The 57,671-nt window shown below is 71.1% G+C and carries 49 protein-coding genes (2 of these 49 running past the window's edge); 35 read left to right on the top strand and 14 right to left on the bottom strand.

Annotation, left to right across the window (positions count from 1 at the left end; all coding sequences use genetic code 11):
- The 7 genes from pyrH to AS594_RS10070 form a co-directional block, all read left to right on the top strand.
- Positions 1-742: the 3' portion of a UMP kinase gene (gene pyrH / locus AS594_RS10100; protein ID WP_069926655.1), read on the top strand. The gene continues 14 nt to the left of window position 1, outside the view; only the last 742 of its 756 coding nucleotides appear in the window; its start codon lies off the left edge, out of view; its stop codon occupies positions 740-742.
- A gap of 130 nt (positions 743-872) precedes the next feature.
- Positions 873-1,430 (top strand): ribosome recycling factor, encoded by a 558-nt coding sequence (gene frr, locus AS594_RS10095; RefSeq protein ID WP_069930413.1) that lies wholly within the window; start codon positions 873-875, stop codon positions 1,428-1,430.
- Positions 1,430-2,428 carry a phosphatidate cytidylyltransferase gene (locus tag AS594_RS10090; RefSeq protein WP_069926654.1) on the top strand — a complete coding sequence of 333 codons (999 nt, stop codon included), beginning with the start codon at positions 1,430-1,432 and terminating at the stop codon, positions 2,426-2,428. Before frr ends, AS594_RS10090 begins: the two co-directional genes overlap by 1 nt.
- An 80-nt stretch (positions 2,429-2,508) precedes the next feature.
- Positions 2,509-3,615 (top strand): dual-specificity RNA methyltransferase RlmN, encoded by a 1,107-nt coding sequence (gene rlmN, locus AS594_RS10085; protein WP_069926653.1) that lies wholly within the window; start codon positions 2,509-2,511, stop codon positions 3,613-3,615.
- Between the two features lie 218 nt (positions 3,616-3,833).
- Positions 3,834-4,928: a thiamine ABC transporter substrate-binding protein gene (locus tag AS594_RS10080; RefSeq protein WP_069926652.1), complete on the top strand. Its 1,095-nt coding sequence runs from the start codon at positions 3,834-3,836 to the stop codon at positions 4,926-4,928.
- 53 nt (positions 4,929-4,981) lie between these two features.
- Positions 4,982-6,601, top strand: a complete 1,620-nt coding sequence (locus tag AS594_RS10075; protein ID WP_069930412.1) for an ABC transporter permease — start codon at positions 4,982-4,984, stop codon at positions 6,599-6,601.
- Positions 6,601-7,626 carry an ABC transporter ATP-binding protein gene (locus AS594_RS10070; RefSeq protein ID WP_069926651.1) on the top strand — a complete coding sequence of 342 codons (1,026 nt, stop codon included), beginning with the start codon at positions 6,601-6,603 and terminating at the stop codon, positions 7,624-7,626. The genes AS594_RS10075 and AS594_RS10070 overlap by 1 nt, the downstream gene beginning before the upstream one ends.
- A 192-nt stretch (positions 7,627-7,818) precedes the next feature.
- Here AS594_RS10070 and AS594_RS10065 read toward each other — a convergent pair whose 3' ends face one another.
- Together AS594_RS10065 and AS594_RS10060 are read right to left on the bottom strand one after the other, a co-directional pair.
- Positions 7,819-8,484 (bottom strand): response regulator, encoded by a 666-nt coding sequence (locus AS594_RS10065; RefSeq protein WP_069926650.1) that lies wholly within the window; start codon positions 8,482-8,484, stop codon positions 7,819-7,821.
- Positions 8,478-9,662, bottom strand: a complete 1,185-nt coding sequence (locus tag AS594_RS10060) for a sensor histidine kinase (RefSeq protein ID WP_069926649.1) — start codon at positions 9,660-9,662, stop codon at positions 8,478-8,480. Before AS594_RS10060 ends, AS594_RS10065 begins: the two co-directional genes overlap by 7 nt.
- Before the next feature lie 142 nt (positions 9,663-9,804).
- On the opposite strand from AS594_RS10060, the gene AS594_RS10055 reads away from it, so the two are divergent.
- Positions 9,805-10,896, top strand: coding sequence for a glycosyltransferase 87 family protein (locus AS594_RS10055; protein WP_107393222.1), 1,092 nt, complete (start codon positions 9,805-9,807; stop codon positions 10,894-10,896).
- On the top strand, positions 10,893-12,071 hold the full coding sequence (locus tag AS594_RS10050; protein WP_069926647.1) for a glycosyltransferase family 4 protein: 1,179 nt from the start codon (positions 10,893-10,895) through the stop codon (positions 12,069-12,071). Before AS594_RS10055 ends, AS594_RS10050 begins: the two co-directional genes overlap by 4 nt.
- On the opposite strand, the gene AS594_RS10045 is transcribed toward AS594_RS10050, so the two are convergent.
- The 5 genes from AS594_RS10045 to AS594_RS10025 all read right to left on the bottom strand — a co-directional run bounded on the left by AS594_RS10045 (position 12,006) and on the right by AS594_RS10025 (position 17,300).
- On the bottom strand, positions 12,006-13,130 hold the full coding sequence (locus AS594_RS10045) for an LOG family protein (RefSeq protein WP_069926646.1): 1,125 nt from the start codon (positions 13,128-13,130) through the stop codon (positions 12,006-12,008). The genes AS594_RS10050 and AS594_RS10045 overlap by 66 nt on opposite strands.
- A gap of 169 nt (positions 13,131-13,299) precedes the next feature.
- Positions 13,300-14,457, bottom strand: a complete 1,158-nt coding sequence (locus AS594_RS10040) for a hypothetical protein (protein WP_069926645.1) — start codon at positions 14,455-14,457, stop codon at positions 13,300-13,302.
- The gene (locus AS594_RS10035; protein ID WP_069930411.1) at positions 14,439-15,176 is read right to left on the bottom strand and encodes an ABC transporter ATP-binding protein; all 738 of its coding nucleotides are present in this window, start codon (positions 15,174-15,176) and stop codon (positions 14,439-14,441) included. The genes AS594_RS10040 and AS594_RS10035 overlap by 19 nt, the downstream gene beginning before the upstream one ends.
- 253 nt (positions 15,177-15,429) lie before the next feature.
- Complete coding sequence (locus AS594_RS10030; RefSeq protein ID WP_069926644.1) at positions 15,430-16,809, bottom strand: aspartate aminotransferase family protein; 1,380 nt, start codon at positions 16,807-16,809, stop codon at positions 15,430-15,432.
- On the bottom strand, positions 16,794-17,300 hold the full coding sequence (locus AS594_RS10025; protein WP_069926643.1) for an Lrp/AsnC family transcriptional regulator: 507 nt from the start codon (positions 17,298-17,300) through the stop codon (positions 16,794-16,796). The genes AS594_RS10030 and AS594_RS10025 overlap by 16 nt, the downstream gene beginning before the upstream one ends.
- Positions 17,301-17,463: 163 nt before the next feature.
- Here AS594_RS10025 and AS594_RS10020 point away from each other — a divergent pair, with 163 nt between their 5' ends.
- Entirely contained in the window at positions 17,464-18,903 is a 1,440-nt protein-coding gene (locus tag AS594_RS10020) for a gamma-aminobutyraldehyde dehydrogenase (RefSeq protein WP_069926642.1), read from the top strand.
- Between the two features lie 105 nt (positions 18,904-19,008).
- Positions 19,009-20,172, top strand: coding sequence for an ABC transporter substrate-binding protein (locus tag AS594_RS10015; protein WP_176741113.1), 1,164 nt, complete (start codon positions 19,009-19,011; stop codon positions 20,170-20,172).
- 27 nt (positions 20,173-20,199) lie between these two features.
- Here the strand turns inward: AS594_RS10015 and AS594_RS10010 are convergent, their stop codons facing one another.
- Both AS594_RS10010 and AS594_RS10005 read right to left on the bottom strand, forming a co-directional pair.
- Positions 20,200-20,889 (bottom strand): glycerophosphodiester phosphodiesterase, encoded by a 690-nt coding sequence (locus AS594_RS10010; RefSeq protein WP_069926640.1) that lies wholly within the window; start codon positions 20,887-20,889, stop codon positions 20,200-20,202.
- Between the two features lie 43 nt (positions 20,890-20,932).
- Positions 20,933-21,958, bottom strand: coding sequence for an adenosine deaminase (locus AS594_RS10005; RefSeq protein ID WP_069926639.1), 1,026 nt, complete (start codon positions 21,956-21,958; stop codon positions 20,933-20,935).
- A gap of 108 nt (positions 21,959-22,066) precedes the next feature.
- Here AS594_RS10005 and AS594_RS10000 point away from each other — a divergent pair, with 108 nt between their 5' ends.
- The 8 genes from AS594_RS10000 (at position 22,067) to AS594_RS09965 (ending at position 30,863) form a co-directional block, all read left to right on the top strand.
- A complete protein-coding gene (locus AS594_RS10000; RefSeq protein WP_069933948.1) occupies positions 22,067-22,774 on the top strand; it encodes a DUF4190 domain-containing protein in 708 nt (235 codons plus the stop codon).
- Positions 22,775-23,075: 301 nt separating this feature from the next.
- Positions 23,076-24,590, top strand: coding sequence for a gamma-aminobutyraldehyde dehydrogenase (locus AS594_RS09995; protein ID WP_069926638.1), 1,515 nt, complete (start codon positions 23,076-23,078; stop codon positions 24,588-24,590).
- Between the two features lie 50 nt (positions 24,591-24,640).
- A complete protein-coding gene (locus AS594_RS09990; RefSeq protein ID WP_069933137.1) occupies positions 24,641-25,888 on the top strand; it encodes an ABC transporter substrate-binding protein in 1,248 nt (415 codons plus the stop codon).
- Positions 25,889-25,940: 52 nt separating this feature from the next.
- Positions 25,941-27,092 (top strand): ABC transporter ATP-binding protein, encoded by a 1,152-nt coding sequence (locus AS594_RS09985; RefSeq protein ID WP_069926636.1) that lies wholly within the window; start codon positions 25,941-25,943, stop codon positions 27,090-27,092.
- Positions 27,089-28,021, top strand: a complete 933-nt coding sequence (locus AS594_RS09980; protein ID WP_069926635.1) for an ABC transporter permease — start codon at positions 27,089-27,091, stop codon at positions 28,019-28,021. Before AS594_RS09985 ends, AS594_RS09980 begins: the two co-directional genes overlap by 4 nt.
- The gene (locus AS594_RS09975) at positions 28,021-28,827 is read left to right on the top strand and encodes an ABC transporter permease (protein WP_069933138.1); all 807 of its coding nucleotides are present in this window, start codon (positions 28,021-28,023) and stop codon (positions 28,825-28,827) included. Before AS594_RS09980 ends, AS594_RS09975 begins: the two co-directional genes overlap by 1 nt.
- Positions 28,828-28,848: 21 nt before the next feature.
- Complete coding sequence (locus tag AS594_RS09970; protein ID WP_069933139.1) at positions 28,849-30,267, top strand: NAD(P)/FAD-dependent oxidoreductase; 1,419 nt, start codon at positions 28,849-28,851, stop codon at positions 30,265-30,267.
- 137 nt (positions 30,268-30,404) lie between these two features.
- Positions 30,405-30,863 carry a hypothetical protein gene (locus tag AS594_RS09965; protein ID WP_069926632.1) on the top strand — a complete coding sequence of 153 codons (459 nt, stop codon included), beginning with the start codon at positions 30,405-30,407 and terminating at the stop codon, positions 30,861-30,863.
- On the opposite strand, the gene AS594_RS09960 is transcribed toward AS594_RS09965, so the two are convergent.
- Positions 30,790-31,356: a phosphatase PAP2 family protein gene (locus AS594_RS09960; protein WP_338120153.1), complete on the bottom strand. Its 567-nt coding sequence runs from the start codon at positions 31,354-31,356 to the stop codon at positions 30,790-30,792. The genes AS594_RS09965 and AS594_RS09960 overlap by 74 nt on opposite strands.
- Before the next feature lie 379 nt (positions 31,357-31,735).
- Positions 31,736-33,070 (bottom strand): 4-aminobutyrate--2-oxoglutarate transaminase, encoded by a 1,335-nt coding sequence (gene gabT, locus AS594_RS09955; protein WP_069926631.1) that lies wholly within the window; start codon positions 33,068-33,070, stop codon positions 31,736-31,738.
- A gap of 383 nt (positions 33,071-33,453) precedes the next feature.
- Here gabT and AS594_RS09950 point away from each other — a divergent pair, with 383 nt between their 5' ends.
- The 4 genes from AS594_RS09950 (at position 33,454) to AS594_RS09935 (ending at position 41,113) form a co-directional block, all read left to right on the top strand.
- Positions 33,454-35,793, top strand: coding sequence for a type IV secretory system conjugative DNA transfer family protein (locus AS594_RS09950; RefSeq protein WP_240508978.1), 2,340 nt, complete (start codon positions 33,454-33,456; stop codon positions 35,791-35,793).
- An 87-nt stretch (positions 35,794-35,880) separates the two neighbouring features.
- A complete protein-coding gene (locus tag AS594_RS09945) occupies positions 35,881-37,503 on the top strand; it encodes a PucR family transcriptional regulator (protein WP_069926629.1) in 1,623 nt (540 codons plus the stop codon).
- A gap of 307 nt (positions 37,504-37,810) precedes the next feature.
- A complete protein-coding gene (locus AS594_RS09940; RefSeq protein ID WP_069933141.1) occupies positions 37,811-39,256 on the top strand; it encodes an aldehyde dehydrogenase family protein in 1,446 nt (481 codons plus the stop codon).
- Between the two features lie 609 nt (positions 39,257-39,865).
- The gene (locus AS594_RS09935; RefSeq protein ID WP_069933142.1) at positions 39,866-41,113 is read left to right on the top strand and encodes an esterase/lipase family protein; all 1,248 of its coding nucleotides are present in this window, start codon (positions 39,866-39,868) and stop codon (positions 41,111-41,113) included.
- 488 nt (positions 41,114-41,601) lie between these two features.
- Here AS594_RS09935 and AS594_RS09925 read toward each other — a convergent pair whose 3' ends face one another.
- Entirely contained in the window at positions 41,602-42,288 is a 687-nt protein-coding gene (locus AS594_RS09925; protein WP_176742715.1) for a hypothetical protein, read from the bottom strand.
- A gap of 313 nt (positions 42,289-42,601) precedes the next feature.
- Between AS594_RS09925 and AS594_RS09920 the strand changes: the two genes are divergently transcribed.
- The 12 genes from AS594_RS09920 (at position 42,602) to AS594_RS09865 (ending at position 56,274) form a co-directional block, all read left to right on the top strand.
- Positions 42,602-42,916: a hypothetical protein gene (locus AS594_RS09920; protein WP_069926627.1), complete on the top strand. Its 315-nt coding sequence runs from the start codon at positions 42,602-42,604 to the stop codon at positions 42,914-42,916.
- Positions 42,916-43,884, top strand: a complete 969-nt coding sequence (locus AS594_RS09915; protein ID WP_069926626.1) for a WXG100 family type VII secretion target — start codon at positions 42,916-42,918, stop codon at positions 43,882-43,884. The genes AS594_RS09920 and AS594_RS09915 overlap by 1 nt, the downstream gene beginning before the upstream one ends.
- 212 nt (positions 43,885-44,096) lie before the next feature.
- A complete protein-coding gene (locus tag AS594_RS09910) occupies positions 44,097-44,552 on the top strand; it encodes a hypothetical protein (RefSeq protein WP_069933146.1) in 456 nt (151 codons plus the stop codon).
- A gap of 236 nt (positions 44,553-44,788) precedes the next feature.
- Positions 44,789-46,729 (top strand): acyl-CoA dehydrogenase family protein, encoded by a 1,941-nt coding sequence (locus AS594_RS09905; protein ID WP_069933147.1) that lies wholly within the window; start codon positions 44,789-44,791, stop codon positions 46,727-46,729.
- 102 nt (positions 46,730-46,831) lie between these two features.
- Positions 46,832-48,070, top strand: coding sequence for a 3-phosphoshikimate 1-carboxyvinyltransferase (gene aroA, locus AS594_RS09900; protein ID WP_069933148.1), 1,239 nt, complete (start codon positions 46,832-46,834; stop codon positions 48,068-48,070).
- A 125-nt stretch (positions 48,071-48,195) separates the two neighbouring features.
- A complete protein-coding gene (locus AS594_RS09895; RefSeq protein ID WP_069933149.1) occupies positions 48,196-48,957 on the top strand; it encodes a hypothetical protein in 762 nt (253 codons plus the stop codon).
- Positions 48,958-49,057: 100 nt separating this feature from the next.
- On the top strand, positions 49,058-50,338 hold the full coding sequence (gene dxr, locus AS594_RS09890) for a 1-deoxy-D-xylulose-5-phosphate reductoisomerase (protein ID WP_069933150.1): 1,281 nt from the start codon (positions 49,058-49,060) through the stop codon (positions 50,336-50,338).
- Positions 50,335-51,636: a M50 family metallopeptidase gene (locus tag AS594_RS09885; protein ID WP_069926621.1), complete on the top strand. Its 1,302-nt coding sequence runs from the start codon at positions 50,335-50,337 to the stop codon at positions 51,634-51,636. The genes dxr and AS594_RS09885 overlap by 4 nt, the downstream gene beginning before the upstream one ends.
- Before the next feature lie 139 nt (positions 51,637-51,775).
- Entirely contained in the window at positions 51,776-52,930 is a 1,155-nt protein-coding gene (ispG, locus tag AS594_RS09880; protein WP_069926620.1) for a flavodoxin-dependent (E)-4-hydroxy-3-methylbut-2-enyl-diphosphate synthase, read from the top strand.
- A 123-nt stretch (positions 52,931-53,053) separates the two neighbouring features.
- Positions 53,054-53,899 carry a GNAT family N-acetyltransferase gene (locus tag AS594_RS09875; RefSeq protein WP_069933151.1) on the top strand — a complete coding sequence of 282 codons (846 nt, stop codon included), beginning with the start codon at positions 53,054-53,056 and terminating at the stop codon, positions 53,897-53,899.
- 26 nt (positions 53,900-53,925) lie between these two features.
- A complete protein-coding gene (locus AS594_RS09870; RefSeq protein ID WP_069926618.1) occupies positions 53,926-54,498 on the top strand; it encodes a GNAT family N-acetyltransferase in 573 nt (190 codons plus the stop codon).
- A gap of 69 nt (positions 54,499-54,567) precedes the next feature.
- On the top strand, positions 54,568-56,274 hold the full coding sequence (locus tag AS594_RS09865; protein WP_069926617.1) for a proline--tRNA ligase: 1,707 nt from the start codon (positions 54,568-54,570) through the stop codon (positions 56,272-56,274).
- 114 nt (positions 56,275-56,388) lie between these two features.
- On the opposite strand, the gene AS594_RS09860 is transcribed toward AS594_RS09865, so the two are convergent.
- Together AS594_RS09860 and AS594_RS09855 are read right to left on the bottom strand one after the other, a co-directional pair.
- Positions 56,389-57,282 (bottom strand): aminoglycoside phosphotransferase family protein, encoded by an 894-nt coding sequence (locus AS594_RS09860; RefSeq protein WP_069933152.1) that lies wholly within the window; start codon positions 57,280-57,282, stop codon positions 56,389-56,391.
- A gap of 59 nt (positions 57,283-57,341) precedes the next feature.
- Positions 57,342-57,671 carry the 3' portion of a ferritin-like domain-containing protein gene (locus AS594_RS09855; RefSeq protein ID WP_069926615.1) on the bottom strand. It continues 132 nt past the right edge of the window, so 330 of the gene's 462 nt are visible here — the last part of the coding sequence; the start codon falls outside the window, past its right edge; it ends in the stop codon at positions 57,342-57,344.

Below are 57,671 nucleotides of genomic sequence, written 5' to 3'. Positions count from 1 at the left end.
GAAGAGCGACGACGGCAAAGTGACCGGCCGTTTCATGCTGAAGCTGTCCGGCGAGGCCTTCGCGGGCGGCGGCGCCCTGGGTGTGGACCCTGACGTCGTGCACGCCATCGCGCGGGAGATCGCCGCCGTCGTGCGTGACGGTGCGGAGATCGCGGTCGTCATCGGCGGCGGCAACTTCTTCCGCGGCGCCGAGCTCCAGCAGCGCGGCATGGACCGGGCCCGCTCGGACTACATGGGCATGCTCGGCACGGTCATGAACTGCCTCGCCCTCCAGGACTTCCTGGAGAAGGAAGGCATCGACAGCCGCGTGCAGACCGCCATCACCATGGGCCAGGTCGCCGAGCCGTACATCCCGCTGCGTGCCGTGCGCCACCTGGAGAAGGGTCGGGTCGTCATCTTCGGCGCCGGCATGGGCATGCCCTACTTCTCCACCGACACCACCGCCGCCCAGCGGGCCCTGGAGATCGACGCCGAGGTCATGCTGATGGGCAAGAACGGCGTCGACGGGGTCTACGACTCCGACCCCCGGACCAACCCCGCCGCGGTCAAGTTCGACGCGCTGGAGTACGGCGAGGTCATCACCCGGGACCTGAAGGTCGCCGACATGACGGCCATTACTCTCTGCCGGGACAACAACCTTCCGATCCTCGTCTTCGAGCTGCTCGCCGAGGGCAATATCGCGCGGGCGGTCAAGGGTGAGAAGATCGGCACGCTCGTGAGCGACCGGGGCACCCGGGCCTGACCGGAGGATGGACAAACACTCTGCCGGTCGGACACCGTGCAGGGAAGACGCGCACATTCACAGACGCAGGTTCACAGGGTCTGTTCATGCAGTTCATGCAGGGCCCGATCGAGACACGCAGGAGCTAGTGGTGATCGAAGAAATCCTCCTCGAGGCCGAGGAGAAAATGGAGAAGGCCGTCGTGGTGGCCAAGGAGGACTTCGCCGCGATCCGCACCGGCCGTGCGCACCCGGCGATGTTCAACAAGATCGTGGCCGACTACTACGGTGCGCTGACGCCGATCAACCAGCTCGCCTCGTTCTCGGTGCCCGAGGCGCGCATGGCGATCGTGACGCCGTTCGACAAGAGCGCGCTGCGCAACATCGAGCAGGCGATCCGTGACTCCGACCTGGGCGTCAACCCCAGCAACGACGGCAACATCATCCGGGTGACGTTCCCCGAGCTGACGCAGGACCGCCGCAAGGAGTACATCAAGGTCGCCAAGACCAAGGCCGAGGACTCCAAGATCTCGATCCGCTCCGTCCGCCGCAAGGCCAAGGAGACCCTCGACAAGCTCGTCAAGGACAAGGAGTCCGGCGAGGACGAGGTCCGCCGTGCGGAGAAGGAGCTCGACGACACCACCGCGAAGTACACCGCGCAGGTGGACGAGCTGCTCAAGCACAAGGAAGCCGAGCTGCTCGAGGTCTGATGAACGACTCTTCCTGGGGGGCCCCGGCGCGGGACGACTACGCCGCCGCGTGGGGACCCTCCGACCAGGGGCCTGCCCCGGCGGGTCCCGCCTACGATGCGCATCAGGCCGAGCAGACTCGCCCCATGCCCATCGTGCCGCCCGAGGAGCCCATGCCCACCCCGCCGACGCCCCCGCAGAAGAAGCGTGCGGGGCGTGATCTGCGTGCCGCCATAGGGGTGGGCGTGGGACTCGGCGCGGTCATCATCGCGTCGCTGTTCGTCTGGAAAGCCGCCTTCATCGGCGTGATAACGGTCGCCGTGGTGGTCGGGTTGTGGGAGCTGACCTCGCGGCTGGAAGAGCGCAAGGCGATCAAGGCTCCGCTGGTGCCGCTGGCGGTCGGCGGCGCGGCGATGGTCGTGGCCGGGTACGTCAGGGGCGCGGAAGGTGCATGGGTCGCCATGGCACTCACCGCGCTCGCGGTGCTCGTCTGGCGGATGACCGAACCTCCCGAGGGCTACCTCAAGGACGTCACGGCGGGCGTCTTCGCGGCGTTCTACGTGCCGTTCCTCGCGACGTTCGTCGCGATGATGCTGGCCGCCGACGACGGCGCGCAGCGGGTCCTCACCTTCCTGCTGCTGACGGTGGTCAGCGACACCGGGGCGTACGCCGTGGGCTGGCGCTTCGGCAGGCACAAGCTCGCCCCGCGCATCAGCCCGGGCAAGACCCGGGAAGGGCTGGGCGGCGCGGTCGCCTTCGCGATGGCGGCGGGCGCGCTGTGCATGGAGTTCCTGGTCGACGGCGGGACCTGGTGGCAGGGCCTGCTGCTCGGGCTCGCGGTGGCCGCGAGCGCCACACTCGGCGACCTGGGCGAGTCCATGATCAAGCGGGACCTCGGCATCAAGGACATGGGCACGCTCCTGCCGGGCCACGGCGGGATCATGGACCGTCTCGACTCGCTGCTGCCGACCGCTCCGGTGGTCTGGTTGCTGCTGGTGATCTTCGTAGGTACTGGCTGACCTGCGCTGTGTGCCGGTGAGGGGCCCCTCGTCCACAGGACGGCGGGCCCCTCCCGTACGTCTGCGACACTGGAAGAACCATGCCTGTACCTGGAGAACTCACTTTCGTCGCGCCGCGCGGAGCCAAGAAGCCCCCGCGGCACCTCGCCGACCTCACGCCTGCCGAGCGCCGCGAGGCCGTGGCCGCCATCGGTGAGAAGCCGTTTCGCGCCAAGCAGCTGTCGCAGCACTACTTCGCGCGGTACGCGCACGACCCGGCGGAGTGGACCGACATCCCCGCCGGCTCGCGCGACAAGCTCCGGGCGGAGCTGTTGCCCGAGCTGATGACCGTGCTGCGCCACGTCAGCTGTGACGACGACACCACCCGCAAGACCCTGTGGAAGATGCACGACGGGACGCTCGTCGAGTCCGTCCTGATGCGTTACCCGGACCGGGTCACCATGTGCATCTCGTCGCAGGCCGGGTGCGGCATGAACTGCCCGTTCTGCGCGACCGGACAGGCCGGTCTCGACCGCAACCTGTCGACCGCCGAGATCGTGCACCAGATCGTGGACGGCATGCGCGCCCTGCGCGACGGCGAGGTCCCGGGCGGCCCCGCGCGGCTGTCAAACATCGTCTTCATGGGCATGGGCGAGCCGCTCGCCAACTACAAGCGCGTCGTCGGTGCCATCCGCCGGCTCACCGACCCGGAGCCCGACGGCCTCGGGCTGTCGCAGCGCGGCATCACCGTGTCGACGGTCGGCCTGGTCCCCGCGATGCTGCGCTTCGCCGACGAGGGCTTCAAGTGCCGCCTCGCCGTCTCGCTGCACGCCCCGGACGACGAGCTGCGCGACACCCTCGTGCCGGTCAACACGCGCTGGAAGGTGCGGGAGGTCCTGGACGCGGCCTGGGAGTACGCAGAGAAGTCCGGGCGCCGCATCTCCATCGAGTACGCGCTCATCCGCGACATCAACGACCAGGCATGGCGCGGCGACCTGCTCGGCCGCCTCCTCAAGGGCAAGCGGGTGCACGTCAACCTCATCCCGCTGAACCCGACCCCGGGCTCGAAGTGGACCGCCTCCCGCCCCGAGGACGAGAAGGCGTTCGTCGAGGCGATCGCCGCTCACGGCGTGCCCGTGACCGTACGGGACACCCGTGGCCAGGAGATCGACGGAGCCTGCGGGCAGCTGGCGGCGACCGAGCGCTAGGCCGGTGGGAGGGCCCGTGTAACGTGGGCCGCACATTTGCATATTCCGACAGGGGAGCGCCACAGCGCTGAGAGTGCGGTACGCCGCAGACCCTCTGAACCTTGCCCAGGTCATTCTGGGTAGGAAGTTCGGTCACTACTCGAGCTGTTGCGCCCTGCCCGTTTTCCGCGGGCAGGGCCGCGTCTCTTCCTGGAATGTCCCATCCCAGGAGGAATTCAGTGAGCACCACCAAGAAGTTCGCGGCCACCGCGCTGGCCGCCGCGCTCGGCGTCTCCACGCTCGCCGCGTGCGGGGGCGACAAGGGCGACTCCGGCTCCGGCGACGGCAAGAAGTCCAAGACCGTCACGCTGGTCAGCCACGATTCGTTCAACGCGTCCGAAGCCGTGCTGAAGGCGTTCACCAAGGAGACCGGCTACACCGTCAAGGTCCTCAAGAGCGGGGACGCGGGCGCCGCCCTCAACCAGGAGATCCTCACCAAGGGCTCCCCGCGCGGCGACGTCTTCTTCGGCGTCGACAACACGCTGCTCTCGCGGGCCCTGGACAACGGCATCTTCACGCCGTACGAGGCCGAGGGGCTCGGCGCGATACCGGAGGGCGTCCGGCTCGACGGCGACAAGCACCGCGTCACGCCGGTCGACACCGGTGACATCTGCGTCAACTACGACAAGAAGTACTTCGCCGACAAGAAGCTCGCGCCGCCGAAGTCCTTCGACGACCTGATCAAGCCGGCGTACAAGAACCTCCTCGTCACCGAGAACGCCGGCACCTCCTCGCCCGGCCTCGGCTTCCTGCTCGGCACGGTCGGGCAGTACGGCGACGACGGCTGGGAGAGCTACTGGAAGAAGCTCCGGGCCAACGGCGTCAAGGTCGTCGACGGCTGGGAGCAGGCGTACAACGAGGAGTTCTCCGGCTCCGCCGGCGGCAAGAAGGCCAAGGCGGACCGGCCGCTCGTCGTCTCGTACGCCTCCAGCCCGCCCGTCGAGGTGCTGTACGCCGAGCCGCAGCCCAAGGAGGCGCCGACCGGTGTCGCGACCGGCACGTGCTTCCGGCAGACCGAGTTCGCGGGGCTGCTGACCGGGGCGAAGAACGAGGAGGGCGGCAAGGCCCTCATCGACTTCCTCATCGGGAAGAAGTTCCAGGAGGACATGCCGCTGAACATGTTCGTCAACCCGGTGATCAAGGACGCGAAGCTGCCCGAGCTGTTCACGAAGCACGGCGTGGTCGTCGACAAGCCGCAGACCGTGGCCCCGGAGAAGATCGCCGACCAGCGTGAGCAGTGGGTCAAGTCGTGGTCCTCGCTCGTCCTGAAGTAACGAAGGCACCGCACACGAGGAGCACGCGCGGGAGCGCGGTGCGGCTCGGCCTGATGGCCGTGCCCGTCGCGTTCTTCGCGGTGTTCTTCGCCTACCCCGTGGCCGCGATCACCGGCCGCGGGCTCACCGTGGACGGCGTCTGGCAGTTCGGCCGGATCGGCGAGGTGCTCGGCGATCCGGACATCCGCGGCGTGCTGTGGTTCACCACGTGGCAGGCCCTCGCCTCGACGGGGCTGACGCTGCTGATCGCGCTTCCCGCGGCGTACGTCTTCGCCCGGCTCGACTTCCCCGGCAAGCAGCTGCTGCGCGCCGTGGTCACCGTGCCGTTCGTGCTGCCGACGGTGGTCGTCGGGACCGCTTTCCTGGCGCTGCTCGGGCGGGGCGGGCTGCTGGACGAGCTGTGGGGCGTACGGCTCGACACCAGCGTGTGGGCGATCCTCCTCGCGCACGTCTTCTTCAACTACGCCGTGGTGGTGCGGACCGTCGGCGGCCTGTGGTCGCAGCTCGACCCGCGCCAGGAGGAGGCGGCGCGGGTGCTCGGCGCCGGGCGGTTCGCCGCCTGGCGGCGGGTGACGCTGCCGGCGCTGGTGCCGGCCGTGGCCGCCGCCGCGCTGATGGTCTTCCTGTTCACGTTCACCTCGTTCGGTGTCGTGCAGATCCTCGGCGGGCCGGCGTACTCCACCCTGGAGGTGGAGATCTACCGGCAGACCGCCCAGTTCCTGGACCTGCCGACGGCGGCCGTGCTGACGCTGGTGCAGTTCGCGGCGGTCGGCGCGATCCTCGCCGTACACGCGTGGACGGTACGGCGCCGGGAGAGCGCCCTGAAGCTGGTCGACCCGTCGCGGACCGCGCGCAAGCCGCGCGGGGTGGGGCAGTGGGCGCTGCTCGGCGGAGTACTGGCCACGGTGGCGGCGCTGATCCTGGTGCCGCTCGGGGTGCTCGTCGAGCGGTCGCTGGACGGTCCCGACGGTTACGGCCTCGGGTACTACCGGGCACTTCAGTCGGCGGGCGCGAGCGGGGGGACCTTCCTCGTACCGCCCCTGGAAGCGGTGTGGAACTCGCTGGAGTACGCCCTGGCCGCGACCGCGATCGCGCTGGTCGTCGGCGGGCTCGCGGCGGCGGCGCTGACCCGGCGGGCGGGACGGCTGGTGCGCGGTTTCGACGCGCTGCTGATGCTGCCGCTGGGGGTGTCGGCGGTGACGGTGGGCTTCGGTTTCCTCATCACCCTCGACGAGCCGCCGCTGGATCTGCGGACGTCGTGGATCCTGGTGCCCCTGGCGCAGGCGCTGGTGGGCGTGCCCTTCGTCGTACGGACGATGCTGCCCGTACTGCGGGCGGTCGACGAGCGGCTGCGCGAGGCGGCGGCGGTGCTCGGTGCCTCGCCGCTGCGGGTGTGGCGGGAGGTCGACCTGCCGATGGTGCGGCGGGCGCTGCTGGTCGCCGCCGGGTTCGCCTTCGCCGTATCGCTGGGCGAGTTCGGCGCGACGGTCTTCATCGCGCGGCCCGACAACCCGACGCTGCCGGTGGCCGTCGCGCGGCTGCTGGGGCGCGCGGGGGACTTGAACTACGGGCAGGCGATGGCTTTGAGCACGATTCTGATGGTGGTGTGCGCGGTGGCGCTGCTCGTTCTCGAACGTATGCGTCCCGACCGATCCGGCTCCGGGGAGTTCTGATGCTGAGGCTGGACGGGGCGACCGTACGGTTCGGGAAGCGGGCCGCGCTCGACGACGTGGACCTGGAGGTCGCCGAGCACGAGATCGTGTGCGTGCTCGGGCCGAGCGGCAGCGGGAAGTCCACGCTGCTGCGGGTCGTCGCCGGGCTCCAGGCGGCGGACGCCGGGAGGGTGCTGCTGGACGGGCGCGACCAGCGCGGGGTGCCGGTGCACCGGCGGGGCGTCGGGCTGATGTTCCAGGACCACCAGCTGTTCCCGCAGCGGGACGTCGGGGGGAACGTCGCGTTCGGGCTGCGGATGCGGGGCGTGGGGAAGGCCGATCAGGCGCGCCGGGTCGCCGAACTGCTGGAGATGGTGGGCCTGCCGGGCGCCGGGCGGCGGGCGATCAGCACCCTGTCGGGCGGTGAGCAGCAGCGGGTCGCGCTGGCGCGGGCGCTCGCCCCCGAGCCGAAGCTGCTGATGCTCGACGAGCCGCTGGGGCAGCTGGACCGGGGGTTGCGCGAGCGTCTGGTGGTGGAGCTGCGGCAGCTGTTCGGGCGGCTGGGCACGACCGTGCTGGCCGTCACGCACGACCAGGGCGAGGCCTTCGCGCTCGCCGACCGGGTCGTCGTCATGCGGGACGGGCGGATCGCGCAGAGCGGTACGCCGCTGGAGGTCTGGCGACGGCCGGCCTCCGAGTTCGTCGCGCGCTTCCTGGGCTTCGACAACGTCGTGGCGGCGACGGTCGGCGGCGAGGCGGCCGACACGGTGTGGGGCAAGGTGCCCGTCCCGGCGGATACGCCGCACGGGGAGGCGCGCCTGCTGGTCCGGCCGGCGGGCGTCAGGCTCGTGCCGGCCGCCGAGGGGCTGCCGTGCGCGGTGACGGCGCGTACGTTCCGGGGCCACCACGTGACCCTGCTGCTGCGGCCGTCGGGAGGCCCGGCGCTGGAGGCGGAGTGCGCGCTGCGCGACGCGCCGGAGGTGGGTGCGCGGGTGGGGGTCGCCTTCGCGGCGGACGAGGTCGTGGTGCTGGGGGCGGAGGGCTGAGGCAGGAGCGGGGCGGCGGGTTGTCCGGGGCTGCCCCGGGCCCCGGCGCTCAAACGCCGCACGGGCCGGACGCGGTCGGCGCGGGGGTCACGGACGGCGCCGGGACCGGGGGTGCCGGACGTCGGCGACACGCACCGGCGCGGGGCCTTCGTACCGCTTCGAGGTGCGACGTCCTCCGGTCCGGCCCCGGTGTCAGGGCTGTGTGCCCGGCCGGACCAGGCCCAGTTCGTACGCCAGGATGACCGCCTGGGCCCGGTCCCTCAGGCCCATCTTCGCGAAGAGCCGGTTGATGTGGGTCTTCACCGTGTGATCCGTGATCGTCAGCCGCCCGGCGATGTCCGCGTTCGACAGGCCCTGCGCGATCAGCACCAGCACCTCCACCTCCCGCGCCGTCAGGTCCTCGACCGTGCGCACCGGCCGCGCGGCGGACCGCGCGCTGATGAACTGCCCGATGAGCCGTTTGGTGATCTCGGGCGACAGGAGCGCGTTCCCGGCCGCCACCACCCGCACCGCGTGCAGGAGTTCGGGGAACGTCGCGTCCTTGAGCAGGAAGCCGCCCGCCCCGGCGGCCAGCGCCTCGTACACGTACTCGTCCAGACCGAAGGTCGTCAGCATCAGCACCTTCGTCGCGCCGTCCGAGGCGGCGAGGATCTCGCGGGCGGCCTCGATGCCGTTCTTGTGCGGCATCCGGATGTCGAGCAGCGCCAGGTCCGGGCGGGTCTCGGCGGCGACCCTGACCGCCTGCGCGCCGTCCTCGGCCTCGCCCACCACCTCGATGTCGTCCTGCGTGCCGAGCAGGCTCACGAAGCCCGTACGGACGACCGCCTGATCGTCCGCCACCATCGCCCTGATCACCAAGGCAGCTCCCCCTCCACCACGAATCCGCCGTCCGGGCCGGGCCCCGCGCTCAGCCGGCCGCCCACCAGCGCCGCCCGCTCGCGCATCCCGGTCAGGCCGTGGCCGGCCAGGACCGGCGCGGCGGGGCCCGGGCCGTCGTCGCCTATCCGCAGGCCCAGTCGGCCGGCGCCGTAATCGATCTCCACCACCGTACGGGCGCCCGGCGCGTGCTTGCGCGCGTTGGTCAGCGCCTCCTGCACGATGCGGTACGCCGAAAGCTCCCACGCGGCGGGCAGCGCGACCTGCTCGCCGGTGATCTCGAGCTCGGCCCGGCCGCCCACCGCCCGGTGCTGGTCGAGCAGTTCGGGGAGGTGGGCGAGGGTCGGCTGGGGCGCGGTGAGGGCGGGGCCGTCCTGCTGCCCTGTGCGCAGTACGCCGAGGAGGCGGCGCAGTTCCGCCATCGAGGAGCGGGCGGTGGAGGCGATCTGCTGGAAGCCGTCGCGGGCCTCGGGCGTGAGCCCCGGGGTGGTGTACGTCGCGCTCTCCGCCTGCACCGCGATCATCGACACCGAGTGGGAGACGATGTCGTGCAGCTCACGGGCGATCGCCGCGCGTTCCGCCTCGGCGGCCTGCCGCCGCTCCATCGCAATCAACTGGGCCTGTGCGAGGCCGCGTTCGCGCCGGGTCTCCTCCCGGGACCGTACCGCGTCCCCCATCGACACGGCCCCCAGCAGCACCACCGACAGGACGAACGCCTCGGCGAAGAGCCCCAGCGAACCGGGGCCGCCGAGGGCCGGGACCGGCAGGTCGTCCTGCCGGGACCAGTCGGCGATGTGCGCCAGGTTCACGGCGAGGGAACCCAGCACACCGCCCGCGAGGAGGATCGCCGGGTGGTGCACGCGGTGGCGGCCCAGTGTGTAGAAGCCGGCGAGTCCGCTGACGATGGTGCAGATGTAGAGGCTGCTGCCGGCCGCGAAGGCCACCAGGCCCGCGGCGACGGTGAGTACGGCGACGGGCGGGCAGGAGCGCCGCCACATCAGCGAAGCGGCGGAGAGCAGCACGCCCACCGCGATCGTCACCGAGCCGGGGTAGGCGAACAGCTCCACGACCGCGCCGGCCGTCAGCGCGCCACCGGTGATCCACGGGTAGGAGGGGGCGGCGATCCACGCGCGAAAGCGCCGCCGGGCGGACGAACTCATGCCCCCATTCTTCGGATGCGGCGGGCGGACCGCGTCACCGCACGGGTTGAGCCGGGCCGGCCGTGTCATGCCACGGGTTGACGGCGGGGATCGGATTCCCGTGTGACGCCCCGGAGCCGGGGGATTCCTAGCGTTGCCCGGCATGAGTGATCTCCGTGTCCCGGTGCGCATACCGTCCGTCCGGCGTGAGCGCGGGCTGTGGGCCGCGTGCGCCGCCGCCGCGCTCGCGCTCGCCGCGCTGTCGGACCTCGCGCCCCACCGGGTGTGGGGCCTGACCGCCGCGCTCGGGTACGCCGCCGCCGCGTTCACCGCCTCCAGGGCGGTGGCCGTCGCCGGCGCGGTGGTGCTGCCGCTCGGCGTGCTCCTCGCCACCGGGCTCGCGCAGCTCGAAGTGGCCGTCGTGGAACGGGCGGGGGACCGGCTCGCGGCGACCGGCGGCCCGTACCTCCCCGCCCCCTCCGCCGTCGCCGACTTCAACCCGTACCTGCCGGGCATGGCGGTGTTCGGTCTGCTGCCCGGCGACGCTCGCTGGTGGACGGGCGCGGTCTTCGCCGGGGCGCTTGCCGCGGCGGCGGGCCGCAGCGGGCGGACGGCGTGGCTGGTCGCGTGCCCGGTCGTCGCCATGCCCCTGTGCGTGGGCGGTACGGACCTGCCCGTCGTCGGCCTGATGTGCCTGGGGACGGTGCTGGCCGGGCGGCGCCGGTCCTGGCAGGCGGGACTGGTGCTCGGCGTGGCCGCCGCGCTCAAGTGGACGGCGTGGCCCGCGCTCGCGGTCGCCTGCGCGCTGCTCGCCGTACGGAGCGGGGGGCGGCCGGCGGGGCGGTTCGCCGCCGTGGCGCTGGGGACCGGGGCGGTGGCCGTCGTGCCGTTCCTCCTCGCGGATCCCGGCGGCTTCCACGCCAACGTCGTCGCCTTCCCGCTCGGCCTCGGTGCGGCCGCCTCGCCCGCCGCCAGCCCGCTGCCCGGTCACCTCCTCGCCGCGTACGTGCCCGGCGGCACGGTGATCGCCCTGTCGCTGCTCGCGGTGAGCGCCCTGCTGCTGGCCCTCTCGCTGTGCGTACGGCCGCCCTTCACCGTCCGCGCCGCCGCGGACCGCCTCGCGCTCGGCCTCGGGCTCGCCATGTCCCTGATGCCGGCCACCCGCTTCGGCTACCTCGTCTACCCGCTGGTGCTCTGGGCGCTGCCCCGGTGCGGAGCGCGCCCGGCCCCCGTCCCGCGAAAGGCCATCTCATGACCCGGACCCTCGTCGTCACCAACGACTTCCCGCCCAGGCAGGGCGGCATCGAAACCTTCGTACACGCCATGACCAGCCGCTTCCCCGCCGACGGCGTCGTGGTCCACACCTCGCGCGAGCCGGGCTGGGAGGCGTACGACGCGACGCTCCCGTACCCCGTCGTCCGCGCGCCCGTGCGGACGCTGCTCCCGACCCGGCGGACCGCCGCCCGGTCGGCCGCGATAGCCCGGCGCTACGGCTGCGACCGGGTGTGGTTCGGGGCCGCCGCGCCGCTCGGACTGATGGCGCTGCGGCTGCGCGGCGGGACGGGCATACGGACCGCCGTCGCCACGACGCACGGCCACGAGGTGTGGTGGGCGCGCACGCCCGGCGCGCGCGGGCTCCTGCGGCGGGTCGGGGCGCGGGCCGACACGGTGACGTACCTCGGGGCGAGCACGCGCGCCCCGATCGCGGCCGCGATGGGACCGGGCGCGCGACTGGAGCGGCTCGTGCCGGGCGTCGACACCGGCGTCTTCCGGCCCGGCCTCAACGCGGCGCCTGTGCGCCAGCGGTACGGCCTCGGGGACCGGCCGGTGATCCTCTGCGCCGCGCGGCTCGTCGCCCGCAAGGGGCAGGACACGCTGATCAGGGCGCTGGGCGAGGTGCGGCGCGCGGTGCCGGACGCCGTGCTGCTGCTGGTGGGCGACGGCCCGTACGAGCGCCGGCTGCGCCGGCTGGCCGCCGCGTGCCGGGTCGCCGACCGCGTCGTCTTCGCGGGCGGCCACCCGCACGGCGCCATGCCGTCCTTCTACGCCGCCGCCGACGTCTTCGCGATGCCCTGCCGCACGCGCAGGCGCGGACTGGAGGTGGAGGGGCTCGGGATCGTGTTCCTGGAAGCGGCGGCGAGCGGGCTGCCGGTCCTGGTGGGCGACTCGGGCGGTGCGCCGGACACCGTACGGGACGGCGAGACGGGGTACGTCGTCGACGGGCGGTCCGGCGCGGCGGTCGCCGACCGGCTGGTGCGGATGCTCACCGACCCCCTTCTCGCCCGGGCGATGGGCGAGAAGGGACGGGAACGGGTCCGTACGGAGTGGAGCTGGGACCGGTCGTACGAGCGGCTCGTCGCGTTGCTAGACGGCCAGCCGGGCCAGCGCCGCCGGGGCCTCTCCGACGGTGTCGACCAGGGCGATGCGTGACTCCATCGGGCGGCCCTCGGCGAGGGACTGGAGGAGAGGCCAGGTGGGGAGCCTCTCGGTCCAGTGGGCGCGGTTGACGAGGACCATGGGGGTCGGTTCGCCGCGCGACTCGTAGTAGTTGGGGGTCGCGTTGTCGAAGATCTCCTGGACCGTCCCGGCCGCGCCGGGCAGGAACACGACGCCACCGTTGCAGCGCGCGAGGAGCCCGTCCTCGCGGGTGGCGTTGGCGAAGTACTTGGCGATGTGGCCGGCGAAGGCGTTCGGCGGCTCGTGACCGTAGAACCAGGTGGGCAGGCCGACGGAGTCGCCTCCGGAGGGCCAGCGCTCGCGCACGTCGAAGGCGGCGCGGGCCCAGTCGGTGACGGACGGGGTGAAGGAGGGGGTCTTGGCGAGGAGCTCGACCGCCTCGTCGAGCGCGGAGTCGTCCTGGAAGGGGGCCATGTACGCGCCGAGGTTCGCCGCCTCCATCGCGCCGGGGCCGCCGCCGGTCGCCACGGTCGCGCCGCCGCGGGCGAGCGTACGGCCGAGGCGGGCCGCGCCCGCGTAGGCGCTGGTGCCGCGGGCCATGGCGTGGCCGCCCATGACGCCCACGACCCGCGCGCCCGCGAGGTGCTCGTCGAGGGCGTCGGAGACGGCGTCGTCGTGGATGGAGCGGAGCATCGAGGCGAATATGTCACCGTCGGCCCTGGTGCGCTGGAACCAGGCGTACGCCAGGGCGTCGGGCGTGGCGTCGTACCCCTGGTCCAGGTGCTCGAAGAGGGCGTCGGCGGTGTAGAGCAGCCCCCGGTACGGGTCGAACGGCAGGTCGGGGACGGGCGGGAAGACGAGCGCGCCGTCCGCGCGGGCCTTGGCGAGTCCGTCGGGGTGCATGGGACAGCCGAGGAACACGGCGCCGGAGTTGTCGACGGCGAGCAGGTCCGGGGTGCGGGCCGTCAGGTCGACGGCCTGGACGCGGCAGCCGCCGAGGGAGCCGCGGGCGACGGCCTCGTCGAACTCGGCGAGGGTTTCGATCTCGCGGTCGTGGGCGGGGTCTTGGGCGCGGTCGGTGAGTTCAGGCACGCGAAGATGCTAGGCGGTACGCGCCGGGGCGCGGGGCGGCGGCCCCCGCACGGCCGGACCCCGCCGGGCGGTGCGGGTGGGCCGGCGGCCGGGTTGTCCGGAGTCGTCGAGCCGTTGAGCCGTCGAGTCGTCGGCGGCGGGGCCGCCCGGGTCCCCGGCCCGCAGCCCGTCAGCTCGTGAGCGGGAAAGCCGCCAGCGCCGCCAGTGCGAGGGTCACCGGGGTGAAGACCGTGAGGACGGAAGCCGCCCTGAGGGCCGCCGCCGTACGCAGGGTCTGCCGCGGGGCGCCCAGGCCCAGCAGCGCTTCCCTGGCCGCGGCGCGGGACTGCTTCGCCTCCAGGGCCGACATCAGCAGCGTGGCGGCCGTGCAGGTCAGCACCAGCGCCACGCCCAGGCCCGTGAGGGGACCGAAGCGGGCGGGGGCGGAACCGGTGTCGTACAGGGTCGTGGCCGCGATCGCCGCCGACGCCACGGCACAGACCACACCCAGCGGGTGGCCGATGCGGCGGGCTTCGTCCATCAGGACACGGCCTGCCAGGAGCCGCACCGCGCCCGGGCGTACGGATTGCAGGAGGCGGCCGGAGAGGTACGTCAGGCCGGGACCTGCCAGGGCCAGGCCGACGGCGGTGAGCGCCCAGCCGGCCAGGATTCCGGCCGGAACCGCGTCCAGCCGGCCCGGCAGCGTCAGCGGCTCGCCCGGCCTGCCGCGGCTCGTGTACGTCTCGACCGCGAGGCCCGCCGCGACCAGGGCCACGCCCCACGGCAGGCCGGAGGGGGCCGCGGGGCCGACGGCCGGGTCGTCCGGGCGCCCGGCGGCGCGGGGCCGCAGCGCCAGGGCGCACGCGGCCGCCGCCGTGACCGGTACCACGCACAGCAGGGTCAGCACGCCCGCCACCGGCAGCGGCTGCCCCGCGGCCAGCAGCTCCGCGCCCGCACCGTCGAACGGCAGCCCGGACAGGTCTCCGCGCAGGTGGAGGAAGAAGAGGAGGGCGAACGCGCTGCCGAGCGTGCACGAGACCGCCGTGGAGACCGCGGCCAGCGCCGCCAGGCGGACCGGGCCCAGGCCCACCGCGGAGAGCCCCGCGCGCGGGGCGTTCGTACCGGGGTCGGTACGGGCCACCATCACCGCGAAGTAGACCGTGGCCGCCAGCGGGGGCAGGCACCAGAGCAGCCGCCGCACGGAGCCGGTGGACTCCTCGGGGTGGCCCAGCGCGTACCCCAGGGTGCACAGGAGGAGGAAACCCACGCCGCCCGACGCCGCCGCGACCAGCAGCCTGCGCAGCAGGACCAGCGGGTGGGCGCCGCGGGCTAGACGGAGAGCGAGCACGCGGCCCGGCCTTCCGCGTCGTCGGCGCCGTCCGGCTGTACGGAGTTCACGCGGCGCCCGTCGAGCAGCGTCAGCGTACGGTCCGCGAGCGTCGCCACCTCCGCGTCGTGCGTGGCCAGCAGCACCGTGATCCGGTGGGAGCGGGCCGCCGTGGTGAGCGTGCGCAGCACCTGCGCCCGGTCCGTGCGGTGCAGCGGCGCCGTCGGCTCGTCCGCGAAGATCACCGAGGGGGTGGTGACGAGGGCGCGGGCCACCGCGACCCGCTGGCGCTGGGACTGGAGGAGAGCGGCCGGGCGCTTGCGGGCGATCATGCCGATGTCGAGCCGTTCCAGCCACTCCATCGCGGCCTTCTTGGCGGCGCGGTGGGAGGCACCGTGCAGGAGGAGGGGGAGGGCGGCGTTCTCCCATGCCTTCAGTTCCGGTACGAGCGCGGGCTCGGGTCCGACCCAGCCGAACCGGTCGCGGCGCAGCCGCTCGCGCAGAGCGGCGGGCATGGTGTGCACGGGCGTGCTGTTGAACCACACCTCGCCCTGCTGGGGGACGAGCCGGCCGGAGAGGCACCGCAGGAGGGTCGTCTTACCGCTGCCGCGCGGACCGCTGACGGCGAGGATCTCGCCCTCGCGCACACCGAGCGAGACGCCGGTGAGGGCGGGGGAGCCGCTGTGGGAGTAGTGCAGGGAGCGTGCCCACAGCACATCGTTGTCGGGCGGGGCCACCATGGCGTACACCTCACGTCTTGAGTCTCACAGCGCGTCTTGAGTGTCACAGCAGATATCCCGTCCCCCGTATGGGGGAACGAAGACGGGGCCGATCGGTCACTGCACCGTAAGGACGCGAGACGGGGTGGCGTGGCAAGCGCGCGGCCCGGATACGTCCGTTCTCACTCGAACGGGCGAATCCGGGCCGCGATGGGGTCATACGATCAGAGCAAGCCCGGACCGTGACCGCCGGACCTCGACCTGAAGCTCTTGATCAGAGCTTGGTCCAGGCCTCCGTGAGCACCTGGCGCAGGATGCCCTCGATCTCGTCGAAGGTCTCCTGGGTGGAGATCAGCGGCGGCGCGAGCTGGACGACCGGGTCGCCACGGTCGTCGGCGCGGCAGTACAGACCGTTCTCGAAGAGGGCCTTGGAGAGGAAGCCGTAGAGCACGCGCTCCGTCTCCTCGTCCGTGAAGGTCTCCTTCGTGGCCTTGTCCTTCACCAGCTCGATGCCGTAGAAGAAGCCGTTGCCGCGGACGTCGCCGACGATCGGCAGGTCGTTGAGCTTCTTCAGTGTCGAGTGGAACGCGTCCTCGTTGTCGAGAACGTGCTGGTTGAGGCCCTCGCGCTCGAAGATGTCGAGGTTCGTGCAGCCGACCGCCGCGGAGACCGGGTGGCCACCGAAGGTGTAGCCGTGCAGGAAGGTGTTGTCACCCTTGTAGAACGGCTCGGCGAGACGGTCCGAGATGATGCACGCGCCGATCGGGGAGTAGCCCGACGTCATGCCCTTGGCGCAGGTGATCATGTCCGGCACGTAGTCGAACTTGTCGCAGGCGAACATCGTGCCGAGGCGGCCGAAGGCGCAGATGACCTCGTCCGAGACGAGCAGCACGTCGTACTTGTCGCAGATCTCGCGGACCCGCTGGAAGTACCCGGGCGGCGGCGGGAAACAGCCACCGGCGTTCTGCACCGGCTCCAGGAAGACGGCCGCGACGGTCTCGGGGCCCTCGAAGAGGATCTCCTGCTCGATCTGGTCGGCGGCCCAGCGGCCGAAGGCGACCGGGTCGTCGCCGTGGATCGGCGCGCGGTAGATGTTGGTGTTCGGGACCTTGTGCGCGCCCGGTACGAGCGGCTCGAAGGGGGCCTTGAGGGCCGGCAGACCGGTGATGGACAGGGCGCCCTGCGGGGTGCCGTGGTAGGCCACCGCGCGGGAGATCACCTTGTACTTCGTGTGGTTGCCGGTGAGCTTGTGGTACTGCTTCGCCAGCTTCCACGCGGTCTCGACCGCCTCGCCGCCGCCGGTGGTGAAGAAGACCTTGTTGAGGTCGCCCGGCGCGTAGTTCGCGAGGCGCTCGGCCAGCTCCACGGCCTTGGGGTGCGCGTACGACCAGATCGGGAAGAAGGCCAGCTCCTGCGCCTGCTTGTACGCGGTCTCGGCGAGCTCGTGCCGGCCGTGACCGGCGTTGACCACGAACAGGCCGGAGAGACCGTCGAGGTACTTCTTGCCCTTGTCGTCGTAGATGTAGGTGCCCTCACCACGCACGATGGTGGGCACGGGTGCGTTCTCGTAGGACGACATGCGGGTGAAATGCATCCACAGGTGGTCGTACGCGGTCTTGGAGAGGTCCTGGCTCACGACTATCGGGTTCCCCACATATAGGTCTGCTTCTTCAGCTTGAGGTAGACGAAGCTCTCGGTGGATCGCACGCCGGGGAGCGTCCGGATCCGTCGGTTGATCACTTCGAGCAGGTGGTCGTCGTCCTCGCAGACGATCTCCACCATGAGGTCGAAGGAGCCCGCGGTCATCACCACGTACTCGCATTCGGCCATGGCAGTCAGCGCTTCGGCGACGGGGTCGAGGTCGCCCTCGACGTTGATGCCGACCATGGCCTGCCGCCGGAATCCCACGGTGAGCGGGTCGGTGACGGCGACGATCTGCATCACGCCCTGGTCGAGCAGCTTCTGTACGCGCTGGCGCACGGCCGCCTCGGAGAGGCCGACGGCCTTGCCGATGGCGGCGTAGGGACGGCGGCCGTCCTCCTGGAGCTGCTCGATGATCGCCAGAGAGACGGCGTCGACCGTTGGGGACGCGCCGTTCCCGGTTCTGGAATCTGTGCTTCTACTGGCCACGACTTCACTGTGCACGACGTCTCGACTGTTCCGCAACCCCAAACCGATGAAATTCGTTGTTTGCAGCTCCAGATCTTGCTGAATCCGAAGTTCCGGGTGGGCGGGTATGTCGAAAGCGGCACCTGAGCGACTAGGGTGGGCATCTCAGCAATCGGACATCTGACAGGGAGGGGTGGCTGTGACCACCGAACTGCGCCGCCTGCGCAACTACATCGACGGAGAGTTCCGCGAAGCCGCCGACGGGCGGACCATCGACGTGGTCAACCCGGCCACAGGCGACGTGTACGCCACCTCGCCGCTCTCCGGCCAGGAGGACGTCGACGCCGCCATGGCGGCCGCCGCCCGCGCCTTCCCGGCCTGGCGCGACACCACGCCCGCCGAGCGCCAGAAGGCGCTGCTCAAGATCGCGGACGCCTTCGAGGAGCGCGCCGAGGAACTCATCGCGGCCGAGTCCGAGAACACGGGCAAGCCGCTCGGTCTCACGCGGACCGAGGAACTGCCGCCCATGGTTGACCAGATCCGCTTCTTCGCGGGTGCGGCGCGGCTGCTCGAAGGCCGCTCGGCCGGCGAGTACATGGAGGGTCTGACCTCCATCGTCCGCCGCGAGCCGGTCGGCGTCTGCGCGCAGGTCGCGCCGTGGAACTACCCGATGATGATGGCCGTGTGGAAGTTCGCCCCGGCGCTCGCCGCGGGCAACACCGTGGTCCTCAAGCCCTCGGACACGACGCCCGCGTCGACCGTCCTGATGGCCGAGATCATCGGCAGCATCGTCCCCAAGGGCGTCTTCAACGTCGTCTGCGGCGACCGTGACACCGGCCGCGCGATGGTCGAGCACCCGGTACCGGCGATGGCCTCCATCACCGGTTCCGTACGGGCCGGCATGCAGGTCGCCGAGTCCGCCGCCAAGGACGTCAAGCGCGTCCACCTGGAGCTCGGCGGCAAGGCGCCGGTCGTCGTCTTCGACGACACCGACATCGCCAAGGCCGTCGAGGACATCTCCCTCGCGGGCTTCTTCAACGCCGGCCAGGACTGTACGGCCGCGACCCGCGTCCTCGTACAGGAGTCGATCCACGACGAGTTCGTGACCGCGCTGGCCAAGGCCGCGCAGGACACGAAGACCGGGCAGCCGGACGACGAGGACGTGCTCTACGGCCCGCTGAACAACGCCAACCAGCTCAAGCAGGTCAGCGGCTTCATCGACCGCCTCCCGGCGCACGCCAAGGTCGAGGCGGGCGGCCAGCAGGTCGGCGACAAGGGCTACTTCTACGCCCCCACCGTCGTCTCCGGCCTCAAGCAGGACGACGAGATCATCCAGAACGAGGTCTTCGGCCCCGTCATCACCGTCCAGTCCTTCACGGACGAGGCGCAGGCCCTGGAGTGGGCCAACGGCGTCGAGTACGCGCTGGCGTCCTCGGTGTGGACCAAGGACCACGCGCGCGCGATGCGCATGTCCAAGAACCTCGACTTCGGCTGTGTGTGGATCAACACCCACATCCCGCTCGTCGCGGAGATGCCGCACGGCGGCTTCAAGAAGTCCGGTTACGGCAAGGACCTCTCGGCGTACGGCTTCGAGGACTACACGCGCATCAAGCACGTCATGACCTCGATCGAGGGCTGATCAGGACGCTGTTCCCCAAGGGTGGGCAATAGACACACTGTCTATTGCCCGCCTTTCGTGCGCGGGACGAGAGTGGGCGCCATGAGTGATCTTGGTCGTGGTCGAGTGTCGCGCCGTACGCTGCTCCGGGGACTAGGGACAGCGGGCGCGCTGGGCGCGCTCGCCGGGTGCGGGGTGCCCGCCGCGTACGTCGAACCGGGCGACCGGGCCGCCGAGGACCGGTCGGAGCGCGACCACAGCCTCCACTTCGCCAACTGGCCGCTCTACATCGACACCGACGACGAGAACGCGTCGCGGCGGCCCACCCTCGACGCCTTCACCGAGCGGACCGGGATATCCGTCCGCTACACCGAGGAGATCAACGACAACGACGAGTTCTTCGGGAAGATCAGCCCCTCGCTGATGAACCACCAGGAGACCGGACGCGACCTGGTCGTCATCAGCGACTGGATGGCCGCCCGGTTCGTCCGCCTGGGCTGGGTGCAGGAAATGGACCGGGCGAAGCAGCCGAACGTCGCCAAGTACCTCGATCCGCAACTGCGTACCCCCGCCTTCGACGCGGGGCGGCGGCACTCCGTGCCCTGGCAGTCCGGGATCACCGGCATCGCGTACAACCGCAGGAAGCTCGGCCACGACATCCGCTCCACCACCCAGCTGTGGGCCGACGACCTGCGGGGCAAGGTGACGCTCTTCTCGGGTCTCGACGAGAGCTTCGCGCTGCTGATGCAGGGCGAGGGAGCCGACGTCACGCGCTGGACCGCCGACGACTTCCACGCGATGTGCGAGCAGATGGAGAAGCTGGTCGCCCGCGGACACATCAGGCGCTTCACCGGCAACGACTACATCAAGGACCTCGCGAGCGGCGACGTACTGGCCTGCCAGGCGTACTCGGGCGACGTCATCCAGCTCCGGGCGGACAACCCCGACATCGAGTTCGTGGTGCCGGAGGAGGGGGCGGAGCTGTGGGCCGAGAGCCTGATGATCCCCAACCTCGCCCGCCACAAGCGCAACGCCGAGAAGCTCGTCGACCACTACTACGAGCCCGAGGTCGCGGCGGAACTGGCGGCCTGGGTCAACTACGTCTGCCCCGTGCCGGCCGCGCGCGACATCCTGGCCTCCGCGAAGGACGAGGAGACCGCCGCACTCGCCGAGGACCCGCTGATCTTCCCGGACGACGCGATGCGCCGACGGCTGGCGATCGCGCGGGACATCACGGCGCAGGAGCGGGCCGGCTTCGCGAAGAAGTGGAACGCGATCGTCGGGCTGTAGGGCCGCGCTTCCCCGGGGCCGGCCGCGTCAGCGCGTGCGCCGCAGGATGCCGTGCAACGTGTCCACGCGGTTGGTGGTGATGGAGTCGACGCCCCGGTCGATCAGGCGGCGCATGGTGCGCCCGGTGTCGGCGGTCCACGCGGAGACCAGCAGCCCGTCCCGGTGCACCCGGTCCGTGAGGTCCCGGCTGACCAGCCCGAAGCGGTAGTTGAGCCAGCGCGGCTTCATCGCGTCGAGCAGCGTCGGGCGGGGCGGGGTGAGGGTCGTCCAGGTCATGGCGATCTCGGCGCCGGGGTCGGTGGCGCGTACGTCGAGCATGGCGGAGGTGCCCCCGCAGTAGTACGCGCGCTCCGAGGCCCCGCTCTCGTGGACGACGCCGACCACGGTGCGTACCGCCTCGGCCGTTGCGCCGGGCAGGTCGATCATGACCCGGTGGCCGTCGCCGAGGGTGTCCAGGGCCTCGCGCAAGGTCGGGACCCCGCCTGCGGTGAGGTCGCGCAGGTCGTCCCGGGTGAGGTGAGCGAGCAGCCGCTCGTGGCCCCACAGACGCTTGAGCGAGTCGTCGTGGAGCAGGACGGGGACACCGTCGCGGGTCAGCCGGACGTCGATCTCGACGGCGTCCGCGCCCCGCTCCACCGCGGAGCGTAGCGAGGCGAGGGTGTTCTCACGGACCCGGTACGGGTCGCCGCGGTGAGCCACGGCAGTGACGGTACGCATGGCCCCATTCTCCGTTGCCGGCGCAGTCGTCACTCGGTGCTCTTTACCGGGCAAGCCAGTTCGCCGTGTACGTGTCGATCTCGGCGGCGATCCGCGCCTTGCCCGCCGGGTCGAGGAACGACGCCTCCACGGCGTTCTTGGCGAGGTCGGCGACGCCGCGCTCGTCGAGGCCGAGGAGGCGGGCAGCCACCCCGTACTCGCTGTTCAGGTCGGTGCCGAACATCGGCGGGTCGTCGCTGTTGATGGTGACCAGTACGCCCGCCGCCACCATCTCCCGCAAGGGGTGCTCGTCCAGCGTGGCCACCGCCCGGGTCGCGATGTTGGAGGTCGGGCAGACCTCGAGCGCGATGCGGTGCTCGGCGAGGTGGGCCAACAGCGCGGGGTCCTTGACGGAGCTGGTGCCGTGGCCGATGCGCTCGGCGCCCAGGTGGTTCAGCGCGTCCCAGACGGTCTCGGGGCCGGTCGTCTCACCGGCGTGCGGGACGGAGTGCAGCCCGGCCGCGATCGCACGGTCGAAGTACGGCTTGAACTGGGGACGCGGTACGCCGATCTCCGGGCCGCCGAGCCCGAACGACACCAGACCCTCGGGGCGCAGGTCGACGGCCAGCCTCGCCGTTTCCGCCGCCGCCTCCAGGCCCGCCTCGCCCGGGATGTCGAAGCACCAGCGCAGGACGGTGCCGAGCTCGGTCTCCGCCGCCTTGCGGGCGTCCTCGATCGCCTCCATGAAGGCTTTCTCGTCGATGCCGCGGCGGGTGGAGCTGAACGGGGTGAGGGTCAGCTCGGCGTACCGGATGTTCTGCCGGGCCATGTCGCGGGCGACCTCGTACGTCAGCAGCCGGACGTCCTCCGGGGTGCGGATGAGGTCGACGACGGACAGGTACACGTCGATGAAGTGCGCGAAGTCGGTGAACGTGAAGTAGTCGACGAGCGCCTCCGGGTCGGTGGGGACCTTGGAGTCGGGGTGGCGGGCGGCCAGTTCGGCGACGATGCGGGGGGAGGCGGATCCGACGTGGTGCACATGCAGTTCGGCCTTGGGCAGCCCTGCGATGAAGGGGTGCAGATCGGTCATCGGATCCTCCGGTGTAGGGCGGCTGGAGCGGGTTCAAGGATCATCGCAGGCGGGCGGTACGGGCCGTAACGCAGGCCGTAGCATGGCGGAACCACGATGGGGGAGCACATGGCAGACAACGCGAACCACCCCTCGGGCCCGCCGCCCGAGCAACCGCGGGACCCCTGGGCACCGCCCGAGCAGCCGGCGCAGAAGGTGCCGCTGGACAAGCCGGCCGGACGGCCCCCGGTGCACGACCAGCAGACCGTCACCTCGATGCCGGCCGCCGAACCGGCGCCGGGCTTCGGTCCCGGCGCGGGCGGGGCTCCCGGGCAGGGCGGGGCGGTGCCGCCGCCTCCGGCCGCACCGGCACAGACCACCCCTGGCCAGTACGGATACCCGGCGTACGCGAACCCGCAGCCGCAGGCTCCGTACAACACCGGCGGCTACCCCGGATACCCCGGCTACGGCGGCCCGGCGGCCTGGACGGGACAGCAGGTCCCCGCCCCGGCCAACGGCTACGGCATCACCGCGATGGTGCTGGGCATCATCTCCGTCACGTTCTTCTGCGCCTACGGGCTCGGAATCATCCTGGGCGTTCTGGCGCTGATCTTCGGCATCCTGGGCCGCAAGCGGGTCGAGCGCGGGGAGGCGACGAACAGCGGCATGGCGCTGGCCGGGATCATCCTCGGCATCGCCGGCTTCGTGCTCAGCGCGGCGTTCATCGGGTTCGTCGTCTGGGCGATCGTCCAGTCGGAGAACGACAACGACCTCGATTCCGAGTACGACCCGTACGCGCACTCGTCACTCGTGGTCGAGGTGCCCGTCCGCGGTTAGACCCCGGCCCTCCCGGCCCCAGCGTCCTCCCCGTGGACCCCCGGTCGCCGACCGGGGGTCCACGGGGCTTTCGGAACGGTGGATTCCCCCCCTCTCACCTGCGCATTCGCTGCGAGCGCAGGTCATGCCACGACGGTCCCGCGTACGCCACGGACACTCCGTCCCGTATTTCCCGCTCACCTCGACACATGGTCGACCGATTCCGTCGCGTAACCAAAAGGCAACAACGGAATCCCTTGTTGGTGATCAGTGCCTCTGTCAGGATCGGCACTCAAATCCAGCTGGAGCTACGGAGTGCCTCATGGTCAACCGCTTCCCGGTGCAGGACCGATTCGCGGACGGTGCGCAGTACATCGGCGGACGGCTGCGGGCAGGAACCTCGGGACGGAGACACGCCGTCGTGGACCCCGCGACCGGCGAGAAGGTCTATGAGTACGAGCTGGCCTCCACCGCCGACGTGGACGCCGCCGTCGCCGCCGCGCGCGAGGCGTTCCCCGGGTGGGCCGCCACGACACCCGGCGAGCGCTCCGACGCGATGCACCGCTTCGCCGCCGTCCTCGCCGAGCAGGCGGACGACTTCGCGTACGTCGAGTCGCTCCAGTGCGGCAAGCCCATCAAGCTGTCGACCGAGTTCGACGTGCCCGGCAGTGTCGACAACACCGCGTTCTTCGCGGGTGCGGCCCGGCACCTCGAAGGCAAGTCGGCCGGTGAGTACTCCGGGGACCACACCTCGTACGTGCGCCGGGAGCCGATCGGTGTCGTAGGTTCCATCGCCCCCTGGAACTACCCCCTCCAGATGGCCGCGTGGAAGGTCCTGCCGGCGATCGCCGCGGGCAACACCATCGTCCTCAAGCCCGCCGAGATCACTCCGCTGACGTCGATCATGTTCGCGCAGGCGGCGAAGGAGGCCGGCATCCCGGACGGCGTCGTCAACATCGTCACCGGCGCAGGCAAGGACGTGGGCGAGCACCTCGTCGGGCACCCGGACGTCGTCATGACGTCCTTCACCGGCTCCACGGCCGTCGGCAAGCGCGTGGCCGAGATCGCCACCTCCACCGTCAAGCGCCTCCACCTGGAGCTCGGCGGCAAGGCGCCCTTCGTGGTCTTCGACGACGCGGACCTCGAAGCCGCCGTGCACGGCGCGGTGGCCGGCTCGCTCATCAACACCGGGCAGGACTGCACGGCCGCCACCCGCGCCTACGTGCAGCGCCCGCTGTACGACGCGTTCGTCGCCGGCGTCGCCGAGCTGATGGACGGCGTCCGGCTCGGTGACCCCTTCGACCCGTCCACCGACCTCGGGCCGCTCATCAGCCACGCCCAGCGCGACCGGGTCGCCGGTTTCGTCGAGCGGGCCCGTGCGTACGCCCGTGTGGTGGCCGGCGGCGAGGCGCCGGGCGGCGACCTCGCCAAGGGCGCGTACTACCGGCCGACGCTCGTCGCCGACGCCCCGCAGGACAGCGAGATCGTCCAGGCCGAGATCTTCGGCCCGGTCCTGGTCGTCCTGCCGTTCGACACCGACGAGGAAGGGATCGCGCTGGCGAACGACACCCCGTACGGACTCGCCGCCTCCGCCTGGACCCGCGACGTGTTCCGCGCGAACCGCGCCACCCGCGAGATCAAGGCGGGCTGCGTCTGGGTCAACGACCACATTCCGATCATCAGCGAGATGCCGCACGGAGGCTACAAGGCCAGTGGCTTCGGCAAGGACATGTCGGCGTACTCCTTCGAGGAGTACACGCAGGTCAAGCACGTGATGTACGACAACACCGCGGTCGCCCGCAAGGACTGGCACCGCACGATCTTCGGGGACCGATAGAGCTACGCCGCACGACCAGCGGCCATACCCACCCGAAAGGGCACTTGCGCATGGAGCAGTACGAGCCTGACAGCCTGTCCGCGGCCCAAGTGGCCGCGATGCGACGCAGCGCGACGAGCGGCCGGGGCGCCCTCACCCGCCGCTCCCTGCTGCGCGCCTCAGGCATGGGCGCGCTCGCGGTCGGCGGCCTGGGCACTCTGAGCGCCTGCGGCATCCCGCCCGCCAAGCGGGAAGGCGGCGCCCCGGCGTCCGACGACCACTCGGCCAAGGAGAAGCGGCTCAGCTTCTCCAACTGGACCGAGTACATGGACGTCAGCGAGGACGAGAAGAGCCGGCCCACCCTGGAGGCGTTCACCAGGCGCACCGGGATCACGGTCAAGTACACCGAGGACATCAACGACAACGTCGAGTTCTTCGGCAAGATCAAGCCGCAGCTCGCGGCCGGTCAGGACACCGGCCGCGACCTGATCTGCGTCACCGACTGGCTGGCCGCCCGGCTCATCCGGCTCGGCTGGGCGCAGAAGCTCGACCCGGCGAACCTGCCGCACGCCTTCGCCAACCTGTCCCCGCAGTTCCGGTCGCCCGACTGGGACCCGGGCCGGGCCTACTCGTACCCCTGGACCGGCATCTCCACCGTCATCGCGTACAACTCCAAGGCGACCGGCGGCAAGAAGGTCGACTCCGTCAGCCAGATGCTGGAGGACCCCTCCCTCAAGGGGAAGGTCGGCTTCCTCTCCGAGATGCGCGACTCGATCGGCATGACGCTGCTCGACTCGGGCAAGGACCCGGGGAAGTTCAGCGACGACGACTTCGACGCCACCGTCGCCCGGATCCAGAAGGCCGTCGACAAGAAGCAGATCCGCCGCTTCACCGGCAACGACTACACCTCGGACCTGAGCAAGGGAGACCTCGCGGCCTGTCTCGCCTGGGCCGGTGACGTCATCCAGCTCCAGGCCGACAACCCGGACATCAAGTTCGTCATCCCGGAGGCCGGCTACATCACCTCCAGCGACAACCTGCTGGTCCCGGCCAGGGCGCGGCACAAGACCAACGCCGAGAAGCTCATCGACTACTACTACGAGCCGCCCGTCGCCGCCGAACTCGCCGCGTACATCAACTACGTGTGCCCGGTCGAGGGCGTCCGCGACGAGCTGGCGAAGATCGACGAGTCGATGGCCTCCAACACGCTGATCCTCCCCGACAAGGCGATGGCCGCCAAGTCCCACGCCTTCCGCTCGCTCAGCAGCAAGGAAGAGACGGCGTACGAGGAGAAGTTCGCCAAGCTCATCGGCGCCTGAGCCGAGCCGCTGTCCGCTTCCGCCCCCTCTCACCACCCTGGGACCACACCCCATGACGCAGAAGACAGCAGGCGGCGACGTCCGCCTCTCCGGGATCAGCAAGACCTACGGCTCCTTCACGGCCGTACACCCGCTCGACCTCACCATTCCGCAGGGCTCCTTCTTCGCCCTGCTCGGCGCGTCCGGCTGCGGCAAGACGACCACCCTGCGGATGATCGCGGGTCTGGAGGACCCGACCACCGGCACCGTCTTCCTCGGCGACAAGGACGTCACCGACCTCCAGCCGTACAAGCGCCCGGTCAACACCGTCTTCCAGAGTTACGCGCTCTTCCCGCACCTGGACGTCGCCGAGAACATCGCCTTCGGCCTGCGCCGGCGCGGCATCAAGTCGTACAAGAAGCAGGTCGACGACATGCTGGACCTCGTCCAGCTCGGCGCCTTCGCCGGCCGCAAGCCGCACCAGCTCTCCGGCGGCCAGCAGCAGCGCGTCGCCGTCGCCCGCGCGCTCATCAACCACCCGCAGGTGCTGCTCCTCGACGAGCCGCTCGGAGCGCTCGACCTCAAGCTGCGCCGCCAGATGCAGCTGGAGCTCAAGCGCATCCAGACCGAGGTCGGCATCACCTTCGTCCACGTCACCCACGACCAGGAGGAGGCCATGACCATGGCCGACCAGGTCGCGGTGATGAACGGCGGACGCGTCGAACAGCTCGGCGCCCCCGCCGACCTGTACGAGAACCCGAAGACGACGTTCGTCGCCAACTTCCTCGGTACGTCCAACCTCATCGAGGCCGAGGTCGTCGAGACGGCGGGCGAGGACACTGTGGTCACCTGCGGCGGCTCCAAGCTCCGCGTCCCCGGCGAGCGGTGCGCCTCGCAGCCCCGCGCCGGCGGAAAGCTGCTCGTCGGCGTACGCCCGGAGAAGGTCTCGGTCGCGCACGCCGACGACGCCGGCACGATCGCGGACGGCCGCAACAGGATCACCGGCCGGATCGTGGCGTCCAGCTTCATCGGCGTCTCGACCCAGTACATCGTCGACAGCCCGGCCTGTTCGGACTTCGAGGTGTACGTCCAGAACATCGAGCGCGACGCGCGGCTGACACCCGGCGCCGAGGTCGTCCTGCACTGGAACCCGGCCCACACGTTCGGGCTGGACGCCGACCAGGACATCGACGCCGGCGTGGAGACGGTGGAGGAGAGCGCGTGAGCGTCACCGACGCGCCGCCCCTGGCGCCCTCACCGGTGGAGCCGCCCGCCCCGCGCAAGGCATCCACCCGCAAGCGGCTCGTACCGTACTGGCTGCTGCTGCCCGGCATCCTGTGGCTGATCGTCTTCTTCGCGCTGCCGATGGTCTACCAGGCGTCGACCTCGGTCCAGACCGGCTCGCTGGAGAAGGGCTTCGAGGTCACCTGGCACTTCCAGACGTACCTCGACGCGCTGAAGGACTACTACCCGCAGTTCATACGGTCGCTGCTGTACGCCGGCACCGCCACCCTGCTGTGCCTGCTGCTCGGCTACCCGCTCGCGTACATGATCGCCTTCAAGGCGGGCCGCTGGCGGAACCTGGTGCTGGTACTGGTCATCGCGCCGTTCTTCACCAGCTTCCTGATCCGTACGCTCGCCTGGAAGACGATCCTCGCGGACGGCGGCCCGGTGGTCGACGTACTGAACACCCTGCACGTCCTGGACGTCACGAGCTGGCTCGGCTGGACCGAGGGCAGCCGGGTGCTCGCCACACCGATGGCCGTGGTCTGCGGTCTGACGTACAACTTCCTGCCCTTCATGATCCTGCCGCTCTACACCTCGCTGGAGCGCATCGACGGCAGGCTCCACGAGGCGGCCGGCGACCTGTACGCCACCCCGGCGACCACCTTCCGCAAGGTGACCTTCCCGCTCTCCATGCCGGGTGTGGTCTCGGGAACGCTGCTCACCTTCATCCCCGCGAGCGGCGACTACGTCAACGCGGAACTGCTCGGCTCGACAGACACGAAAATGGTCGGCAGCGTCATCCAGTCGCAGTTCCTGCGGGTGCTCGACTATCCGACGGCGGCCGCGCTGTCCTTCATCCTGATGGCGATCGTGCTGGCCATGGTCACCGTGTACATCCGCAAGTCGGGGACGGAGGATCTGGTCTGATGGTGGTCATCCACTGGATACGGCGCAACCTCGTCGTCATCGCCGGGCTGCTGACGCTCGCTTACATGATCCTGCCGAACATCGTCGTGATGGTGTTCTCCTTCAACAATCCGAAGGGGCGTTTCAACTACGCCTGGCAGGAGTTCTCGCTGGACGCGTGGAAGGACCCGTGCGGCGTCGCCGACCTGTGCGGCTCGCTCTCCCTCTCGCTCCAGATCGCGGCCTGGGCCACGGTCGGCGCGACCGTTCTCGGCACGATGATCGCCTTCGCGCTGGTCCGCTACCGCTTCCGGGCGCGTGGCGCGATCAACTCGCTGATCTTCCTGCCGATGGCCATGCCTGAGGTCGTCATGGCCGCATCGCTGCTCACGCTCTTCCTCAACATGGGCGCCGAGCTGGGCTTCTGGACCGTCCTCATCGCGCACATCATGTTCTGCCTGAGCTTCGTGGTGACGGCGGTCAAGGCGCGCGTGATGTCGATGGATCCGCGGCTCGAAGAGGCCGCGCGCGATCTCTACGCCGGGCCCGTGCAGACGTTCCTGCGCGTGACCCTGCCGATCGCCGCACCCGGAATCGCCGCGGGAGCGCTGCTCGCCTTCGCGCTTTCCTTCGACGATTTCATCATCACCAATTTCAACGCGGGCTCCACCGTCACCTTCCCCATGTTCGTGTGGGGATCGGCGCAGCGCGGAACGCCCGTACAGATCAACGTCATCGGCACGGCGATGTTCGTCATCGCGGTACTGACGGTTCTCGGCGGCCAGCTCGTCGCGAGCCGGCGAAAGAACAACGCACAGCCCAAGTAAGCCCTGAAGGAGTTGGAAACCATGGCCCCAGTTGCCATGCGTACTGCTGCACAATCCCTTTCCGGCGCGAAGCCGGTGTCGTTCTGGCTGGACGCCCCCGAAAAGCCCGCACCACAGCCCGCCCTCACCGGCGACGAGCGCTGCGACCTGCTCGTTGTCGGCGGCGGATACAGCGGACTGTGGACCGCGCTCCTCGCCAAGGAGCGCGACCCCGGGCGGGACGTCGTACTGATCGAGGGGCACGAGGTGGGCTGGGCCGCCTCGGGCCGCAACGGCGGCTTCTGCGCCGCCTCCCTCACCCACGGCCTGAGCAACGGCCTCTCCCGCTGGCCCGGCGAGCTGGCGAAGCTGGAGGAGCTGGGCGAGCGCAACCTCGACGCCATCGAGGCGGCGGTGGCGGCGTACGGCATCGACTGCGACTTCGAGCGCACCGGTGAGATCGACGTCGCCACCGAGCCGCACCAACTCGCCGAGCTGAAGGAGATGTACGAGGAGGCCCGGAAGCTGGGCTTCACCGACCATCTGGAACTGCTCGACCAGGACGCGGTACGCGCCGAGGTCGACTCGCCCACCTTCATCGGCGGCCTGTTCGACCGGCGCGGTGTCGCCATGCTGCACCCGGCCAAGCTGGCATGGGGCCTGAAGCGGGCGTGCCTCGGTCTGGGCGTACGGATCTACGAGCACACCCGGGGCCTCGACCTGGTCTCGGCGGGCGCCGGGATGGCGGTGCGCACACCGTACGGCCGGGTCTTCGCCCGCCGGGTCGCGCTCGGCACGAACATCTTCCCGTCGCTGGTCAAGCGGGTGCGCCCGTACACCGTTCCGGTCTACGACTACGCGCTGATGACCGAGCCGCTCACCGACGACCAGCTCGCCTCCATCGGCTGGAAGAACCGGCAGGGGCTGGGCGACAGCGCGAACCAGTTCCACTACTTCCGCCTCAGCGCCGACAACCGGATCCTGTGGGGCGGCTACGACGCCGTCTACCCCTTCGGGGGCAAGCTGAGCGCGGAGATGGACCACCGCCCGGAGACGTACCTGAAGCTGGCCGAGCACTTCTTCCGCTGCTTCCCGCAACTGGAGGGGGTGAACTTCAGCCACGCGTGGGGCGGCGCCATCGACACCTGCTCGCGTTTCTCGGCATTCTTCGGGACGGCTCACGCGGGGAAGGTGGCGTACGCCGCGGGGTACACCGGTCTCGGCGTCGGCTCCACACGCTTCGGCGCGGACGTCATGCTCGACCTGCTCGCGGGCGAGCGGACCGAGCGCACGGAGCTGGAGATGGTGCGCAGCAAGCCGCTGCCCTTCCCGCCGGAACCTTTCGCGTGGGCGGGCATCGGCATCACCAAGTGGTCACTGGCCCGGTCCGACGACAACGGCGGGCACCGCAACCTGTGGCTGAAGGCCATGGACAAGCTGGGACTCGGCTTCGACAGCTGAGCCCCGGCCGGCGCCGGCGGGTGCGGCTGAGACCCGGCTCACACCAACGAGGTGACCGAACCCGCGTAATACTCCGGGCCCGTCCCCCTCTCCCTCGTGAACGCACTGGCTGCGCACACGAATGGAGGCCCGACAACATGACTGGCTCGGGGGCACACACCGCGGTGGACTGGCTCGTCTCGGTGGCACCGGACCCCGACGCCTGCCGGTGGGAATGGGAGCGCAACCCCCAGGGGGTCGCTCTCCTTCCCGCCGGCAGGCGCTGGGACGTCCTGATCCTGCCGGGCGAGCTGGGCTACCCCACGCTCGACATCCTGACCCGTCTCGTCGACCGCCCGGGCCCCGTACTGGCCGACTTCGGCGACTCCCGCATGGGCTTCTTCGTACCACCGGGCACGGTCGGGCAGTGGCTCGGCACCGGCGTACGTGGCGCGGGACACGGCACCTGGATCGTCGTCCCCTATCCCGGCCGGGCGGCAGGCGGCGTCCGCTGGCTGGTGCTGCCCGACGGCCGGGGCACGCTCACCGATCCGGCGCTGCTGGAGCTCGCGATGCACGAGGCGGCGGCGGGTATCGCGCGGGAAGGCGATGGCTGAGCAGGAGCAGCACGGCGCACAGGCACCAGCTGCCGGCCACGTCCAGCGGCCAGTGGTAGCCGCGCAGTACGAGGCCGGCGCCGGTGGCGAGCGTGAGGAGAAGCGCGAGGGCCGGCGGCCACCAGCGGTGGCGGCGTACGTACACGACGAGGAGCAGGGCCGCGCCTCCGTACGCGACCGCCGCTGTCGCCGTGTGCCCGGACGGGTAGTAACCGGTGTCCGGCGTCAGCGGCCCCGGCCGGGCGATCCACGACTTGAGGGGGACGACGAGGGCCGGCACCGCCGCCATGGCGAGGGCGGCGCCCGCGGCGCGGGGCAGGGCGCCGCGGCCGCCGCGCCACAGTGTGTACGCGAGCGCCGCGGCCAGCACCGGGAGAGCGACCGCCAGGTTGCCGAGATCGGCGAGGAATTCCGTGAGGCCGGCAGGGCCGTGGCCGACGGCGGCCCGGCCGAGGCGCTCGTCGGCGCGGCGCAGCGGACCGTGCGCGGCCACCTGCCAGGTGACCAGCGCGAAGAGGAGCCCGGAGAGAAGGAGCCAGGGCAGCGGCCCGCCGGCGCGACCGGAGAGGAAAGCCGGCAGCCCCGGAACAGGGGGGGGAGTTCCGGGGCAGCCGCCCGGACCGGGCTGCCGCGCGCCCCGGGGGTGTGGGGCGGGCGGCGATCCGATCGGTGAGGAGTTCCGGAGCCGAAGGCTCCAGTCATGTGCGCGAAGGCACGGCCAGGGCGGGGCAGGGGGTGCCTCGACCTGGAACCACCCGCAGTCCCCTGCGAGCGGGGTGTTTCTCTCATCTGCGGAAACCGTACGGCAGGTCGTGGGGGACCGACAGGCGGATTCCCATCCCGCCATTGGCCCCCCACACCTTCTTCACAGCTCAGACGCCGGCGAAGGCCGCCTCGATGATGTCCAGACCCTCGTTGAGCAGGTCCTCACCGATGACGATCGGCGGCAGGAAGCGGAGCACGTTGCCGTAGGTGCCGCAGGTCAGGACCAGCAGACCCTCGGCGTGGCACGCCTTGGCGAGCGCGCCGGCGGCGGCCGCGTTCGGCTCCTTCGTGTCGCGGTCCTTCACCAGCTCGATGGCGATCATGGCGCCGCGGCCACGGATGTCACCGATGATGTCGAACTTCTCGGCCATGGTGGCCAGACGGCCCTTCATGACCTCCTCGATGCGCTTGGCCTTCGCGTTGAGGTCCAGCTCCTTCATCGTCTCGATGGAGCCGAGCGCGCCGGCGCAGGCCACCGGGTTGCCGCCGTACGTGCCGCCCAGGCCGCCACCGTGCGGGGCGTCCATGATCTCGGCGCGGCCGGTCACCGCGGCGAGCGGCAGACCGCCCGCGATGCCCTTGGCCGTCGTGATCAGGTCGGGGACGATGCCCTCGTCCTCACAGGCGAACCACTGGCCGGTGCGGCAGAAGCCGGACTGGATCTCGTCGGCGACGAAGACGATGCCGTTGTCGTTGGCGAACTTCACGATCTCCGGCAGGAAGCCCTTCGCGGGCTCGATGAAGCCGCCCTCGCCGAGTACCGGCTCGATGATGATCGCGGCGACGTTCTCGGCGCCGACCTGCTTGCTGATCTGGTCGATCGCCTGCGCGGCGGCCTCGGGGCCGCAGTTCTCGGCGCCGGTCGGCCAGCGGTAGCCGTAGGCGACCGGGACGCGGTAGACCTCGGGGGCGAACGGACCGAAGCCGTGCTTGTACGGCATGTTCTTCGCGGTCAGCGCCATCGTGAGGTTCGTACGGCCGTGGTAGCCGTGGTCGAAGACGACGACGGCCTGGCGCTTGGTGTACGCACGGGCGATCTTGACGGCGTTCTCGACGGCCTCGGCGCCGGAGTTGAACAGCGCGGACTTCTTGGCGTGGTCGCCCGGGGTCAGCTCGGCCAGGGCCTCACAGACCTCGACGTAGCCCTCGTACGGCGTGACCATGAAACAGGTGTGGGTGAAGTCCTGGAGCTGCGCGGAGGCGCGGCGTACGACGGCCTCGGCGGAGGCGCCGACGGAGGTCACGGCGATACCGGAGCCGAAGTCGATCAGGCGGTTGCCGTCGACGTCCTCGATGATGCCGCCGCCCGCGCGCGCGGTGAAGACGGGCAGCACGGAGCCCACGCCACCGGCGACCGTGGCGGTGCGCCGGGCCTGAAGCTCGGCCGACTTCGGGCCGGGAATCGCGGTGACGACGCGGCGCTCCTGCGGGATTGCGGTCATGGGGGGCTCCTGGGGGTATTCCGGACGCTTCTTTACTTCGCAGGCTAGGGGTGGTGGGAGGGGGGTGGCATGTTCCGTTCGGGAGAAGTGGGGGCGTGTCCTTGTCCGTGGCGGACATAGCGGCCCGTAAACCCGGCCCGGGGGCCCCCGCCCGGGCCGGGCCACCCCCGCAGGCGGTGGTCAGGCTCCGGGCGGGGGATCGCCGGAGCCGCGCGATCTGTCAACGGCCGTGCCGGGCACTAGATTGACGGGTGCACAGACGCGCACGGCACGGCCTGGCTGGACAGGGGGCAGGGGTTCATGGACACCGACGGTACGTACGACGCCGGCGCCACTCACGCTGTGGGCGCGCCCGGCGGCCCCGGCGGCCGTCCGGGGCCCCCGTGCCCCACCCCGCCGGGCCGCCGCCCGCCGCGCCGCCCGGCCGGCCCGCCGCGCCGCCCCCGCCCGCCCACGCGCCCGCCGTCGGCCCCCCGACGGCCCGGTGGCTGAGCGCCGCGCGCCCCGACGCCGACGCGGGCATCTGGCGGTACGAACACGTCGTACGGGCCGCCTCGGATGACGACGAGGAGTCCGGGCGGCCCCCCCTGAGCGGCCTGCTGTTCGGCGCGTCGGTGAGCCTGGGCCTGTGGCTGCTGTTCCTGTGGCTGTTCAGCGCCATTCCGTACGTGAACGTGCCGCTGTGGCTCATCACCCCGTCCGACTGGTGGGCGCTCGGCAGGCTCAGGGAGTCGTACGCACCCCCCGTCGCCCACGACATCAGCACGCTGTACTACCAGGCCATGGCCCTCGGTTTCGCGCTGCTGGCCGCCCGGCTCGGGCACCTGGCGGACGCACTTCGGGCGCTCGCCGGCGACCGGCTGCCGCGCGTGCGCCTGCTGGCCTCTCTCGCAGGCGCGGCCCTCGCCGTCTATCTCGTCTGGACCGGCGACGTACCCGTGCTGAATCTCGTGCTCAGCGTGGTCCCCCTCGACTGGCTGACGGGCGGCGGTGACCGCTACCTGGCGGCGACCGTCTCCTACCTGGTCTACACACCGGTCTGCCTCCTGGTCGTGTGGCCCTTCGCCCGTTGGGGGAAGTGGCTGACCGCGTGGCGCGGGCGCTCCGAACCGCGCGTGCGGAACACGGCCCCGGCCCCGGTGCCCGCACAGGGCGCCACGTCGGCGGCCGAGTGGCCCGAGCTCCGCTCCGCCGGACAGGAGGCCGTGGCGGAGCACCTGGCGAACGAGGTGCGCGCGGGACGCATGACCGACGTGGACTGCGCCCGCATCCGCCGCGCCTGGTTCGCGGCCCGGGCGAATCCCGCCCGCCGGGCCGCCTTCGCCGAAGAGGTCGTCCGCACCGGCGCGGCGGCGTACACCCACCCGTCCGGCGCCCGCGACCTGCCGTCGCGGACCGCCACGCACGACCTGCTGACCAGCCAGCTGCTGATCGGCACGTACGCGGACGACGCCCGCAACCCGAAGCGGCTCAGGGGCGCGGGCGCCGCCCTCGAACCCGCGCTGCTCGGTACGTCCCTGCTCGCCGTCGGCCCCTCCGGCGTGGGCAAGACCCGCCGCCTCGTCCGGCCGGTCACCGAGTCGCTAGCCCTCCAGGCCCTCGCGGGACAGGCCGCCGTGGTGACCGTGTGCGCCGCCGGTACGAGCCTGGGAGCCGACGATGCGTACGACCTGGTGGTCAGGCCGGGCGACCCCGACTCCGCCTACGACCTCGACCTGTACGGGGGAGTCCAGGACCCCGACGAGGCCGCCGTCCTGCTGGCCGAGGGACTTGTCGGCGATCTGCCCGACGTGGACACCAGGCGGGGCGCCACCGCCCTCGCCCAGCTCCTCGGTCCCTACCGGGCGGCGTACGGGCGTCTTCCGGGCGTTCCCGAGCTGCGCGAACTCCTCGACGGCGGGCCGGACAGGCTGACCGCGCTGCGGGCGGAACTGGAGGCGGGCGGCCACGGTGTGATGCTGCGCGAGCTGGCCGCCCGGGAGCGGCAGAGCGGAGCGGCGGGCGACCCCGGCCAGGCCCTCGCCGACCGGATCGCACTCCTGGACCGGCCGGCCTTCGCCGCGTTCTTCGACACCACGGGTGCGACGCGGCCCTTCTCGCTGCGGGCGCTGGAACACCCGGTCCGCGTGCGGATCGACCTCCCGGAGCGCGGCCACGCCGACGCCTCCCGGCTGCTCGCCCGGCTGCTGCTCGCCCAGTTCCAGGCGAGCGCGGTGGCGCGCGCCGACCGCTCCCTGTTCGCCTGCCTGGTCCTCGACGACGCCACCCGGACGCTCACCCCCGGGACGGTCCGGGGCCTGCAAGGGCTGCGGTCCGCCAACGCCGGCGTACTCCTCACGCTCCGTACCCTCGGGGACGTCCCCGAGGAGCTGCGAACGGCGCTCCTGGGGGCCGTCGGCTGCCGGATGACGTTCTCCGGGGTGACGACCTGGGACGGAAAGTACTTCGCGGAGGCGTGGGGCACGACGCGGGTGGAGGAGCGGGACGTGACGGCGCGCGCCGTCTACGCCGACCAGCCGCTCGTCCGCGTGCTGCACGGCTTCCGCAAGCGCGTGACGGGCAAGGACGTGGTCAGGAACGCCGTCACCGTCCGCAAGGTCGAGCGGGAGCGCTGGTCGGCGTCCGACCTCGCTCACGCGGTGCCCATGGAGCACGCCGTGCTGTCCCTGACGAGCGTCCGGGGGGAGCGCACGCTGCCCCTGCTGGTCGATCTGCTCACGTGACGCCCGCTCCCGTACACCCTGGCAGAATCGGGGTAGGCCGTTCATACGGGACGGCGCATTCCGCAGCCTCATAGATTTGACGGTCCCATGCCGCCCACGCTCGCCTCCCTCGTCCACCATTCGGCGCTCAAGCTCACCGTGCGTGCCGGGGAGGACCGGCTGGACACGCCGGTGCGCTGGGCCCACGTCAGCGAGCTGCCCGACCCGGTTCCGTACATGGAGGGCGGTGAGCTGCTCCTCGTCACCGCCATGAAGCTGGAGGCCGAGGACCCGGAGGCGATGCGCCGCTACGTGCGGCGGCTGGCGGGGGCGGGGGTCGTGGGGCTCGGCTTCGCCGTCGGCGTCCACTACGAAGACATCCCGCAGGCACTCGTCGACGCCGCCACCGAGCAGGGCCTGCCCCTGCTGGAAGTGCCGCGCCGTACTCCCTTCCTCGCCATCAGCAAGGCGGTCTCCGCCGCCAACGCCGCCGACCAGTACCGCGCCGTGACCGCCGGTTTCGAAGCGCAGCGCGAGCTCACGAAGGCGGCGCTGTCCGGCGACGGGCCCGGTGACCTGCTGGCCCGCCTCGCCTCGCACGTGAACGGCTGGGCCGCGCTGTACGACGTCTCCGGCGCGGTGGTCGCCGCCGCGCCGGACTGGGCCGCGCGGCGCGCAGCCCGGCTCACCGCCGACGTGGAGAGGCTGCGGGAGCGGCCGGCGCCCGCGAGTTCCGTCGTCGGCGGCGGCGGAGCGGACAGCGACGCCGAAGCGGACGACCGCGTCGAACTCCAGTCCCTGGGCGCGGGGCGGCGCGTACGCGGCGTACTCGCGGTCGGGACGGGGGCTCCGCTGGGGACGGCCGAGCGGTACGCCGTGCACTCGGCCATCGCGCTGCTGACGCTGACGACGGAGCGGTCCCGGTCCCTCCAGGCAGCCGAGCAGCGGCTCGGCGCGGCGGTGCTGCGGATGCTGCTGGCGGGCGAACCGGACCACGCGCGGGCGGTGGCGGGCGATCTCTACGGGGCGCTGCTGGACGCCCCCTTCCGGCTGCTCATCGCCGAGCCGGCGGCCGCTGAGGCGGAGGGCGCCCCGGCGGGGGCCGACCCCCTCCACGCGCTGGCCGACGCGATGGAGTCGGCGGCGATGCGGGCGGGCGAACCGGTGCTGGTGGTGCCGGACGGCGACCGGCTGGTGGTGCTGGCGGCCGACGGGGGCGACGCGGTGGCCGCGTGCCTCGCCCACACGGAGGCGCGGCGCGGCGATTCGGCGCGGCCGCACGAGCCGGCGGGCCAGGACGAACTGGTGGTCGGCCTCTCGGCGCCGGCCGGGCCGATCGCGGCGGTCGGGGCCTACAAGCAGGCGGAACAGGCGCTCTCGGTCGCCCGGCGGCGCGGGCGCGCGCTCGTCGAGCACGAAGAGCTGGCCGCCGGCTCGGTGATGCAGCTGCTGGCGGACGACGCGGTGCGGTCCTTCGCGGACGGCACACTGCGGGCCCTGCACGAGCACGACGCGAAGGGCAGGGGCGACCTGATCGCGTCCCTGCGGGCATGGCTGTCGCGCCACGGCCAGTGGGACGCGGCGGCGGCGGACCTGGGCGTCCACCGGCACACGCTGCGGTACCGGATGCGGCGGGTCGAGGAGATCCTGGGCCGGTCACTGGACGACGCGGACGTACGGATGGAGCTGTGGCTGGCGCTGAAGGCGACGTCGGGGGCGGGGTCCGCCTGAAGGAGTGCCGGGTGACGGGGTCCGCCTGAAGGAGTGCCGGGTGACGGGAACCTCCGGCAGCGGCACCCGGGACCGCACGACCAGCCGCGCACCGGCGCGTTCCCCGTACGACCACGACGCCCGAACCCCGCCCACCCCGCACGCCCGACGCCCCCCGGCCCGCACCACGCCCCGCCGCAACACCCGTCGTCCTCCAAACCGGCGTCTCCGCGACGCGCAGCACTCCACCTCGGACAAACGACCTGGAGGGTCCGGACCCCTAACGTGGTGGCATCAGCACCCACCCCCTCGGAAGGGCCGGAACGACATGACTTCCACCCACGCCTTCTGGCTCGCCGGCCGCCAGGCCACCGGCGAGGACGCTTTCGACGTCACGTCCCCCTGGGACGGCCGGCTCGTCGCCGCCGTGAGCATCCCCACCGACGCGCAGGTCGAAGAGGCCGTCGCCGCCGCGCACGCCGTGGAGGCCGAGTTCGCGGCCACCCCCGCGCACGTCCGCGCCGCCGCCCTGGACCACGTCAGCAAGCGTCTCGTGGAGCGGACGGAGGAGATCGCGCAGCTGATCTCCGCCGAGAACGGCAAGCCGATCAAGTGGGCCCGCGGCGAAGTCGGCCGCGCCGTTTCCGTGTTCCGGTTCGCCGCCGAGGAAGCCCGCCGTTTCAACGGCGGCGAGGCCCAGCGCCTCGACACCGACGCCGGTGGCGTCGGCCGCCTGGCCCTGACGCGCCGCTTCCCCCGCGGCACCGTCCTCGGCATCGCGCCCTTCAACTTCCCGCTGAACCTGTGCGCGCACAAGGTCGCCCCGGCCATCGCCGTCGGCACCCCGATCATCCTGAAGCCGGCGCCCGCGACGCCGCTGTCCGGCCTGATCCTGGGTGAGCTGCTCGCCGAGACCGACCTGCCGGCCGGTTCGTGGTCGGTGCTGCCGGTCGCCAACGACAAGATGCCCGCGCTGGTGCAGGACGAGCGGCTGCCCGTCATCTCCTTCACCGGGTCCGAGAAGGTCGGTTACGCGATCATGGACTCGGTGCCGCGCAAGCACTGCACCCTGGAGCTCGGCGGCAACGGCGCGGCCGTCGTCCTCGCCGACTGGGCCTCGGACGAGGACCTGGACTGGGCCGCGACCCGCATCGCGACCTTCTCCAACTACCAGGCCGGCCAGTCCTGCATCTCCGTGCAGCGCGTGATCGCCGACGCGTCCGTGTACGAGCGTCTCGTCCCGAAGATCGTCGCGGCCGTCGAGGCCCAGGTCACCGGCGACCCGAACGACGCCGCCACCGACGTCGGCCCGCTGGTCGACGAGAACGCTGCCAAGCGTGTGGAGTCGTGGGTCGAGGAGGCCGTCAAGGCGGGGGCGACGCTGCTCACCGGCGGCAAGCGCGACGGCGCGTCGTACGCCCCGACCGTGCTCGCCGACGTACCGGCCGACACCACGATCTCCTGCGAGGAGGTCTTCGGGCCGGTCCTGACGGTGCGCCGGGTGGAGGGCGAGGCCGAGGCGTTCGCCGCGGTCAACGACTCCAAGTACGGCCTCCAGGCGGGCGTGTTCACGCACGACCTCCAGACGGCCTTCCGCGCCCACCGCGCGCTGGAGGTCGGCGGCGTGGTCGTCGGCGACGTCCCCTCGTACCGCGCGGACCAGATGCCGTACGGCGGCGTCAAGCAGTCCGGCGTCGGCCGCGAGGGTGTGCGGTTCGCGATGGACGACTACACGTACGAGCGGGTCATGGTCCTCACGGGCCTCGCCCTCTGACCTCGTACGACAACAGAGCCACGGCCGGAGCCCACTGTGCGGGGGCTCCGGCCGTTTGTTTGTATCCCCACGCGCGCACGCGTGCGATTGAGGAGCGGGAGCAGTCTGCCGCTCGCCCCGCCACTGGGGTTTGACCCTGCCCACCCGCGACCTCGGGGAGGCGTCATCGCCGCGATGTTGACCGCCATCGGCTCACTACTGGCCTCACTGGCGGCAGCGGCGGCGGCCGTCTACGGCACCCGGGGAACGAACCGTTCGGCTCGGCAGGGTGAAGTCATCGGCGGATACGAGAGCCTGACCGCCCGGCTGATCATTGAGCGCGACAAGGCAGAGGCAGACCAGGAGATCGCTGTGGCCGCTGTTGTTCCCCCGGAGGGACGGGCGGGCAGGGATGCCCTACACCGTCCCCGGTGCCGGGCCCGAGCGGTGCGCCCGGTAAGGCCGGACCGTCAGGGGCGGGCCTGTTGTGAAAGTGCTGGTCACACAGCCAATCGCCGTTTTGTTCACGAAAGAGTGATGTTGCTGGATTGTGTCGCGGCTTGGGTGATCACGCCGGGACGATGACCGTGTTCGGTATGACCAACCGTGACACCAAGGAGTCGTCGAAGTATGTCCAAGCCTGTTGTCAGCATCTGGGGCCCCCTTCCGGGAGCTCAGCCCGCAGCCACGGAAACGGACCCCTGGGACACCGCATGGGAGCTCCGCAACGGGACCGCCTGGGTCTTCTACAGTTCATCCAACCAGACGGCCGTCAAGCGGCCAGTGATCCTCGCCGACGGCTTCGCCATGGGACCAAGCAGCGGGCACGTGCTGTACGACGGCTTGGAGAACGGGGACTACCCGCTCATCTCCTCGCTGCGTGAAAACGGCTTCGACGTTGTCCTGCTGGGCTTCAGCGACCGGTCCGCTTCCATCCTCGCCAACGCCGACGTCGCGATCGAGTGCATCCGCAGGACGGTCGCCGACCGCGAAGGCGGCGCCATGCTGACGGTAGGTGGCTTCAGCATGGGAGGAATGGTCACCCGCTATGCCCTGGCCAAGATGGAAAGGCAGAGGGAGGACCACCAGACCGCCACCTACCTCTCCTACGACACCCCGCACCGCGGCGCGTGGCTTCCCCTCGGAGTCCAGGCATTCGCCCACTTCGTCAAGGAAAAGTGGGGCAACACCAACCCGCTCCTCAGCCTCTACTCCGACTTGGTCAACAGCCCGGCCGCACGCCAGATGCTGCGCTGGCACGTCGCAACCGGCAGCGAGGTCACCCTCGACGTCGCCGCCGGCCAGGATCAGGAAAGGACCGACTTCCTGGAAGCACTCCAGCGGGTGGGCGACTGGCCCCAGCGTCCCCGCCTGCTCGGTGTCGCCAACGGAACGGGCACCGGCATCGGGAACAGCATCCCCGCCGACGACACTGCGATGGCCGCCCACGGACCGAAGGCGAACGCCCAGCTCCGCACCCAGGGCCAGGGACGGCAGACGGTCGCCCAGATGACGGAGGCGGGCCAGGCCCCGGTCTCGATCAACACCAACGGCTTCCCCGAACTCGACGGCGCTCCCGGCGGCCTCTTCCCCAAGGCACCTCTCCTGGAAGACGCCGCCAACTTCGGCATGGCTGCCGTGCTGGCCTCGATGGTCAACGAGCAGCGGGCGGAGCTCATCCACAACGCCTCCACCTTCGTCCCCACCATCAGCGCCGTGGCGTCGGCCGACATCGACGACCCCACCGCCCTCTACTCCAAGGTCGACCGCGAGAGCAGCGACCTCCACGACTTCCTCTGCGCCAGCACCAACGAAGGCCACACCGTCATGACCCCGGAGCTCGGCAAGTGGATCCTGGCCCAGCTCCAGGAAATGTAGCCACCGGCCAAGGATGCTCCGGCGAGTACGGCTTCAGACCGTGACGGCACCGCCGAACAGCTCGGTCTCAACCCGAGATCTACTTTCGCAACAGGTCCCAGCGCCCCACGAAGACGCCCCGCTCACCACGAGCGGGGCGTCCTTGCGTTGCCGGTCAGGATGCGGAGACGGCGTCCTCCGTGCTTCGGCTCTCGCCCGGGTGGTCGGTCATATCGAGAACCATTGCAATCTCCCCGCACGGCAGTTGGAGTTGCCTGCCGATCGTGTCCGGGTACTGGGCGGGCGGTGTTGATGACCCGGCGGACGCGGCGCCGGTGCCGGACCGCCACTGCCCGAACATGGCGTGCGGTACACGCCAGGCGCGCGCCCTCGGCGCGGGGCGGGCCGGGTCGGCGCCACCGGCGGTGTTGGCGGTCGGTCAGGGTGACCGGCTCGCCCAGTAGTCAGCTCGTAGCCCAAAGCCCCCTCACCGTGACGGGCAGGGAGCGTCAGGTGGCTCGCAGCAGCGCGTAGTTGTAGCGGCCCGATTGTTCAGAGCCTCCGTCCACTGGGAACTGGCCCTCGTGGATGGGGTGCCGCCCCGCCATCAGGCCGTATTTCTCAGCGTAGGCAAAGCTTGCCCGGGGAAGCGGCTTGCGCCAGCTCGGCAGGAGTAGGGATAACGGGTCCAAGTGCTCGGAGGCGATCAGGATCACCAGCGTCCCGGGTGCGTCCGAAGCGACGAACAGCTTGCGCTGGGAATCGAATCCGAAGCCGCTGTCCATCACGACATCGTTCACGGGATGGGGTGCCCCGGCTGCTGAAATGTCGCTTTGCAAGCCGCATTCATCACACCTGTACGTGTACGTGGTGTAGTTGGCGTCGCTGTCGTGGCCGTTGGCCCACGCGTCGAGCTCGTCCTGCGCCTCGATGGTCGAGTCGACTGTCCGGAACGGTGAGCCCGGTACGGTTGGCTGTCCTTCTAGGCCAGCCCATCGGCAGTTAGCCTGCTGCACGCGCGATGGCACGAACCCCAGATCGACTGGAAAGCGCCCCCGCCGTACGACTCCGTAGGGCTTCAGCTTGCCCCAGCTGGCGTCGGCGTTGGTCCAGGCGGCGCCCGGGGCTGGCTGGCGCGCTTCTAAGACGACAGCACCGGGGAATCGGCGTGGGCCTTTGCGTGTGACTTCGAGCATTACGAGTTCCATAGGGCCCCCACAACCGGTGATGCGATCGTATGAGGTCTGCCCGAACCGGTAACACCGCACTCACCTCGGCAGCTGCCTACTTGGGGATGCGCGTGCAGGCGTTACCCCGCGCGGTGGGCACGTCCAACCGCTGGCAGCAGGCGGTCGGTTCCACCCCGATGACGACCTGCTGGAACGACCCCCGCGCCGGGCCGTCATGGAGCCGAGCCGTTGGATCGGCGCCACGCCCCTGTGATCAAATGCCTCCCATTGCCCGGCGCGGCGGCCGCCACGCCGGGCACCGCACCGACGAGGGGACAGCATGAGCGGGGGATTCAATGTCGACGGCAGCGCGCTGCGCACCTATGCCAAGAACGGCGTGGAAGCCGCAGCAGGCCGGATCGACGCCATCCGGGCCCGTACACAGCAACTGGCGCTGACCCAGCAGGCGTTCGGGAAACTGCCGCAGTCGGACGAGCTGAAGGCCGACTACGACACACAGCGCAAGGAGTCCCGCGACGACCTCGAGGACGCCGTCGACACCCTGTACGCCATAGTCGACGCGCTCAGGGAGAGCGCGGACGCGTACCACACCACTGAGAAGAAGATCAGCGGTGGCCTGGGCGGGGGTGCCTGATGGGCGCGGGGCAGACGGCGGGTGATGCCCTGAGCCGCATCAATTTCGCGCTCGACTGGAGCAACCCGCTCGCGGGTGTTCTGGACGAGATCATCCGCGGCATCATGAAGCAGTTCAACCTGGACGAACTCCTTGAACAGGTCAGCGGGGACAACGAGCTCCTCGCCGAGACCGCCGTCCAGTGGCGCAAGGCCGCCAACGACCTGCGCGGCGTGGTCGAGGACCTGGTGGCCGAACGCCGCACGCTGGCCACCCAGTGGGAGGGCGAGGCGTTCGAGAGCTTCCACAAGATGATGTCCGAGTTCGAGGAAGCCCTCACGGGCGAGGCCGCGGACATGGACACCATGGCCGAGCTCCTCGAAATGGCGGCCCAGGAGTGCGCTGCCGCCGAACAGTTGATGCTCGACCTCATCGTCGAGATCGTGGAGATCGCGATCGCGACCGCCGCGACCTCTGCGATCCTCTCGCTCATAACGGCAGGCGCCGCAGCCGCCATCGGTCCGCTCATCGCGGCCGCGGGCATCGCCCACCGGGCGGCGAAGGCCGTGAGGATCACCGCGAAACTGGCGGACGCACTGGCGGACATCGCCAAGCGCATGCAACTGCTGCGCAAGATGATGAAGGCGCGGAATGCCCTGCGTAAGGGTCCCAAGCACTTCAGCGGCGGCCTCATGCGCTACATAAAAAAGGTGGATGAGCGCGGCAATCCGATCGCTGATCGAAATCCCAACGATCTGGCCATGTATGTGGGCTACAAGGTCGTCAAGAGTGGTGTGAAGGGCGTCGTCAAGGACGTGATCGGCGCCGACCCGGCCGGCGCGGTCCAGGGAAGGCTTCTGGAGGACGGGCCCGGGGTGGCGGAGGAGCGCTACGAGTACCACCAGCGTCCCGCTCCTCAGCGTTTCGACGAGCGTACGGACGTGACTCCTTCGGGTGCTACTAGGACAATTAGGGACGATTTCGGGTGAGCCGAACGAAAAATGCGGACTTTGTCCGTGAGACGGTCGAGCGGGCGAGGGCATTGGTGCCGGCGGGCGAGGTGCTGCGTGCCGATCACGGGGTCATTTTGGCCCTACGGGCACCGTCGCCCGGCTATTTTCGCCGCCCGCGTGTTCTGCGGTCCGAGCGCCGTACGCTCGGTGGCTGGTTGTTGATGCCGGTGAGCTGGCTCTTGATAATCATGACGGCCTCCTGGAACCCGGTCGAGTGGTTGGTCGAAGCGTTCACGGAGCGTGAGAAGAAGAGGCCGGGCAAGCCGTTTCACGGCGGCTGGAACAGCATGGCCGGCCATCTGGCCCGCAGCCTGGTGCCTCGGACGAGGAACCCGGCAAACCCGGCGCCCGTGGTGATGCAGGTGACCGACCGCCGCCTCCAGCTCGCCTACGTCTCCCGCGCGCGCTCCTTCACGGGCGGACCCGGTCCGGTCGAAGTCGGGTGGTCCACGGACCTGCGCAACGTGACCTGGATCCGCGACCGGAGCGACGTGGTGGGCGGTGACCACGAGATCGGTTTCGTCGACGGTTCATGGTGCTCGGTCCACTTCGGCGGCCATGGCTGGAGCCGTATGGCGTCGGCGTTCCCGGTCCGGCTGAGTCACCTCGACCAGGTTCCGAACCCGGGATGGGCGGCCAGGTGAGAGGCCGCCGTCACTGAGCGGCCCAGGAAGGCCCGGCAGCGACTGCCGGGCCCTTCCGTCCTGCCCGCGCCGCAACCGCGCGCCAGGCGGGCGCGCGGGGCGCGGCGCACCCGGTCCCGCACGCGATCGGTGCGCCAGGGGTGGTGGGGATGCCGGGAATCGGATAGATACGGTCGAGTAAAACCAGTCGGTAATGCGACCGGCCGGGCCACGACTCGCGGCGAGGTGAGCTCCTCATGTCCGCACAACCGATCCAGCAGCCCAAGGTCTCCGAGCGCGAAGCACGCCAGGTCGCCGAGGCGGCGCGCGAGCAGGACTGGCGCAAGCCCAGTTTCGCCAAGGAACTCTTCCTCGGCCGCCTGCGCATGGACCTCATCCACCCGCATCCGATGCCACCGCCCGAGGACGCGGCGCGCGGCGAGGCGTTTCTCGACAAGCTCCGGGTCTTCTGCGAGGAGAAGATCGACGGGGCACGGATCGAGCGCGAAGCGAAGATCCCCGACGAGGTGATCAACGGCATCAAGGAGCTCGGCGCGCTCGGCATGAAGATCGACATCAAGTACGGCGGTCTCGGCCTCACCCAGGTGTACTACAACAAGGCCCTGGCGCTCGTCGGCTCCGCCAGCCCCGCCATCGGCGCGCTCCTGTCCGCGCATCAGTCGATCGGCGTACCGCAGCCGCTCAAAATTTTCGGCACGCGCGAGCAGAAGGACGCCTTCCTGCCGCGCCTCGCCCGTACCGACATCTCCGCCTTCCTCCTCACCGAGCCGGACGTGGGCTCGGACCCGGCCCGGCTCGCCACGACGGCGGTGCCGGACGGTGACGCGTACGTCATGGACGGCGTGAAGCTCTGGACGACGAACGGGGTGGTCGCCGACCTGCTGGTCGTCATGGCGCGCGTCCCGAAGTCGCAGGGGCACAAGGGCGGCATCACCGCCTTCGTGGTGGAGGCGGACTCGCCGGGCATCACCGTCGAGAACCGCAACGCGTTCATGGGCCTGCGCGGCCTGGAGAACGGCGTGACCCGCTTCCACCAGGTACGGGTCCCCGCCGCGAACCGCATCGGCCCCGAGGGCGCCGGTCTCAAGATCGCGCTGACCACGCTCAACACCGGCCGCCTCTCGCTGCCGGCGATGTGCGTGGGCGCGGGCAAGTGGTGCCTGAAGATCGCCCGCGAGTGGTCGTCGGTGCGCGAGCAGTGGGGCAAGCCGGTCGCCTTCCACGAGGCGGTCGGCTCGAAGATCTCCTTCATCGCCGCGACCACCTTCGCTCTCGAAGCGGTACTGGACCTCTCCTCGCAGATGGCCGACGAGGACCGCAACGACATCCGCATCGAGGCCGCCCTCGCCAAGCTGTACGGCAGCGAGATGGCCTGCCTGATGGCCGACGAGCTGGTCCAGATCCGCGGCGGCCGGGGCTTCGAGACCGCGGACTCGCTGGCGGCGCGCGGCGAACGGGCCGTCCCCGCCGAGCAGATCCTGCGCGACCTGCGCATCAACCGGATCTTCGAGGGCTCGACCGAGATCATGCACCTGCTCATCGCGCGGGAGGCCGTGGACGCCCACCTGAAGGTGGCGGGCGACATCATCGACCCCGACAAGCCGCTCTCGGCGAAGGCGAAGGCGGGCGCGAACGCGGCGGGCTTCTACGCGAAGTGGCTTCCGAAACTGGTCACGGGGCCGGGCCAGCTCCCGCGCTCGTACGCCGAGTTCCACCCGTCCGGGCACCCGGACCTCTCGGCGCACCTGCGCTACGCCGAACGCTCGGCACGCAAGCTCGCCCGCTCCACCTTCTACGCCATGTCGCGCTGGCAGGGCCGCATGGAGACGAAGCAGGGCTTCCTCGGCCGCATCGTCGACATCGGCGCGGAACTCTTCGCGATCAGCGCGGCCTGTGTACGCGCCGAACTCCTGCGCACGACGACGGATCACGGCCGCGAGGCGTACCAACTGGCCGACGCCTTCTGCCGCCAGTCCCGCATCCGGACGGAGGAACTCTTCAACCGGCTGTGGACCAACACCGACGACCTCGACCACAAGGTCGTCAAGGGCGTCCTGTCCGGTACGTACACCTGGCTGGAGCAGGGCATCGTCGACCCGAGCGGTGAGGGCCCCTGGATCGCCGAGGCCGCACCCGGCCCCTCGCAAAGGGAGAACGTCCACCGCCCGATCCGCTGAGCGGACCGCGTGCGACCGGGGGCGGCGGCCGGCCGCCGCCCCCGGTCGTCCAAGGGGCGAAACGGCCCGGGTCCACCGCCGCGTACGCGGCAGGATGGGCCCGTGACCGTCGTAGACATCCCAGGCTCCAAGTCCGTGACCGCCCGCGCCCTCTTCCTCGCCGCGGCGGCCGCCGGAACCACCACCCTCCTGCGCCCGCTGCGTTCGGACGACACCGAGGGCTTCGCCGAAGGGCTCGGCCGGCTCGGGTACCGGGTGGAGTGCGGGCCGGACGCCTGGCGCGTCGAGGGCCGGCCGCAGGGGCCAGGCGCCGGTGAGGCCGACGTGTACTGCCGCGACGGCGCCACCACCGCCCGCTTCCTGCCCACGCTCGCCGCGGCCGGCGCGTCCGGAACGTACCGCTTCGACGCGTCGCCGCAGATGCGCCGCCGCCCGCTCGCCCCGCTCACCGACGCGCTGCGCTCGCTCGGCGTCGACCTGCGCCACGAAGAGGCCGAGGGCCACCACCCGCTGCGCGTCACCGCCGCCGGCATCAAGGGCGGCGAAGTCACCCTGGACGCCGGGCAGTCGTCGCAGTACCTGACCGCCCTGCTCATGCTCGGCCCGCTCACCGCCGAGGGCCTGCGCATCACCGTCACCGACCTCGTCTCGGCGCCGTACGTCGAGATCACCCTGGCGATGATGCGCCGCTTCGGCGCCGAAGTGACGTGCGAGGGCAGCACGTTCACCGTCCCGCCCGGCGGCTACCGGGCGACGACGTGCGCGGTGGAGCCCGACGCCTCCACCGCGAGCTACTTCTTCGCCGCGGCGGCGATCTCGCCCGGCCGCGAGGTCACGGTCCCCGGGCTCGGCGCCGGCGCGCTCCAGGGCGACCTGCGGTTCGTCGACGTACTGGAACGGATGGGCGCCCAGGTCCGTATCACCGCCGACAGCACCACCGTCCGGGGCACCGGCACCCTCAACGGCCTCACGGTCAACATGCGTGACATCTCCGACACCATGCCGACGCTCGCGGCCGTCGCCCCGTACGCCGCCGGACCGGTCCGCATCGAGGACGTGGCCAACACGCGCGTGAAGGAGTGCGACCGGCTGGAGGCGTGCGCGGAGAACCTGCGCCGGATGGGCATCACGGTCGCCACCGGCCCCGACTGGATCGAGATCCGGCCGGGCACGCCCCGCCCCGCCGAGATCGCGACCCACGGCGACCACCGCATGGCCATGTCCTTCGCCGTCACCTCACTGCGCACCGCACCCGGCGTCACCTTCGACGACCCCGGCTGCGTACGGAAGACCTTCCCCGGCTTCCACGAGGCGTTCGCGGCGCTGCGACGAGCCTGGTAGCCGTGCGCGGACGGCCGCGCCCTGTCCGGCCCCCTCGACCGCGTGGACGTGCGGCTGTGGCGCGAGCCGCACCCGTGCACCACAATCGTGCCCTCACCACGCGTCAACAGAACCAGGGGTCACGCATGTTCGGGTCGGCACAGTACGGTCGGCGGCGTGGGGCGGCGCTCGCGGTAAGCGCGGTCCTGTTCGCGGGTGTGGCCGGGTGCGGCGGCGGCGAAGACGGCCGGGACGACAAGAAGCCGGGGGACAGGGGCAGGGCGACCGCGAGCGCCGGGCCCAGGGCCCTCACCGAGGCGCAGCTCACCGCAGCCTCCTTCACCGACGGCGAGACGGTCGGCAAGTACACCGCGTCCGAGTTCAGCCTCGGCGCGCCGCACGGCGACGACTACACCGCGGACCCCGCCGTCTGCCAGCCTCTCGTCAGCCTCGCCGCCGGCGTCACCGACCACGACCTGCGGAGCGAGGTCAACCGCCGGGTCGACGTCCCGGACGAGATGCTCGGCACCACCGTCGCCGTCCAGCTCCGCTCGTACGGACGCGGCGACGCGGCCCGTGTGATGAAGGCCCTCGCCAGGGCCGGTGAGAAGTGCGCCGACGGCTTCACCGAGGTGCGGGCCGTCGCCAGGGGGAAGTACCTGAAGGTCGAGCCCGTCCGGGCGCCCGGGTTCGGAGCCGGCGCGGACGAGACCAGGGCGTACCACTTCACGATCCTGGACGTGAAGGGCAAGCTCAAGCTGCACGAATACCTCACCGTCGTACGGTCCGGCTCGGTCACTCTGTCCTTCCGCGCCGACCTCCTCGGCACCAAGGACATCGGCGGCGTGCCCCGTGAAGTCACCGACGCCCAGTGGGAGAAGTTCCGCGCGGCGGTGGCCACCGGGTGACCGCCGAGCCGTCCGTACTCCTGTCCGACCGGTACGACGGCGGCGAAACGAGAGGGACTCGCTGTCCATCCAGTGGACCATTGCGGCAACAATGGGGGGCATGAGCGACAGCCCAGCCCCTCTTGCCGACCCGCACATCGCCTTCGACCCGTCCGAAGGCCGCCGGGACATCGTCGTCCTCGGCTCCACCGGGTCCATCGGAACCCAGGCCATCGACCTGGTCCTCCGCAACCCCGACCGCTTCCGCGTCACGGCGCTCTCCGCGGCCGGCGGCCGGGTCGGACTGCTCGCCGAGCAGGCCCGGCAGCTGCGGGTCCGTACCGTCGCGGTCGCCCGCGAGGACGCCGTGCCCGCGCTGCGCGAGGCGCTGAAGGCGCAGTACGGCACCGCTGAGCCCCTGCCCGAGATCCTGGCGGGGCCCGACGCCGCAACCGAGGTCGCCGCCTCCCCCTGCCACACCGTCCTCAACGGCATCACCGGCTCCATCGGCCTCGCGCCGACCCTCGCCGCTCTCGAAGCGGGCCGTACCCTCGCGCTCGCGAACAAGGAGTCGCTGATCGTCGGCGGCCCGCTCGTGAAGGCGCTCGCCAAGCCCGGCCAGATCATCCCGGTCGACTCCGAGCACGCCGCGCTCTTCCAGGCCCTCGCCGGCGGCACCCGCTCCGACGTGCGCAAGCTCGTGGTGACCGCGTCCGGCGGGCCCTTCCGGGGACGTACGAAGACCGAGCTGGCCGGCGTCACCCGTGAGGACGCACTCGCGCACCCCACCTGGGCGATGGGCCCGGTGATCACCGTCAATTCGGCCACCCTGGTGAACAAGGGGCTCGAAGTCATCGAGGCGCACCTCCTCTACGACATCCCCTTCGACCGCATCGAGGTCGTCGTGCACCCCCAGTCGTACGTTCACTCGATGGTGGAATTCACCGACGGCTCGACGCTCGCCCAGGCGACACCGCCGGACATGCGCGGACCGATCGCCATCGGCATCGGCTGGCCCGAGCGCGTCCCGGACGCCGCACCCGCCTTCGACTGGTCCAAGGCGTCGACGTGGGAGTTCTTCCCGCTCGACAACGACGCGTTCCCCTCCGTGGGACTCGCCCGCCACGTCGGTGCGCTCGCGGGCACGGCTCCGGCGGTGTTCAATGCCGCGAACGAGGAATGCGTCGACGCGTTTCTCGCGGGACGGCTGCCGTTCACCGGAATCGTGGATACGGTCGCCGAAGTAGTGGCCGAGCACGGCACCCCCCGTACGGGAACCTCGCTCACGGTCGCGGACGTCCTGGAAGCCGAGACCTGGGCACGCGCCCGGGCCCGTGAAATCGCAGCACACGCATCAGCAGCACAGGCAGCAGTACAGGCAACAGCGGAGGCTCGCGCATGACGACGATCCTGTTGACGGTCCTCGGGATAGTCATCTTCTTTGCCGGACTGCTGATCTCCATCGCATGGCACGAACTCGGTCACCTCTCGACCGCCAAGCTCTTCGGCGTCCGCGTGCCGCAGTACATGGTCGGCTTCGGCCCGACCCTCTGGTCGCGCCACAAGGGCGAGACGGAGTACGGCATCAAGGCGATCCCGCTCGGCGGGTACATCCGCATGATCGGCATGTTCCCGCCGGGAGCCGACGGCAGGATCGAGGCAAGATCGACGTCGCCGTGGCGCGGCATGATCGAGGACGCCCGTTCGGCGGCGTACGAGGAGCTCCGGCCGGGCGACGAGACACGGCTCTTCTACACGCGCAAGCCGTGGAAGCGCGTGATCGTGATGTTCGCCGGCCCCTTCATGAACCTGATCCTCGCCGTGGCGATCTTCCTCGGCGTCTTCATGACGATCGGCCTGAACCAGCAGACGACCACGGTCGACACCGTCGTTCCCTGCGTCGTCGCGCAGAGTGAGAACCGCGACTGTCGCAAGGGCGACCCCGCGTCGCCGGCCAAGGCCGCGGGCCTGGAGAAGGGCGACAAGATCGTCGCCTTCGACGGGGAACCGGTCAAGGACTGGGCCACCCTCTCGGACCGCATCCGCGGGACGATCGGCACCGCCTCGATCACGGTGGAGCGCGACGGCCGCGAGAAGGTCCTCCAGGCCAACCTGATCGCCAACAAGGTGGCCAAGAAGGACGCCCAGGGCCAGCCCGTCGCCGATCAGTACGTCAAGGCCGGCTACCTCGGCTTCGGCCCCGGCACGGCGGTCGTCCCGCTGTCCTTCACCGACTCGCTGGACCGCATGGGCGTCATGATCGAATCCGGTGTGGACTCGCTCATCGACCTGCCGTCCAAGGTCCCGGACCTGTGGAACGCGACGTTCAACGGCGAGGAGCGCAAGGCCGACTCCCCGATGGGCGTGGTCGGCGCGGCCCGCGTGGGCGGCGAGATCCTCGGGCTCGGGCTGCCCATGGAGAACACCGTCGGGATGATGCTGTTCCTCATCGCGGGCTTCAACCTCTCCCTCTTCCTCTTCAACATGCTCCCGCTCCTGCCGCTCGACGGCGGGCACATCGCGGGCGCCCTGTGGGAGTCGCTGAGGCGCAATGTGGCGAGGGTCTTCCGGCGGCCCGACCCGGGCCCCTTCGACGTCGCCAAGCTGATGCCGGTGGCGTACGTCGTCGCCGGGATCTTCATCTGCTTCACCGCGCTGGTCCTGGTGGCGGACGTGGTGAACCCCGTCCGAATCTCCTGACACATGCGGCTGTCCGGCGGTCCCCCAAGGGGTGGACATGCCGACGTGGTGTGCTCCGGGCTCTCGCGGTGACGTAACCTCGAGGTCCGGAGCCCGCCGATCTCGGGACCTTGATCCACACCTTGGGGTTGCACAGCAGATGACTGCAATTTCTCTCGGAATGCCGTCCGTTCCGACGAAGCTCGCCGACCGTAGGGTCAGCCGCAAGATCCAGGTCGGATCCGTGGCCGTCGGCGGGGACGCACCCGTCTCGGTGCAGTCGATGACGACCACCAGGACGTCCGACATCGGCGCGACGCTCCAGCAGATCGCGGAGCTGACCGCCTCGGGCTGCCAGATCGTACGGGTGGCCTGTCCCACCCAGGACGACGCCGACGCGCTCGCGACCATCGCGAGCAAGTCGCAGATCCCGGTGATCGCGGACATCCACTTCCAGCCGAAGTACGTCTTCGCCGCGATCGACGCCGGCTGTGCGGCGGTCCGGGTCAACCCGGGCAACATCAAGCAGTTCGACGACAAGGTGAAGGAGATCGCCAAGGCGGCCTCCGCCACCGGCACCCCGATCCGCATCGGCGTCAACGCCGGATCGCTCGACGCCCGCCTGCTGAAGAAGTACGGCAAGGCCACCCCGGAGGCCCTCGTCGAGTCCGCCCTCTGGGAAGCCTCCCTGTTCGAGGAGCACGGCTTCGGCGACATCAAGATCTCGGTCAAGCACAACGACCCGGTCGTCATGGTCAACGCCTACCGGCAGCTCGCCGCGCAGTCCGACTACCCGCTGCACCTCGGTGTGACGGAGGCCGGCCCGGCGTTCCAGGGCACCATCAAGTCCGCCGTGGCCTTCGGCGCGCTGCTGAGCGAGGGCATCGGCGACACCATCCGCGTCTCGCTGTCCGCGCCGCCCGTCGAAGAGGTCAAGGTCGGTCTCCAGATCCTGGAGGCGCTCAACCTCAAGCAGCGCCGCCTGGAGATCGTGTCCTGCCCGTCCTGCGGCCGCGCCCAGGTCGACGTGTACAAGCTCGCCGACCAGGTCGCCGCCGGTCTCGACGGTCTGGAGGTGCCGCTGCGCGTCGCCGTCATGGGCTGCGTCGTCAACGGTCCCGGCGAAGCCCGCGAGGCCGACCTGGGCGTCGCGTCCGGCAACGGCAAGGGACAGATCTTCGTCAAGGGCGAGGTCATCAAGACCGTCCCCGAGTCGAAGATCGTCGAGACCCTCATCGAAGAGGCGATGAAGATCGCCGAGCAGATGGAGAAGGACGGCGTCATGTCCGGAGAGCCCGCCGTCTCCGTCGGCTGACCCTCCCGCGCCCCGGCAACCGGAGCCCCGCCTCACGGCGGGGCTCCGTTTCCGTGTGCGACGCCCCGTGGACACGCCCGGTAGAGTGCGGAGATCAGCAGACCGTACGGTGAGGCCCCTCACGTGTTGACTCAGACCACTACCCGGGTCCTCGACCCCGGCGAACTCGGCGCCGCGCTCGCCATCCTCGAGAGCGAGCCCGTCGCCAACGCCTTCGTGACCTCGCGCGTCCAGGCCGCCGGTCTCGACCCGTGGCGCCTCGGCGGCGAGATGTGGGGCTGGTACGCCGACGGCCGCCTGCGCTCGCTCTGCTACTCCGGTGCCAACCTGGTCCCGATCTGCGCGACGCCCGAGGCCGTACGCGGCTTCGCCGACCGCGCCCGCAGGGCCGGCCGCCGCTGCTCCTCGATCGTCGGCCCCGCCGAGGCCACCCGCCAGCTCTGGCGCCTGCTGGAACCCAGCTGGGGCCCGGCCCGCGACGTACGCCTCAACCAGCCGCTCATGGTCACCGAGGAACCCTCGCGCGACGTCCGGCCCGACCCGCGCGTACGGCGCATCCGCAAGGCCGAGATGGACGTGATCATGCCCGCGTGCGTGGCGATGTTCACCGAGGAGGTCGGGGTCTCGCCGCTGGCCGGCGACGGCGGGCTGCTCTACCAGGCCCGCGTCGCCGAACTGGTCGCGGCAGGGCGCTCGTTCGCCCGTATCGAGGACGGCAAGGTCGTCTTCAAGGCGGAGATCGGCGCCGCGACCTCGCAGGCGTGCCAGATCCAGGGCGTCTGGGTGGCCCCCGAATTCCGCGGCCAGGGACTGTCCGAGACCGGCATGGCCGCCGTCCTGCGCTACGCGCTGGCCGATGTCGCGCCCGTTGTCAGCCTGTACGTCAACGACTTCAACACGGCGGCGCGCGCGTCGTACCGCCGGGTCGGCTTCCGCGAGGTCGGCGCGTTTATGAGCGTGTTGTTCTGACGCGGCCTGGAAGTAGGGTGCGCAGCATGGCACCTCTCACCGGGGGCGGACCCCGGACCCCCGCCGTTGTGGTCGCGCCGGTCGACCTCGCCGCGCGCGTGGACGAGGCGCTCGCCGTACAGGCGCTCGCCTTCGGGCTCACCGACGAGGAGATCGGGGTGCGCCGTCACATCGTGCTGCGCCACCTGCTGAACCCCGGCGCCCGGGCGCTCGGCGCCACGACGCCCGACGGACGCCTGGTCGGCTTCGTCTACGGGATGCCCAACGACCGCGCGCACTGGTGGTCCACGGTCGTCGAGCCGTACCTGCGCCGCGCCGGCAACGACGCCTGGCTCGACGACGCGTTCGTCATCACCGAACTGCACGTCGACCCCGCCCACCAGGCACGCGGCATCGGCCGGGAGCTGATCACCACCATCACGGACGCCGTGGACCAGCCCCGCTCGATCCTCTCCGCGATCGACATCGAGAGCCCGGCCCGCGGCCTGTACCGGGCACTCGGTTACGTCGACCTGGCGCGCCAGGTCCACTTCCCGAGCGCTCCCCGGCCGTACGCCGTGATGGGGGCGCCGCTCCCGCTGCGCCGTCACCGCGGGTAACGGATTTCCCGTGTCTGTGCAGCCCGGCTAACCTCCTAGCCATCACACTTTTCTTCGCAGGAGTTCACCATGGCCCAGGTCCAGCGCATGTCCCGTCTGATGGTCAAGACACTGCGTGACGACCCGGCGGACGCCGAGACGCTCAGCCACAAGCTGCTGGTGCGCGCCGGGTACGTCCGCCGGAACGCGGCGGGGATCTGGACCTGGCTCCCGCTGGGCAAGAAGGTCCTCGAAAACATCGCGCGCGTCGTGCGCGAGGAGATGGACGAGATCGGCGGCCAGGAGGTGCTGCTCCCCGCGCTCCTGCCCAAGGACGCGTACGAGGCGAGCGGCCGCTGGGAGGAGTACGGCGACCTGCTGTTCCGCCTCAAGGACCGCAAGGGCGGCGACTACCTCCTCGGCCCGACGCACGAAGAGATCTTCACGCAGACGGTCAAGGACCAGTGCACGTCCTACAAGGACCTGCCGGTGATCCTCTACCAGATTCAGATCAAGTACCGCGACGAGGCGCGTCCGCGCTCCGGCGTGCTGCGCGGCCGTGAGTTCCACATGAAGGACTCGTACTCCTTCGACACGACGGACGAGGGCCTCGCCGAGGCGTACGCGCTGCACCGCGCCGCCTACCAGAAGATCTTCACGCGCCTCGGCTTCGACTACCGCATCGTCTCCGCCGTGTCCGGCGCGATGGGCGGCTCGGCGTCCGAGGAGTTCCTGGCCCCGGCCGCGGCCGGCGAGGACACCTTCGTGGACTGCCCCGCGTGCGACTACGCCGCCAACACGGAGGCCGTCACCTTCAGCGCCGAGGCGGTCGCGGCCGCGTACGACATCGCGGAGCACGGCCCGGTCGTGGAGCTGGACACCCCCGACACCCCGACGATCGAGACCCTCGCCGCCCACCTGGGCGTACCGGCGTCGGCGACCCTCAAGAACCTGCTGGTCAAGGTGGACGGCGAGATCGTCGCGGTCGGCGTCCCCGGCGACCGCGAGGTCGACCTGGGCAAGCTCGGCGAGCACCTGGCGCCCGCCGTCGTCGAACTGGTCACGGCCGAGGACTTCGTGGGCCGCCCCGACCTCGTACGCGGCTACGTCGGCCCGCAGGGGCTGGAGAAGGTCCGCTACATCGCCGACCCGCGCGTCGCCGACGGCACCGCCTGGATCACCGGCGCCAACAAGCCCGGCAAGCACGCCAAGAACGTCGTCGCGGGCCGCGACTTCGACGTCGACGACTACCTGGACGTCGTCGTCGTCGAAGAGGGCGACCCCTGCCCCCAGTGCGGCACCGGCCTCAAGCTCGACCGCGCGATCGAGATCGGCCACATCTTCCAGCTCGGCCGCAAGTACACCGACACCTTCCAGCTCGACGTGCTCGGCCAGCAGGGCAAGCCGGTCCGCGTGACCATGGGCTCGTACGGCATCGGCGTCTCGCGCGCCGTCGCCGCGCTCGCCGAGCAGTCCGCCGACGACAAGGGCCTGTGCTGGCCCGCCGAGATCGCCCCGGCCGACGTGCACGTCGTCGCCGCGGGCAAGGCGCTCCAGACCGAGCTGGCCGTCGAGGTCGCGGACAAGCTGGGCGCGGCCGGCCTGCGGGTGCTGGTCGACGAGCGTCCGGGCGTCTCGCCCGGCGTGAAGTTCACGGACGCCGAGCTCATCGGCGTACCGAAGATCCTGGTGGCGGGCCGCCGCAGCGCCGAGGGCGTCGTGGAGCTCAAGGACCGCCGCACGGGCGAGCGCGAGGAGCTGACGGTCGACGAGGCGATCGCCCGCCTGACCGCCTGACCGCCTGAGAGAACCGGCACCACACACCACGAGGGCCCCGCGCGGATCGCGCGGGGCCCTCGTGGTGTGGGGGGGGCATCGGCAAGGGCGCGCTCCGGCAGCCGCCGGGCCCCGCTACAGCCAGCCGGCGAACTCCAGCAGCAGTTCGGCGTCCTGGTGCCGTCCGGCGGCCGACGCCCGCACGCCCGACTCCACCGCCCGGAACAGCGTCCAGCCGTGCAGCCTCGCCCGGTCCACGTCCAGCGAGTCGGCCAGCTTGTTCACCCGGCGGCGGGTGCCGGACGCGCCCGTCGCCGTCGCCACCAGGTCCTCGACCCGGTCGCGGACCAGCCGGGCCAGGTCGTACGCCCGCTCGCCCACCAGCGGCTCGGGACCGACCGCCAGCCACGGCGCCCGGTCGCCGGCGAGCACCTTGCCCTGCCTGAAGTTGCCGTGCAGCAGCAGGAGTTCGTCGGTGCACGCCGTCAGCTCGTCGCGCGCCGCGAGGGCCGCCTCCACCAGCGGAGCGAAGGCCGGGCCGGCCGAGCGCATCGCCGCCGCCTGGCGGGCCGTGCGCTCGGCGACGGTCTCGAAGGGGTGGCCGGGGGCCGGCTCGATCCACAGCCGGCGAACGATCCCGGCCGCCTCCAGCAGGGCCTTCGCCTCGGGCAGGGAGCGCAGCGACACCTCGGAGTGGAGGCGCTCCAGCAGGAGCTCACCGGCCCCGTAGCCGCCGTCCAGCAACTGGACCGCGCCCCACCCGTTCCAGTGCGCCAGCGCCGCGTGCTCCGCGGCGGGCCCGGCCGCCTCGGGGGCGATCTTGAGCGCCGCGGGGGTGCCGTCCTGCTGCCGTACGAGGACGACCAGGCTGCTCCTGCCGCCCGGGTTCTGCACCCGCTCGACACTCAACTTCCGCCGCGCGACGGCCTCTTCGGCCAGCTCGGGCAGCTGCCCCAGCCAGTCGGCGGCCACGTCCGGGTACGCCTCGCCGAGCGCTCGTACGAGGCGCTGCGGCGGTTCGAAAAGCATGCGTGTGGTGTCCCCTTCAAAGGCCGTTTCAAAAGCCGGTTCGACAACCGGTTCAAAGCTCACTGCTTGCGGCTCGTGGCCGGCGTGGTCAGCTCGGCGAGCCCGGGAAAGGCTACGCCGCGCCCCCGCCAGCGCACGGACCGCACCGCTGCCTCCCGCAGCGCCGCCGCCGCCTCGCGCCGCAACGGGCCGGTGGCGGCGCGTACGACGTCGGAGTAGACACCGGCCACCCGGTCCTCCAGCTCGGCCGCGAGCCGTACGGCCGCCGCCCCGTCCGGCACGGGGAACGGCAAGGCGTACGCGGCGGCCGCCGCCACCGGGGCCGCGCCCAGCCCGCGCACGGTCCGCTCCAGCGCGTCACGCCGCGAGCGGTGGGCGTCGTACGCCTG

Source organism: Streptomyces agglomeratus, assembly GCF_001746415.1.
GTDB lineage: Bacteria > Actinomycetota > Actinomycetes > Streptomycetales > Streptomycetaceae > Streptomyces > Streptomyces agglomeratus.
Note: the sequence above shows the minus strand (reverse complement) of the source record. Positions and strands in the feature narration are given on the sequence as shown.

Excerpts from the sequence above, each read along its gene's own strand:
- AS594_RS10090 (WP_069926654.1), top strand. The coding sequence starts at position 1,430 with ATGAACGACTCTTCCTGGGGGGCCCCGGCGCGGGACGACTACGCCGCC.
- rlmN (WP_069926653.1), top strand. The coding sequence starts at position 2,509 with ATGCCTGTACCTGGAGAACTCACTTTCGTCGCGCCGCGCGGAGCCAAG.
- AS594_RS10075 (WP_069930412.1), top strand. The coding sequence starts at position 4,982 with ATGGCCGTGCCCGTCGCGTTCTTCGCGGTGTTCTTCGCCTACCCCGTG.
- AS594_RS10070 (WP_069926651.1), top strand. The coding sequence starts at position 6,601 with ATGCTGAGGCTGGACGGGGCGACCGTACGGTTCGGGAAGCGGGCCGCG.
- AS594_RS10060 (WP_069926649.1), bottom strand. The coding sequence starts at position 9,662 with ATGAGTTCGTCCGCCCGGCGGCGCTTTCGCGCGTGGATCGCCGCCCCC.
- AS594_RS10055 (WP_107393222.1), top strand. The coding sequence starts at position 9,805 with ATGAGTGATCTCCGTGTCCCGGTGCGCATACCGTCCGTCCGGCGTGAG.
- AS594_RS10050 (WP_069926647.1), top strand. The coding sequence starts at position 10,893 with ATGACCCGGACCCTCGTCGTCACCAACGACTTCCCGCCCAGGCAGGGC.
- AS594_RS10035 (WP_069930411.1), bottom strand. The coding sequence starts at position 15,176 with ATGGTGGCCCCGCCCGACAACGATGTGCTGTGGGCACGCTCCCTGCAC.
- AS594_RS10010 (WP_069926640.1), bottom strand. The coding sequence starts at position 20,889 with ATGCGTACCGTCACTGCCGTGGCTCACCGCGGCGACCCGTACCGGGTC.
- AS594_RS10005 (WP_069926639.1), bottom strand. The coding sequence starts at position 21,958 with ATGACCGATCTGCACCCCTTCATCGCAGGGCTGCCCAAGGCCGAACTG.
- AS594_RS10000 (WP_069933948.1), top strand. The coding sequence starts at position 22,067 with ATGGCAGACAACGCGAACCACCCCTCGGGCCCGCCGCCCGAGCAACCG.
- AS594_RS09995 (WP_069926638.1), top strand. The coding sequence starts at position 23,076 with ATGGTCAACCGCTTCCCGGTGCAGGACCGATTCGCGGACGGTGCGCAG.
- AS594_RS09990 (WP_069933137.1), top strand. The coding sequence starts at position 24,641 with ATGGAGCAGTACGAGCCTGACAGCCTGTCCGCGGCCCAAGTGGCCGCG.
- AS594_RS09985 (WP_069926636.1), top strand. The coding sequence starts at position 25,941 with ATGACGCAGAAGACAGCAGGCGGCGACGTCCGCCTCTCCGGGATCAGC.
- AS594_RS09975 (WP_069933138.1), top strand. The coding sequence starts at position 28,021 with ATGGTGGTCATCCACTGGATACGGCGCAACCTCGTCGTCATCGCCGGG.
- AS594_RS09970 (WP_069933139.1), top strand. The coding sequence starts at position 28,849 with ATGGCCCCAGTTGCCATGCGTACTGCTGCACAATCCCTTTCCGGCGCG.
- AS594_RS09965 (WP_069926632.1), top strand. The coding sequence starts at position 30,405 with ATGACTGGCTCGGGGGCACACACCGCGGTGGACTGGCTCGTCTCGGTG.
- gabT (WP_069926631.1), bottom strand. The coding sequence starts at position 33,070 with ATGACCGCAATCCCGCAGGAGCGCCGCGTCGTCACCGCGATTCCCGGC.
- AS594_RS09945 (WP_069926629.1), top strand. The coding sequence starts at position 35,881 with ATGCCGCCCACGCTCGCCTCCCTCGTCCACCATTCGGCGCTCAAGCTC.
- AS594_RS09940 (WP_069933141.1), top strand. The coding sequence starts at position 37,811 with ATGACTTCCACCCACGCCTTCTGGCTCGCCGGCCGCCAGGCCACCGGC.
- AS594_RS09935 (WP_069933142.1), top strand. The coding sequence starts at position 39,866 with ATGTCCAAGCCTGTTGTCAGCATCTGGGGCCCCCTTCCGGGAGCTCAG.
- AS594_RS09925 (WP_176742715.1), bottom strand. The coding sequence starts at position 42,288 with ATGCTCGAAGTCACACGCAAAGGCCCACGCCGATTCCCCGGTGCTGTC.
- AS594_RS09920 (WP_069926627.1), top strand. The coding sequence starts at position 42,602 with ATGAGCGGGGGATTCAATGTCGACGGCAGCGCGCTGCGCACCTATGCC.
- AS594_RS09915 (WP_069926626.1), top strand. The coding sequence starts at position 42,916 with ATGGGCGCGGGGCAGACGGCGGGTGATGCCCTGAGCCGCATCAATTTC.
- AS594_RS09910 (WP_069933146.1), top strand. The coding sequence starts at position 44,097 with ATGACGGCCTCCTGGAACCCGGTCGAGTGGTTGGTCGAAGCGTTCACG.
- AS594_RS09905 (WP_069933147.1), top strand. The coding sequence starts at position 44,789 with ATGTCCGCACAACCGATCCAGCAGCCCAAGGTCTCCGAGCGCGAAGCA.
- AS594_RS09895 (WP_069933149.1), top strand. The coding sequence starts at position 48,196 with ATGTTCGGGTCGGCACAGTACGGTCGGCGGCGTGGGGCGGCGCTCGCG.
- dxr (WP_069933150.1), top strand. The coding sequence starts at position 49,058 with ATGAGCGACAGCCCAGCCCCTCTTGCCGACCCGCACATCGCCTTCGAC.
- AS594_RS09885 (WP_069926621.1), top strand. The coding sequence starts at position 50,335 with ATGACGACGATCCTGTTGACGGTCCTCGGGATAGTCATCTTCTTTGCC.
- ispG (WP_069926620.1), top strand. The coding sequence starts at position 51,776 with ATGACTGCAATTTCTCTCGGAATGCCGTCCGTTCCGACGAAGCTCGCC.
- AS594_RS09870 (WP_069926618.1), top strand. The coding sequence starts at position 53,926 with ATGGCACCTCTCACCGGGGGCGGACCCCGGACCCCCGCCGTTGTGGTC.
- AS594_RS09865 (WP_069926617.1), top strand. The coding sequence starts at position 54,568 with ATGGCCCAGGTCCAGCGCATGTCCCGTCTGATGGTCAAGACACTGCGT.
- AS594_RS09860 (WP_069933152.1), bottom strand. The coding sequence starts at position 57,282 with ATGCTTTTCGAACCGCCGCAGCGCCTCGTACGAGCGCTCGGCGAGGCG.